Consider the following 49,733-nt stretch of genomic DNA (forward strand, 5'->3'; position numbering starts at 1 on the left):
AGGCAGTGGAACCACTCAGTGGCGTCGTCCCGTCCGGTGAAGCGGCATATATGGACCACCTCAGATTCGGTCAAACACTATTTTCAAAAAAAGTTTCACATCCTCGGAAAACTGCCCTTGCGGGCGTGTCACGGCACTTCCAACGCTGACGTATCCGGATGGAGGGACGGTGCCGAACCCGCCTTGCGGCCGAGACGCGCCGAAGAGCCGGTTGCGGCTGCCGGCCCCACCCAGATTGCGCGAAAATCATTCACGTTGGTGCGGGTCGGGCCGGTCACGAAGAGATCGCCGATCCGTGCGAAGGATGAGCCCGTATCGTGCGCGGCCAAGGCGCCTTCGCCATCGACGCCGCCGTTTGCGAGGCGCGCAACCGTGCCGCTGTCGACATAGGCGCCCGCTCCGCCACTCGCGCCGTCCAAGCCGTCGGTATCTGCGGCGAGCGCATGGATGTTGGTGCTTCCGGTCAATCCGAGCCCCAGGGCCATGGCGAACTCGGTGTTGCGCCCTCCCCATCCCGCGTCCTGTGCCACGGTGACTGTCGTTTCCCCTCCGGAGAGAAGCAGGATGGGCCGTCCTTCACTGGATAGTCTTGCCTGCCGTTCCCTCGCGAGCCGGGCGTGTTCGGCGCCGACATGGCGGGCTTCCCCTTCGACGGCGTCGGACAGGATCTCACATTCCAGGCCATAGTGCTCGCGACAGCGTCGCGCGGCTGCGTTCAACGAGAGCGCGGCCGAGGCGAGGACGTGCACCACATCGTCTTGCCGACAGCGTCCTACGGTCCCAGGCAGTATCGCCGTGCGAAGATGCGCCAGGATAGCCGGCGTGAGTGGCAGGCCTGCCCGCTCGGCCAGCGCGAGAGCCTCGGCGGCGGTGCCCAACCCCGGGATCGTCGGTCCCGAGGCGACGTGCGCGGGATCGTCGCCGGGTACGTCCGAGATCACCAGGGTGACGAGGCGCGCGGGTCCGACCGCGCGCGCCAGCCCGCCGCCCTTGATCAGCGATAACTGCCGGCGCAGGAGGTTCATCTCGCCGATCGCGAGGCCGCTCTTGAGTAACTGCCCATTGAGCGCTTGCTCGTCGGCCAGCGTCAGTCCGGGTGGCGGAGCCGGAAGCAATGCCGATCCTCCGCCGGAGATGAGCGCAACGACCAGATCATCGCGCTCCAATCCTCCAACAGCGGCCAGCAGGGCATTGCTGGCGCGCAGCCCCGCTTCGTCGGGTACCGGATGCGCCGCTTCTAGCACGCGTATGCGCTCGCACGGCTCGCCATGACCATAGCCGGTGACGACCACGCCGCTCAGCTCCCCCTTCCACGCCTGCTCGAAGGCAAGCGCCATGCGCGCGGAGGCCTTGCCGGCACCGACCACGACCGTGCGCCCTTTGGGAACATCGGGCAGGAATCCGGGCACGGCCACCATCGGATCGGCGGCAGCGACGGCCGTGTGGAACAAGTCGGCAAGGAGCGCACGGGGAGCGATGTTGGCCATGCGTCGGTCATAGCCGATTGCGACGCGGCGGCGAGCCATGTCGATGCGATGCTGCCGGTCTGGCGCGCCCTGGCATGCTGGCTTATGGCCCCGCGGCATTCCTGGATACGAGAACGATAGCGTGCCCTTCTTGCCATCTCTCCGCAATTTCGCCTCTCCCACGCAACCGGCGCTCGGTCACCTTGGATGGCTGCGGGGTGCTTTGGGCGGGATGATCGGGATTGCCGCCGCGGGAGCGATCGGCACGCTGATCCTCGGCGGCGGCGACCCCGCCCTTCCCTGGCTGGTGGCGCCGGCCGGCGCTTCGGCAGTGCTGGTGTTCGCGGTGCCGGCGAGCCCGCTGGCGCAACCCTGGGCGGTGATCGGCGGCAATGTCGTCTCAGCGATGATGGGACTGCTCGCCGGGCATCTGCTCGGGATGCCGCTGATCGCGGCAAGCCTCGCTGTAGGCCTCGCGATCGGGGCGATGAGCCTGGCGCGCTGCCTGCATCCTCCCGGGGGCGCCTGCGCGCTGCTCTATGCCCTGGGAGCGACGGGACCGGACCACTGGGGTGCGGCGCATCTGCTGACGATCCTTGTCAACGTGCTGGCGCTGGGCGGCGCGGGCTGGCTCTACAACAACCTCACCGGGCACTCCTGGCCGCATCGGCCGGTACACATCCCGGTGGTGATCCCCGGCACACGATCGGCGCAAGTGCACCAGGCGCTGACCGACGTGCTTGCCGAGTGGAACGAAGTGATCGATGCCGATATCGACGACCTCGATGCCATCTTCCAGGCGGTGGAGCGGCGCATCCGCTTGACGGAGCAGGATGCCCCGCCCGCAGCGGTCATTTGAGAGGCTGGGCGGACCGTTTAGTTCCCATGTCGGCCCCCGCGACGCACCCCACCTTCGTCAATTCCCGCAAAGGCGGGAATCCATCTCCAGGTCATTGCCGTTACGCGAGCTCAGGAGATGGATCCCCGCCCGCGCGGGGATGACGAATTGGTTGAGTGAATGGTAGAACCGATCGTCCCGAGCAGACCTAGAACGCAGCGTCTTCCAACGCCATCATAGACGCTTTGCCCGACTTGATCGCCAGGAACGCAGTCGTCGCCTGAGGCAGGATACGGTCGAAGAAGAAGCGCGCGGTCGCGATCTTGGCCCTGTAGAAATCGGCCTCCTCGGTGCCGGACGCCAGCGCTCCCTGCGCTATGAAGGCCGACTTGGCGAAGCAGTAGCCCATCGCCACCAGACCCAGCAGGCGCGTGTAGTCGGTGGCAGCAGCGGCGGCTTCCTCGGGGTCGCGCATGCCCTTTTCGGCGATCGTCGCGGTCGATAGCTGGAGCGCACCGAACGCCTTTTCCAGGCCTTCCACCATCTTGCCGAGGTTCGCGTCGGCCTTGTTGGCCTCGACGAAGTTCGACACCGGGTGGAAGAAGCTGCGCAAGTAGCGGCCCATGTGCGCGGGCAGCTTGCGGCCGACAAGATCGAGCGCCTGGATGCCGTTGGTGCCCTCGTAGATCATGGCGATCCGAGCATCGCGCACGTATTGCTCGACGCCGCTCTCGGCGATGTAGCCGTGGCCGCCGTAGACTTGCACGGCCAGGTTCGCGCTCTCGAATCCGAGGTCGGTGAACAGCGCCTTCACCACCGGGGTCATCAGCGCGACGAAGTCGGACGCGCGCTGCTTCACCTCGGGGTCGGTCGCGTGCTTCTCGGCGTCGAGCGCACGGCTGACCCAGCCGGTGATCGCACGGCAACCCTCGTTGTAGGCACGCATGGTCATGAGCATGCGGCGCACGTCGGGGTGGACGATGATCGGGTCGGCGGGACCGTTCGGGTTCTTCACGCCCGAGAGCGAGCGGCCCTGCAGGCGGTCCTTGGCGTAGTACACGGCCGACTGGTACGCCGCCTCGCCCACGCCGAGGCCCTGGATGCCGACCGAGACGCGCTCGGTGTTCATCATCGTGAACATGGCGGCCATGCCCTTGTGCGGCTCGCCGACCAGCCAGCCGGTCGAATCGTCGAAGTTGATCTGGCAGGTGGCCGAGGCCTTGAGGCCCATCTTGTGCTCGATCGCCGCGACCGAGACGCCGTTCGACGGCCCGGGGGTGTCGTCGTCCTTGGGCAGGTACTTGGGCACCAGGAACAGGCTGATGCCCTTCACGCCCGCCGGAGCGTCCGGCATGCGCGCGAGCACCAGATGGATGATGTTGTCGGTGAGGTCATGCTCCCCGGCCGAGATGAAGATCTTCGAACCGGTTAGCTTGTAGCTGCCGTCGACCTGCGGGACCGCCTTGGTGCGCAGGAGGCCGAGGTCGGTGCCACAGTGCGCCTCGGTAAGGCACATCGTGCCCGACCACTCGCCCGAGACCATCTTTGGCAGGAAGCGGCGCTTCAACTCTTCAGACGCGTGGCCCTCGATCGCGGTGGTGCCGCCATGGGTCAGGCCGGGGTAGAGGCTGAACGACACATTGGCGGCGCAGATCATCTCCTCGGTCATCTTGTTGACCTGCTCGGGCAAGCCCTGCCCGCCCCACTCCGGATCGGACGCGAGCGCGCACCAGCCGCCTTCGCGGAACTGCGCATAGGCTTCCTTGAAGCCGGACGGCGTGCGCACGACGCCGTTCTCGAGCGTGCAGCCCTCGACGTCGCCGCTGCGGTTGAGAGGGAGCAGGATCTCCTGCGCGACCTTGGCCGATTCCTCGAGAATGGCGTCGACGAGGTCGGGGGTGAATTCCTCCAGCGCTTCGATATCGCCGAAGCCGTCGTCGTTGTGCAGTTCGTGGAGGACGAACTTCATGTCCCGCAGGGGTGCTTCGTAGACTTGCATGTCACTCTCCTTAGGAGCGCTTTACCTACCCTTCCCGTCATCCCCGCGGAGACGGGGATCCCGCTTCTTGCGGAGCCACAGCCCTTAAAAAAAGCGGGGCGCCCGCCTTTGCGAGGGCGACGAGGTTTGAGATCAGCTCAGCGTTCCATAATCATCCTCAATTGCGCAGAGGCTTGCCCGTTTCGAGCATGTGCTCGACCCGCGCCATGGTGCGCGTGTCGCGCACCCGCTTCATGAATTCCTGACGTTCCAGGGTCAGCAGGTCGGCCTCGGTGACGGTATCGACATAGTCGAACCCGCCGCCGGACAGGACGGTCGCGAGCGAGTCCGAAACCACCATGTCGTAGTCGGTGGCGAGACCCCGCTTGCGGAAGCCTTCCGCCGCCATGTTGAGGCCGACATGGCCGCTCTCGCCGGGCAGACGGAAGGTCGGCGCCTCGGGCGGCTTGTAGCCCTCCACCAACGACAGCGCCTTCTGCTTGGCGTCATATAGCAGACGATCGCGGTTCATGGTGATGCCGTCCTCGGGCCGCAGGAACATCAGCTCCTTGGCTTGCTGCGCGGACTTCGACACGGTCGCGGTGGAGACGGTTTCGAACACCTTGGCCACCGCCGGCATCGGGCCCTTGGGCATGCCGGGCGCATTGCGCCAGCGATCGAGCAGCTCGCCGTTGCCGCCCCAGCCCGGAACGAGGCCTACACCGGCCTCGACCAGGCCCGTGTAGAGCTCGGCATGCGCCTGGACCGCGTCGGAGTGCAGCAGGATCTCGCACCCGCCTCCGACCGCCAGACCGGCGGGCGCGCTGACCACCGGGAACGGTGCGTACTTGAGTGCCTTATAAGCCATCTGGCCGCCGGCGACGAGCTTCTCGATCTCGCCCCACGCGGCGATGTTCACCGCGAAGATGGCGAGGCCGAGGTTGGCCCCGGCCGAGAAGCTGTCGGCATCGTTGTAGACGACCAGCGCCTTGTAGCTCTGCGCCACCAGCGGGATTGCCTGGCCGATCAGCTTCATGACCTCGCCGTCTAGCGCGTTCATCTTGCCGGTGAACTCGAGGCAGACGACGCCATCGCCCACGTCCCACAATGTGGCAGACGCGTTCTTCAACAGCGGCTTGGAGTTCAGCTTGATGTCGGCGAGGCGCAGCACGCCCTCGGGACGGACGACATCGTGATACGCGCTATCGAGGCCGAGGAACTGGCGCTTGCCGTTCTCGACGCGGTAGAACGTGCGCTCGCCGGCGAGCCTGAGCAGTTCGGGCACCGGCTCGCCTTCGGCTTCGAGGCGATCGGCGAGGTACTTGGCGCCCAGCTTGTCGATCATCTCGAACGGCCCGGCCTTCCAGTTGTAGCCCAGCTTCATCGCGTCATCGATGGCGACGACGTCGTTGGCCGCCTCGGGCACCAGCATCGCGGCATACGCCAGCGTGCCCGAGAGCAGCGCCCACGCGTATTCGCCCAGCTTGCCCTTGGTCTCGACCAGCGCGCGCAAGTCGCCCTTGCCGGCAGCGCCGGCAGGCGCGCGGGCATCCACCTTCGCGCGGTACTCGCCGGTGGACAGGTCGATAGCCTCACGCTGCTTACCCTTCTCGGGGTTGAGGCGGTAGAAGCCGCCCTTGCCCTTGCGGCCGGTGGAGCCCTCGCCGATCATCTTCTCGATCAGCGGGATGTCGCGGGCGATCACCTGATACGGGTCGTCCTTGGGCAACGTGCCGGTAAGGCTCGCCTTCAGGTGCGGTATGAGATCGATGCCGACCAGATCGACAAGGCCGAAGATGCCGGTCTTGGGCACGCCCATCGGCGGCCCGGCCACGGCATCGGCTTCCTCGACAGTCAGGCCGCGATCCATCGCCTCGTTGATGCCTAGCTGGATCCAGTAGGTACCGATGCGATTGGCGATGAAGCCCGGCGTATCCTTGGCGCGCACCACGGTCTTGCCCATCGCCACGTCGGCGAAATGATGGACTTTGCTCACCACGGCAGCGTCGCTGTCGGGACCGGCGACGATCTCCAGCAAGCGCATGTAGCGCGGCGGGTTGAAGAAATGCGTGATCAGGAAGTCGCGCTTGAACGCGTCCGACCGGCCCTCGACCAGGTTGGCGAGCGGGATCGTCGAGGTGTTCGAAGACACCGCAGTACCGGGCTGCTTCACCGCCTCGATCCTGGCGTAGAGACCCTGCTTGATGTCGAGGCGCTCGATCACCGCCTCGATCACCCAGTCGCATGTCGCGATCTGGTCGAGGTGATCGTCGATGTTGCCGGTCTCGACCAGCTTGGCGGCGCGGGTGCTCATGAACGGGGCCGGGTCGGTCTTGAGCATCTTGGCCACCGCGCCCTCGGCGATGGTATTGCGGCCACCCTCCTTGGGCACGATGTCGAGCAGCAGCACCGGCACGCCGGCGTTGGCGACCTGGGCGGCGATACCGGCGCCCATGGTGCCGGCGCCGATCACGCAGACTTTCTTGATGGTGTCAGCCATGGTCAGTCCACCGCCTCCAGCACCGTGGCAATGCCCTGCCCACCGCCGATGCACTGGGTGGCGAGCGCGTACTGGCCGCCCTCACGCTTCAGCAGCGAGGCAGCCTTGCCAACGATCCGCGCGCCGGTGGCGCCCAGCGGATGGCCGAGCGCGATGGCACCGCCGTCGATATTGGTCTTGGCGGTGTCGAGGCCCAGGTCGCGGATGCAGGCCAGCGCCTGGCTGGCGAAGGCCTCGTTCAGCTCGACGACGCTGAGGTCGTCCACGCCGATGCCGGCGCGCTGCAAGGCCTTCTGACTCGACAGGATCGGCCCCAGGCCCATCGTCTCGGGCGCGCAGCCCGACACGCTGACCGACTTGATGCGCGCCAGGATCGGCAGGCCATGCGCCTTCGCGTATTCCTCGGTGGTGACCAGTACCGCCGCTGCGCCATCGGTCACCGGCGAGGACGTGCCTGCGGTCACCGAACCTTGCGCATCGAACGCCGGCTTCAGCCCGGCGAGGCCCTCGGCGGTCGTCTCGGCGCGGATCGCGCCATCCTCGCTGACGACGCCCGTCTTCGTCTGGATCGGCACGATCTCGTCCGCGAATTTGCCGGCGTCACGCGCGGCGGCGGCCCGCTTCTGGCTCTCGACCGCGAAAGCTTCCTGCTCACCGCGCCCGATCTGGTACTTCGTCGCAACGTTCTCGGCCGTCTCGCCCATCGACATGTACACGGCGCTTTTCTTGGCGAGCTCCGGGTTAGGCAGCGGATTGAAACCCATCATCGGCACGCGCGACATCGACTCGACACCGGCGCAGATGAACGCCTCGCCCGCACCGATCGCGATCTGACCCATGGCGATCTGGACCGAGCTCATCGACGAGCCGCAGAAGCGGTTGACGGTCATGCCGCCGACGGTCAGCGGCAAGTCCGCCAGCAAGCCCGAGAGCCGTGCCATGTTCAGGCCCTGCTCGCCTTCCGGGAAAGCGCAGCCGACGATCACGTCCTCGATATCGGCGGCTTCGACACCGGTCTTCTGGATCAACCCGCGGATGACTTGCGCCATCAGATCGTCCGGCCGGACGCGAGCGAGCGCGCCCTTGTTGGCGAGGTGAAACGGGGATCGGGCGTACCCGGCGATGACGACACCGGGTACGGTTGGGGGGACGGCGCTCTGCATGCAACTCTCCTGGCGTGCATTCTCGACAGCGGTTCGATTCCCGCTATCCGAAACTCATGCCAATAAGGTGCGCTGCTTTCCCTATACGTCAAGCAATTTTTGCGCTAGACTGAGTCTCGTACCGGCATAGAGCGGGCAGATCCCTCACCAGAAGGGACGGCGCGACCGGGCACTTGGAGAGTGAAGGACAACAGCATGACACGCATTAAATCCGCGTCGCTGGCCATGGTTTCCATGGCACTGGCAGCTACGTTCGCGACCGCGCCTGCAGTGGCCGCGGGCAATGAGACGGCCCTCGGCAAATGGCGCACGCCCAGCAAGAACGGCGTCGTCGAAATCAGCCGCTGCGGCACCTCGATCTGCGGCCGTTTGGTCGAGTCCGACAACATCCGCAGCAACCCCGGACTGGCTGACTTGAACAACAAGGATACGTCCAAGCGTGGGCGCAAGCTGAAGGGTTTGCAGATCCTCGGCGGCTTCAAGGCCAAGGGGAACCAGTGGGATGGCGGCACCATCTACAACCCCGAGGACGGCGGCACGTACAAGGCGACGATAACCCCAGCCGGCGCCGACACCCTGAAGCTCAAGGGCTGCATCGTGTGGCCCTTGTGCAAGACGCAGACTTGGACCCGCATCCGCTGACAAGGCTCGGGGTCTGGCAAAAAAAACAAAAGAAAAGCAGGAGTAAGATAATGAAAATGAGCAAGGGGCGCGTCCTGGTCGGCACTGCCGCCGGCGCATTGGCGATCGGGATGGCGGCGAACGCGAACGCACAGGCGTTCTACCTGCAGGAGCAGTCGGTGCGAGGCCAGGGTCGCGCGTTCTCCGGCGAGGCCGCCGATACCGGCGTCGACTCGCTGTGGTGGAACCCGGCCTCGATCAGCGGCATGGAAGGCAGCGAAGCCGCCGTCCGCGCCAGCGCCATCATCCCGCGCGGCAAGGTCGTGGACAATGGCACGGTGATCGTGCGCCCCGGCCAGGCTCCCCGTTCCGTGGGTGGCGACCCGGTCGCCAGGAACCCGATCAACAAGGGCCTGCTCCCCTCTTTCGCAGTGGCGCACGGGTTCGGCCGCCTTGCGGTCGGGCTGTCCGTGACCGCGCCTTACGCCTTTACGACCAATTACGACTCCGACAGCTGGGCGCGTTACACCGCCGACAAGACCAAGCTGCGCACCTTCGATATTCAGCCCAGCGTCGCCTTCGCGGTCACGCCCGAGCTGCACATCGGCGGTGCGCTGAACATCGAGCATGCGGACGCCTCGCTCAGCAACGCCTTGCCAAACCTTTCGCCCTTGCTTGCCGACGGGCACCAGGAGTTGAAGGGCGATGGTTGGGATCTCGGCTGGTCGGTCGGCGCGCAGTACCGCACCGAAGCCGTCACGCTGGGTCTCGCCTATAAGTCGAGCGTCAAGCACAAGCTGAAGGGTACCGTCACCACAGAGGGCCTGCTCGGCCCCTTGGCGGCGCAGAACCGTGAAGTCGACGCGATCGCCACGTTCAACACGCCGTGGATGGCGATCGGCAGCATGCGCGTGAAGGCGACCCCGCAGCTGACGCTCAACGGCCAGGTCGTGCGCTATGGCTGGGAAAAGTTCGACGCGATCCGCCTGGGCGCTCCGCTCAACACCGCGATCCCCGAGAACTACAAGAACAGCTGGAGCTATGCCGGCGGCGTCGATTACGACGTCGACCCGCAGTGGACGGTGCGCGCCGGCGTCCAGTACGGCAACACGCCGACCCGCGATGGCGAGCGGGACGCGCGCGTGCCGGACAGCAACCGCTGGAACTTCTCGGCAGGCACGAGCTACGCCATGAGCGAGTCCATCACCGTCGACGGCGCGTTCAGCTACATCACGTTCAAGGATGCGCCGATCGATCGCACCACGGCGGCCTATGCGGGCACCGCGGCGCAGACCCCGATCCTCGTCGATGGCGAGCTCCAGGACGCGTCCGCCCTGGTGTTCTCGCTGGGCGCGCGGGTGGCGTTCTGATGGCGGCCGCGGCGCACGACGCCGGCGCCCGTGAGGGGGCCGCAACCCTGCTCGACGAGATGCCGGCGTTCGCGCCGCGGTTGCTGACCGACCTGCTCGATCACGCTGTCGCGCGCCACGGTGCATGGCCGGCGGTCGACTTTATGGGTCGCAAGTGGACCTACAGGGAGATTGGCGCACTGTCCCGCAAGGCGGCGCGTGGCCTGCAGGACCTGGGAGTTCGACCAGGCACGCGCGTGGGCCTGTGCCTGCCGAACACGCCTTATTACGTGATCTGCTACTTCGCGATCCTGCGCGTCGGCGGCGTGGTGGTGAACTTCAACCCGCTCTACACCGAGCGCGAACTGCAGCATCAGGTCGTCGACAGCGGCGTCACCGTGATGATCGCGTCCGACCTGGCGATGTCGCTGCCCAAGATCGAACCGCTGATCGGCAGCACCACTCTATCGCGCGTGGTGGTCTGCCCGATCGCCGACGTCCTGCCCGCGATCAAGCGCAACGCCTATCGCGTGTTCAAGCGCAAGGACATCGCGCACGAGCCGCATGACTTGCGCTTCATCCGTTTCAACGACCTGATCGCGCGCGATGCCGATCCCGATCCGGTCGGGCGCGACCCGCATGACCTCGCGGTGTTGCAGTACACAGGTGGCACTACCGGCACGCCCAAGGGCGCGATGCTCTCCCACGCCAACCTGTCGGCCAACTCGGCGCAGATGATCGCGCACGTCGGCCACATGCCGGAGCGGCAGGAGCGTACGCTGGGCGTGCTGCCGATGTTCCATGTCTTTGCGCTGACGACGGTCCTGAACTACTCGGTCGACACCGCCGCCGAGATGATCTTGCTGCCCCGCTTCGAAATGAAGTCCTTCCTCGAAACCGCAAAGCGGGTGAAGCCCACGCAGTTCTTCGGCGTGCCCACGCTCTATGCCGCGCTGAACGGCGTCGAGCTGCATGGCGAGTTCGACCAGGTGCGCGTCTGCATTTCTGGCGGAGCGCCCCTTCCCCTGGAAGTACGCCAGAAGTTCGAAGCCAAGACCGGCGTGCGCGTGGTCGAAGGCTACGGGCTGTCCGAAGCGAGCCCGATCATCGCGTGCAATCCGCTGGAAGGCCTCGTCAAGGAGAACTCGTGCGGCCCCGCTTTCCCCGGAACCTCGCTCGAGATCCGCGATCGCGAGAACATCCACCGGGTCATGAAGCAGGGTGAGCGCGGCGAAGTCTGCGCCCGTGGCCCGCAGGTCATGCAAGCGTACTGGAACCGGCCGAAGGAAACCGAGGCAACCTTCATCTACGGCGCCTTGCGCACCGGAGACGTCGGCTACCTCGACGAGGACGGCTACCTGTTCCTGGTCGACCGCATCAAGGATCTGATCCTGTGCAGCGGCTACAACGTCTATCCGCGCATCATCGAGGACGCGCTCTACGAGCATCCATCGGTCGTCGAGGCTGCGGTGATCGGCATCCCGGACGAGTACCGCGGTCAATCGCCCAAGGCGTTCGTGGCCTTGCATCCTGGTGACATTGTAAGCGAAGAGGAACTGAAGGATTTCCTCAGCTCCAGGATCAGCAAGATCGAGATGCCAAGCCAGATCGAATTCCGCTCCAGTCTGCCCAAGACGATGGTCGGCAAGCTATCCAAGAAGGAGCTCGTCGCCGAGGAAGCCGCGCGGCGCGCGACCGCAGAGGGTACGCAGTGACGGAACTTGACGCGTCGCAACTGGAGGTGACCGAAGCCGACGCCGGTCAAGTCGCAGCCGGCAGCCTCGGGGAATTGCTCGGCATCCAGGAGGCCGCGACGCAGCTGGGCGTCACCATGCGCACCTTGCGCTTCTATGAGGACAAGGGCCTGATCGCACCGCAACGGGTGGGCACCACGCGGATCTACTCGCGGCGAGAGGTCGGGCGCATGCAGCTGATCCTGCGCGGCAAGCGCCTGGGTTTCAGCATTCGCGAGATCGCCGAGTTCCTCGACCTCTACGACGTCGACCCCGAACACCACGTGCAGGTCCGCCAGCTGATCGTCAAAGTCAGCGAGCGGATGAAGGACTTGAAGCGACAGCGCCAGGCGATCGAGCAGACGCTGGACGAATTGAGCTCGATAGAGAAACAAGCGAAGGCCTGGCTGCGAGACCACCCCGGCGGTCCGACGCATGGCTGATCTCGCGAGCTCGGTTCAGGACCTCACGCGCCTGCTGATGGTCGAGGAGCTCGACACCGATCTCTACCGCGGCTTCGCGGATTCTTCCATGCCGGGGCGGATGTTCGGCGGCCAGGTCATCGCACAGGCACTCGCCGCCGCTACGGCCGGGATCGGGGACGAGCGCGTCGCGCATTCACTGCATGCCTACTTCCTGCGGGCGGGCGACAACGCCAGACCGGTGATCTACCGCGTGATCCGCGACTTCGATGGCGGCACTTTCGCCAATCGTCGCGTGGTGGCGCTTCAGGACGGCAAGCCGATCCTCAATCTCGCGACCTCGTTCCAGCGGCGTGAAGAGGGCCTGTCCCACAGCGTTCCGCTGCCGCAAGTGACGGGTCCGGAGCAGGCCATTCCGCTGCGCGAGTTGCTGAGCCAGCGCGGCGCACAAGTGCCACCGCCGATCGCCAGCCTACTGGCCGCCTTCGACATGCGCGCCGGCCCACCCGATCCGAAGGGCACGGGCGCGCTTGGCGCGGCGAGTGGACTGCCGAACCAGCACTCGTGGCTGAAGCTGGACCCGGCGCTCGGGTCAGGCCTCGCTCGCACCGCACTCGCCTACGCCAGCGACTTCGGCCTCGTTTCCACCGCCATCCTGCCGCACGATCTGCAGTGGTTCTCTCCCGAGATCCAAGGCGCCAGCCTCGATCACGCGATCTGGTTCCATGAGGACCCGCCGCTCGGCGAATGGCTGCTCTATGCGATGGACAGCCCCTGGTCCGGCAAGGGCCGAGGCTTCACGCGAGGCGCCGTCTACGACCAATCCGGCCGGCTGATCGCCAGCATGGCCCAGGAAGGTCTGATGCGGTACCGACCCAGGGGCTGAGCCGATCGGGCACTCCGGAGGACGGACTTGGTCCGATCGATGAGCGAAAAAGTCGCCTGCACGCCGGGATGCAGATGGTGGATCATCTGTCGCAATAGTAGCTGGTAGCGATCTACGTCGAGCAGCCTGCGCACGATCGGATCGGGCCGGAAGCCGTGATCGTGAGTGCGCGGCGCGATGTCCGTCAAAGCCATCGCCGAAGCCGAGCGCAAGAGAGTCCCGCCGCAACATGCTGCTATGGCTCGAAAAGCGTCTAAACTACGCGACCTTACTTACCGCATCTTAACCAATGTTCGCGTAGGAACACGGGACCGCGGCTCCACTTCCGATGAGCCTGCGTCTGTGTGGGGACAGCCATGGGCACGATCTTGCGGAGAGGCCGCTACGGCTGGGGGCGTCTTGCGACAAGCTTTCTGCGCGACCCGCGCGGGTCGACCTTGCCGATCATGGGTGCCGCCTTCGCACTGGTGCTAGGCGGCGTCGGTTCGGCGATCGACATCGGTCGGATCTACGTGGTGCGCTCGCAGATGCAGGCGGGCGTCGACGCGGCTGCCCTGGCAGGCGCCCGTTCTTTCGAGGCGAGAGGCACGGGCCCCGAGAGCCGCGACAAGCAGGTGCTGGCCTACTTCCGCGAGAATTTCGCGGACGATTTCCTAGGCGCCGGCACCGTGTTGCCGGTCCCGACCTTCAGCGTCGTGCGCGGTGTGAACGTCACCAAGGTGGATGCTTCGGTAAACCTGCCGCTCACGTTCATGAGCATGTTCGGCGTGGGTCCTCAGCCGATCGCCGTGACCGCCACAGCCGAACTGCAGCCCCGCCCGCTGGAGATCATGGTGGTGCTCGACGATACCGGATCGATGCAGACACTGCTCGACAGCGGCAAATCGCGTATGGCCGTGCTCAAGGAAGCGATGCACGGATTTGTGAACGTACTCTATCAGGGTTCGACAACTCGCAGCGAGCTTGCGCTTGGCATGATCACGTACACCGTGACCACCAACGTCGGCGGCATCCTCACGGATGCGGGGGTCAAGATCAAGACGATCGACGGCTACACCAATTTGAACACGCACCTGAAAGGCAAGACAGGAATCGGCGAAGAGGGCCTGGCTTGGAAGGGCTGCGTCGAGAACGATCCCACGGTCCGCGACCTGAGCGCCAGCGCGACGACATTCGAGACTGGCGCGACCGACGTTTTGCGAGACATTCCGGCGGATGGCGTGCGCCCGTACCTCTATCCGCCAAGCGCGGAGACGAAGAACCGTAAGACCAACAGGACGGACGCTGCCTACACCACGGCGGCGGCTCTACCGGCCGATTACCAGCCGTCCAACCTGCAATCGGAGACGGGCGACAGTCGCCGCAACAACATGTACCGGCTGACCACCGATCCGGACATCGCCCAGGCACTCGCGAACACTGAGGCTTGGAAGCAGCACTTCTTCGACTACTACCGTGGTCTGAACGAGCCAAGCTCGGACAAGGACGACGACGTGATCGTGCATTCGGTCAACGATGGCTACCTCAATCCTCAGGGAAGCGCCGACTACAAGATCATGTACTCGCGCATTCCCTACATCAACGATAACACCGCTTGGGCCGTCGCCAATGCAAGGTACGCGTATCCGCTACCGACCGGAACGCTGAACAACCTGAAGATGCCATCGCCCAATTGGCAATGTCCAAATCCCGGCATGGCGGTGACGTACGGACGCGGCAAATCGGCATACGACAACTTTATCGACAACGACAACTTTCCGTTGATGCCGGCTTCCGGCACGCTGCACCACATCGGAATGCTTTGGGGATATCGCCTGCTCGCGCGAGACGACCTGTTCCCACGCACCAACCCGATCCCGGACCAGGAACCGATACGCGCAATCGTCTTCATGACCGACGGCGACACGCAGGCTGGTGGTCACAACACGTGGTACGGATCTTACGGACGACTCGCCGAGAAGCGGATCACCGCCAGCACCAATGCCAACACTTTCCGCAATCAGGTCATGTACCGCTTCGGCAAGGTTTGTCAGAAAGCAAAGACCGAGCGCAATCCGATCAAAGTGTACATCGTCTCGCTCCTCGATCCAGAAGACGTGACAGAGAACGTGTTCACTGCCTGCGCCGGTTCCAATTACTTGGAGACTACCACGACGACGCAGATCATCGACGCGTTCCGCAATATCGCCGTCGACCTCGTGCAGCTGCACCTCACGCAATGATGCGCGCTGCCTTCCAACGCTGGCGGCGGGATCGGACCGGCGTGGCCGCGGTCGAGTTCGCGCTGATCGCTCCGGTCGTGGTGCTGATGGTGGTGGGCACGATCGAGATCGCCCACATGCTGACGGTGCAGGTCTCGCTCGATGGTGCCGTGGCCGAAGCGGCACGCGCCGCTGCGGTGAGGCTCGGACAGAGCGAGGACACGCGCGACGCAGCGATGCGCGAGTACGTGACGCGCCGGATGTCCGCCTTCCCGATCGCGAACGGCCAGTCGGTCACGATCGCCACCACCGTCTATCGCACCTTCGGCAGTTCCTATCCGGAAGGCTTCACGGACAGTAACAGCAACGGCCGCTACGATGGTCCGACCTCCTCAACGCCGGGCGAGCCGTTCGACGACCGAAACAAGAACGGCGTGCGCGATCTCGCTTCGGCAATCACCGGCAAGCTGGGCGGGCCTGGCGATGTCGTAACCTACACCGCCGAATTCCCGGCCGCGCTCTACTTCGACTATTTCTCGACGATCACCGGGGCGAACGGCTTCACACTGAAGGCGACGACGGTGCTGCGCAACGAGCCAGTCAAGAGCAACGGCACGTGAGACGCCTGCTCCCCTCCTGGATGCGGCAGCTGCGGCGGGACCGCCGAGGCGTCTCCGCCGTTGAGTTCGCGCTGGTGCTGCCGCTGTTCATCGGTCTGATGGGCGCAGGGCTCGAAATGGCCAACCTGATGGTCGTGCAGATGAAGGTCCAGCGACTTGCCACAATGACGGCCGACCTGGTTTCGCAACGGGGCGCTTCGTCGGACCAGATCTCGGAAGTGCAGCTGTATGACATCCTGTCGGCGCTCGATGTTTCGGCCTCGCCGCTCGACGTACGTCGGCGCGGCCGGGTCGTCATCAGCGCCGTCGTGGGCGAAGACACCGACAACAACGGCACCGCCGATGTGAACCGCATCAAGTGGCAACGCTTCGATGGTGGCTTCACCGCGGCCACAATCCAGCTGGGCTGCTGGACGACCAGCACGAGCACCACCCTCAAGAACGCGCGCCAGCTGACCGTCGGCGAGACGGTCTTCCATGCGCAAGTGAGCTATCAGTACGTGCCGCTGTTCTCGCAGGCACTGGTGGAGTGGTTCGCGGTACCAACCGAGATCACCCGCACGGCCGGTTTCCGCGGACGCGGCTCGATCTATCGTCCAGTGCTGACGGTGGAAAACTACCCACCCAAGCAGAGGTGCACGTCCGCAACGGGCTTGTAGGGTCCCGTTCGTCGGGTCGAACAAACCGACCCACGAAACCGATTATCTCTGATAAGCCACTTGCCTCTGCGAGTCATTCGCATTAGCAGGCCTCCATTCTTCAGGAGGACCTTCGCCAATGCGCCTATCTCGTCTCGCCGCGCTGTGCGGAACGGCTCTGACCGCCGTGACCGCCCTGCCCGCTTACGCAGACGAGGCCGAGCCCGACGACATCATCGTCACCGGCACGCGGGCCAGCACGAAGACCGATACGCCCGCCATCGAGGTTCCGCAGCCCGTCACCACCATCACGGCGGACCAGTACCTGTCCCAAGGCGCGATCAGCATCAGCGATACCGTCAAGTATTCCGCCGGCGTGCTTGCTAACCCTTATGGGCGCGACACCCGCGTCGATGGGTTCAACATCCGCGGGATCGACGCACTGCAGTTCCGTGACGGCATGCGCGACATCTTCAGCTACTATGCCTCGATCACCTCGGACCCCTACAACTTCGAGCGCGTGGAGATCGTTCGCGGACCGGCATCGGTGTTGTTCGGCCAAGGCTCGATCGGCGGCCTCGTCAATCTGGTCAGCAAGACTCCCGGCTTCGAGACCCGGGGCGAGATCAGCGCGACCTACGGCAGCTACGATCGCAAGGAAGTGCTGGGCGACATCAACGTGGCAGCCACCGACACTCTGGCATTCCGCCTCGTCGGCCGGGCCCGCGATGCGGATACTTACGTCGATCATGTCGCGGACGACCGCGTGATGTTCGCGCCCTCTATTCGCTGGCAGGCCACGCCCGATACCAACGTGGTGCTGCACGGACTCTACCAGGAAGACGACGGCGGCTCGACCTCGCAATTCCTGCCTATCGTCGGCACCTTCCGCCCGAACACCGCGTATCCCCAAGGTAGGCTCGATCCGTACACTTTCGTCGGCAAGCCTGGATGGGACACGTACTCGGGCCGCTCGCTGCAAGGCACCGGATCGGTGACCCACGCCTTTTCGGACAAGGTGCGTCTCAGCCTCAAGGCGCGCTATATCGATAGCGATCTCGCCTACAACTACCACGGCGTGGACGCTTACTCGAACCCGACCGATCCGTTCTCAGTATATGGCACCAGCGGTCGCCTGATCGGCCAGACCGGCAGCGCGAGCGACGCGCACATGAACGTGTTCTCCACAGACAACAATTTGCAGTTTAACTTCAACACCGGGGCCACTATCGAGCACAAGCTGCTTGTCGGCATCGACTACAGTTGGAACAAGGTCGGCAAGCGCTACGCCTCCACCACACCGCAACTAATCGACCTTTACGATATCGATTACGATGCCATGACCACCGCTGAGCCCACCGGTCCGTTCTTCTATGAAAGCCAGAAGCAGCTCGGTTTCTACCTGCAGGACCAGATCCGCTTTGCCGACCGCGTCTCGGTGGTGCTCGGCGCACGTCGGGATCGTGTGACCTCCTCGGCAGGATCGACCGATCACGCCACCACCTTCCGAGCCGGCATCATCGGCGAGCTGGTCGCGGGCATTTCGCCGTTCTTCAGTTATACCGAGAGCTTCCTGCCCGTCGCCGGCTCGATCCAGAACTCCGACGGCACGATCGGTGCACCTTACCGCCCGCAGACCGGAACCCAGTACGAGGCCGGCTTCAAGTGGCAGCCGCAGCCGAGCACGCTGGTAACCGTCACCGGGTTCCGCATCAAGGAACGCAATCGGGTCCTCTACCTTGCCAACAACGCCACCACCCAGTCGGGCGAACTGACCACCAAGGGCATCGAAGTCGAAGCGAGCCACACCTTGCCGAACGACTTCGAGCTGCTGGTGAACTACGGCTATAACAAGAGCAAGGCCTCCGAAAGCATCGACTACATGCCTCGCCACATTGCGTCCGCCTGGACGACCAAGTCGTTCGGAATGACGGATGGTGCGAAGTTGCGCCTCGGCGCCGGTGCCGTCTACACCGGCAAGCGCCGATCGGTAGGCCCCGCGTGGACGATCATCACGCCTGACTACCTCACCGTCGATGCCCTGGCCGAGATCACTCTGGACCACTGGCGCTTCGCGATCAACGCGACCAACCTGCTCGACAAGCGCTTCTACGCGTCATGCCTTGCGCGCGGCGACTGTTTCGTAGGAGCGCCGCGAAACGTGATGGGAACGGTCGGCTTCCGGTTCTGATGGCAGGCGACACCCTTCTGCTCTCGGCTGCGGCTGCCGGTCTCGCGGGCATAGGCGTTCTGCGTCTTGGCTGGGCGCGCAAGGTCCGTTCGCATGGCCTGAACATTACCGGATGGGCGCTGCTGCTGGGCTGCGCGGTGCTCGGATGGGCAGCGGCGGGCGCATGGGGCATGGCGGTTGCCTCCTTGTGGCCCATGGGCGCGGCACTGGCCCTGCTTGCAAACGCAGCCATGCGCTCGCGCCCGGGCAAGACCCATGCGTCCAACCGGCGGGTCGGTCTCATGCCAGAGCGAGGTGAGCCTCTCAGGCTCGGCGCGCGTACACTGACCTTCATCGTCGTGACGCCGATCGCTGCCGCGCTTGGCATCGGCATCGCCGTGGCCCTGGCCGGCCTGACGCTGGTCGCGGGATCGAGCGAGGCGAACGCCTATTCGTTGTCACTCATGCTGATGCCCCTGATCTGGGCGGTGTTGGCGTACTTGCTGCTCATGCAGCCAAGCCGGCGTGGTCAGGCGAAAGTTCTGGCCGTGGCCAGCGTTCCGCTGTGGCCCTGCCTTGCGATAGGACTGCTTTCGTGACCGCCGCTCCCGAACCATCGAGCGTCAAGCGTGCGCTTGCCGGCCATGCGGCGATCGGCCTGCTGGCCAGCGCATTGCTCTACCTGGTCTGCCTGACCGGTACCGTCTGCGTCTTCTACCCCGAGCTGCAGCGCCTGGAACAGCGCGACGCGCCAGAGATGGAGCGCATCTCGCCTACCGCCGTCCAGCGCGGTGTCGAGGCAGTCCTGGCGAGCGAGCGTGGCAAGCCGCTCACCACGCACCTCTACGTGCACATGCCGGTCGAAGACCTGCCGCGCACGACCATCACCACAGACAGCCAGGCCGTGCATCTGCGCGAAGATGGCTCGGTCGCGGGTCCCGAGGAGATCGCCTGGTCGGACTTCCTGGTGGCGCTGCACTACACGCTCAACCTGCCGGGCCTCGTGGGGCTGACGGTAGTCGGCGCGCTCGGCGCGATGATCCTGACACTGACGATCACCGGAGTCGTCGCTCACCCGCGCATCTTTCGCGATGCCTTCGCTCTGCGCGCCCGCGATCGCAACGGAGTGGGCCTGGCGGACTGGCACAATCGCCTGTCCGTGTGGACCCTGCCCTTCTCGACCGCTATCGCGCTCACGGGCGCGGTGATCGGCCTTGGCAGCTTGACCGCGTGGGGTCTCGCGTCCTTGTTCGAGAAGAGCAAGGTCGAGGACGTCTACGCGCCCCTGTTCGGGGAAGAGGGCAAGCCTGATGCCCGTCGCAGCGGCGCGCCCGATGTCGCCGCAGTGATCGCCGCGTTCACCCGCGATCATCCCGAGGCACGGCCCACGTATGTTACGATCCACGAGCCGCTGACCGAGGGCCAGGAAGTGCAGGTTTCGGCCAAGTACGCCAGACGGCTGATATTCGGCGAAACCTATCGCTACGATGCGCGTGGAAGCTTCCTTGGCAAGGCGGGTCTTTCCGACGGCAAGCTGGGCCAGCAGGCGAGTGCGTCGGTCTACGGCCTGCACTTCGGCGACTACGGCGGCTTGCCGGTGAAGCTTGCCTATCTTCTGTTCGGCGCGGCGCTGAGTGCCATCTGTGCGACCGGCGTCTACATCTGGCTCGGCAAGCGCCGGCGACGAGGCCATGACGAGCCTCGCTTGCTGCGCCTGTGGGATTCGGTCGTGTGGGGCAGCCCCTTCATGCTGGGTGCGACGCTCGCACTGCGACTCGCCCTTGGCAACGCGACGCCGCTGGTTCCGGTATTCTGGGTGGGCCTTGCCGCGCTGCTTCTGTCTGCAATGACCCCCGTCGGCGCGTCGCGATTTCGTCGTGTCATGCAGGGGCTGGCGGCGCTCGGGTTGGTTGTCCCGGCGGTCATGACGCTGACCTGACCATCCTTTGGCGGCGTCGGACAGCCGATCCCACCAGCTTGTAGTAGAAGGCACGAGATGAGCGGCAAGTGACCGCCTGCCACGGTCGCGTCATCTGACGGTGGCAGCAGGATTCAATCAAACTTGCCAAAAAGATCGAGTGCCTGCGTCCTAATCGGTCGCCTACCACTTGAAACTGGTCGTTTTGACGATAATCTACCCGCTGGTACAGAAACCCTGTTGACGCATGGTGCACTGCAAAATATACCACTTGGTATAGAACGTTGCCATTCGCCGCTATGTGACAGGAGGTCCGATGCTGCGATCTCACCGCCAATGCTGACCACATGACGACTGGCGCCGTCTGAAGGGCGGGTTCGCCGTTCAAGACCTGGATTCTGCCGCCCGCGCACGTCCGCGCCGGGGTGCGCGAGCGGCATCTTCTACACCGCATCCCCTGCCGGTGCGCGCGGTCGTGCGCCTTCGGCCTTCATCTAACGAGGACATCCTCGCGTGAACTCTCCTGCCAACATCGAACTTTCGGATTATCAAACGTCGACCATGGAGACGTCGCCTCCACGGCAAGAGCCGAAGCGACGGGGAATGGTCATCGGGGTCATCGCGCTCGTGCTTGTCGCCGGTGTGGGCTACAAGTTCTTCTCTGGACGGCCGGCCGATGCTGCCCCGATGCCCACGCCAAGCGTACAGATCGCTGCGCCGCTGGTTCGCGAAGTCACCGAATGGAACGACTATGTCGGCCGCTTCGCGCCGAGCCGCACCGTCGAAGTGCGACCGCGCGTATCGGGCGCCGTGGTGCAGATCCTGTTTCGGGATGGCGACTTCGTGCGCCAGGGACAGCCACTGTTCGTGGTCGATCCCAGACCTTACCGCGCCGCGCTCGCCGAAGCGCAGGCCGATGTCGCTTCTGCACGCAGCAACCTGGCGCTGGCCCGCTCGGACTACGCGCGTTTCGCTGGACTGACCGGTGACGAAGCAATGGCCGCCAGCGAAGTCGACCAGCTTCGAGCGCGTGTTCGCGCGGCCGAGGCAGGTCTCGCCGGAGCGCAGGCGCGTGTGCAGACGCGCGCGCTCAACGTCGAGTTCGCGACCGTGCGCGCGCCGATTTCTGGCCGCGTCTCGGATCGTCGCGTGGACGTCGGCAATCTCGTCTCGGGCGACAACGGCGCGAGTGCGACACTGCTGACGACCATCAACGCCGTCGATCCGATCTATTTCAACTTCGACGCATCGGAAGCGCTGTATCTGAAGACCCAGCGCGAGCGGCAGGGCAAGCAGGCGCCGGCCAGCGTCCAGGTGCGCTTGCAGGACGAGGCGGACTATCGCTGGAACGGCAAGCTCGACTTCACCGACAACGGTCTCGACCCGCGCTCGGGCACCATCCGCGTGCGCGCCGTGGTGCCCAATGCGGATGGCTTCCTGACGCCTGGCATGTTCGGGAACATGCGCCTCGCGGACGCCGGCAAGGTTCGGGCGATGCTGGTGCCCGATGAGGCGGTGCAATCCGACCAGGCGCGCAAGGTCGTGCTGACAGTCGGTCCGGACGGCACCGTGACGGCCAAGCCGGTGCAGATCGGGCCGGTGGTGAACGGGCTGCGCGTCATCCGCTCGGGCCTGGCGACCAACGATCGTGTGGTGATCAGCAACTTCCAGTCCGCCGTGGCCGGCAGCAAGGTGGACCCCAAGCCGGGCCGGATCGTGGCGGCACGGACCAAGGCCGCACCGTCCGGACCGATCTCGCCGATGGCCGCACAGGCGACATTGGATTGAGGATTACCCTGCCAAGATCCTCTCCTGCAAGGGGAGGTGGCAGCCCGTAGGGCTGACGGAGGGGTGTCACCGCCAGCGTGGACACCCCTCCACCACCGCCTGCAGCGGCGGTCCCCCTTCCCTTGCAGGGGAGGATCGGCAGCCGCGCCACGACACGATTCCACCCGCAACGGGTGAGCCTTCGCGCTCGCTCAACAGGGACATGACTCATGCGTTTCTCACGCTTCTTCATCGACCGACCGATCTTCGCAGGCGTCATCGCCGTGATCATCACGGTGGTCGGCGCGCTGGCCTTCCTCGGACTGCCGGTTACGCAATATCCCGACATCGTTCCGCCGACCGTGACGGTTACGGCGCAGTATCCCGGTGCTTCGGCAGAGACTGTGGCCGACACCGTTGCCGCTCCGATCGAGCAGGAAATCAACGGCGTCGACAACATGCTCTACATGGACTCGCAGTCCACGGGGGATGGCCGCACCACGATCACGGTGACCTTCAAGATCGGCACGGACCTCGATGCCGCGCAGGTGCTGGTACAGAACCGCGTTTCGGTCGCCCTACCCCGCCTGCCCACCGAAGTGCAGCAGATGGGTGTGGTCACGCGCAAGACTTCCCCCGACTTCCTGATGGTCGTGAACCTGCAGTCACCCGACGGCAGCCTAGATCGCGATTACCTGTCCAACTACGCGCTGACCCAAGTGAAGGACAAACTCGGCCGTCTCGACGGTGTGGGCGACGTGCGGCTCTACGGCGCCCGCGATTACGGCATGCGCATCTGGATCGACCCGGGCCGTGCCTCGGCCATGGACCTGACGCCGGGTGAGATCGTCGCGGCCCTTCGCGCGCAGAACGTGCAGGTCTCGGCCGGCGCGCTGGGTGCTCCGCCCTACAACACCGGGAACGCCTATCAGATCGGCGTCGAGTTGCAGGGCCGCCTGACCACGCCCGAGCAGTTCGGCGACGTGGTCGTGCGCACGGATCAGAATGGACGGCAGGTGCGCGTTCGCGACGTCGCTCGTGTGGAACTCGGCGCGCAGGACTATGCGACCAACACGTACCTTTCCAACAAGCCGACCGTCGTTATCGCCGTGATGCAGCGCCCGGGCTCGAACGCTCTGGATGCGGCGGAAGCGGTCAAGTCCGAGATGGACACCCTGGCCAAGACTTTCCCCAAGGGGATGGAATACTCGGTCATCTACAATCCGACCGAGTTCATCGGCCAGTCCATCGACGCGGTGTACCATACACTGTTCGAGGCGGTGATCCTCGTGGTCCTCGTCATTCTGGTGTTCCTCCAGAACTGGCGCGCCGCGATCATCCCGATCGTCGCCATCCCGGTCTCGCTGATCGGCACCGCGGTGATGCTGGCGGCAGTCGGCTACTCGCTCAACAACCTCTCGCTGTTCGGCCTGGTGCTGGCGATCGGCATCGTCGTCGACGACGCGATCGTCGTGGTCGAGAACGTCGAGCGCTACATCGAGGAAGGCATGCGTCCGATCGAGGCCGCACGCCGGTCCATGGACGAAGTGTCCGGCGCCCTCGTCGCGATCGTGCTGGTGCTCTGCGCGGTGTTCGTGCCCACGCTGTTCATCAGCGGCATCTCGGGCGAGTTCTACAAGCAGTTCGCCGTCACCATCTCGACCGCGACGGTGATCTCGCTGCTGATCTCGCTGACGCTGTCGCCCGCGCTTGCAGCAATCCTGCTCAAGCATCGCGAACGCGCCGCGGCCGACGCGCCCAGGTGGCGGCAGTGGATCCAGGCCGGCGCCGACAAGTTCAACCACGGCTTCGAGCGCATGAGCGAGCGCTACGCGCGCCTGACGTTCAAGCTGGTGCAGGCTCCGGTGCGAATGATGGCGACCTACGGCGCCCTGATCCTTGCCACGGTGGGCTTGTTCTGGACGACGCCGGCCGGCTTCGTGCCGCAGCAGGACCAGGGTTACTTCCTGGCGGCCGCGTTCCTGCCATCGGGTTCCTCGCTCGAGCGCTCGGACGCGGTGGCGCACGACATGGCCAACCGCATGCTCCCCATCAAGGGTATCCGCGGCGCCGTGATGTTCGCCGGCCTGCACGGTCCCTCACGCACCTCGGCGCCTGACGCCGTCGCGATCTACTTCCCCTTCGACAGCTTCGAGGAACGCCTGAAGATCGGCGCGACCTACGAGAAGATCATGGAACAGGCAGCGGCCGCGATGAAAGGCTACGACAAGGCGCAGGTCTATCTGCTGCCACCCCCGACCATCAACGGCATCGTGCCGGCTGGCGGCTATCGCATGATCGTCGAGGACAAGCAGGGTCGCGGTTACGGCGAACTCCTCAAGGCGACCGGCGGCATGCTGGCGCAGGCTAACAAGCAGCCGGAACTGAGCCAGGTGTACTCGCTGTTCAACACCGCGACACCGCGCATCTTCGCTGATGTCGACCGGCCCAAGGCGGACATGCTGGGCGTGCCGCCGCAGCGCATCTTCGAGGCGTTGCAGGTCTATCTCGGCTCGGCATTCGTTAATGACTTCAACCTGTTGGGACGGACATATCGCGTCACGGCTCAGGCCGACTCGCCCTATCGCGGATCGACGGCTGACATCGCGAACCTGAAGACGCGCTCGAACTCCGGTGCCATGGTGCCGATCGGTTCGGTGGCGACCTTCAAGGACGAGACCGGACCCTACCGCGTGGTGCGCTATAACCTGCAGCAGGCGATCGAGGTCGATGGCAACGTCGCCCCGGGCCACTCGACCGGCCAGGCGCTCACCACGATGGAAAAGGTCGCGCGCGATACCCTGCCCGCCGGCTACGACTTCGAGTGGACGGGCATCGCCTACCAGCAGGTGACCGCCGGCAACACGGCCGGGATCGTCTTCGGCATGGCGGTGTTCTTCGTCTTCCTGGTGCTGGCCGCGCAGTACGAGAGCCTGACCCTGCCGCTCGCGATCGTGCTGATCGTGCCGATGTGCCTTTTCGCGGCGATGCTGGGCGTGCAGATCCGGGGGATGGACAACAACATCCTGACCCAGATCGGCCTCGTTGTGCTGATCGCACTGGCGGCCAAGAATGCGATCCTGGTGGTCGAGTTCGCCAAGCAGGCCGAGGAAGAACAAGGCATGTCGATCGTCGATGCAGCGGTCTACGCCGCCAAGACTCGCCTGCGCCCCATCCTGATGACCAGCTTCGCCTTCATCCTGGGCGCCGTGCCACTGGTGATCGCCGAAGGCGCCGGCGCCGAACTGCGCCAGGCGCTGGGCACAGCGGTGTTCTTCGGCATGGCCGGCGTCACCGGGTTCGGCTTGCTGTTCACCCCCACCTTCTACGTCGTGTGCCGCAAGCTCGCCGAGCGCACGCGGCGTCGCAAGCCGGGCTCGCGCGGCCACGATGCCGCGCTGCAGCCGGCGGAATAAGGAGCTATGAGCATGTTCAAGCGCGCAATCGCCTCACTGCTCGCCGCGACCAGCCTCGCGGCCTGCGCAGTGGGTCCCAACTACGTCGCGAAAGCACCGCCGCCGTCCGCGCAAGCGCCGTTCATCGGCGGTGCCGCACCGGTGGTCTCGACGGCCGAGCCGGATGCGACCTGGTGGCGACTTTACAACGACTCGGCACTCGACCAGCTGGTGCAGGACGCCCTGGCGGCCAACACCGACATCCGCGTCGCCGTGGCGCGGATCGAGCGGGCACGGGCCGAACTGCGCGGTTCGCGCAACCTGGCGCTGCCGCAGACCGGGATCGAGGCGTCGGGCGGACAGCAGCGTACCTCGCGGTTCCAATCGTTGCCGGGGCTCGATCGCGAGAACCGCGTGGTGGATGGCGAGTTCAACGTCTCTTACGAGGTGGACCTGTTCGGCCGCGTGAAGCGCGGGGTGGAAGCCTCGCGCGCCGATCTCGCCGCTGCACAGCAGGATGCCGATGCCGTGCGGGTGACCGTGGTGGCGGACACCGTCCGCGCCTATGTCGATGCGACCAGCGCCGCAGAGCAGATCGCCGTCGCCCAGCGCACCGTCGACCTGCTGCAACGCTCCGAGCGCATCGTCAACGCCAGGGCCGAACGCGGGCTCAATCAGCGGCTGGACGTGATCCGCATCACCCAGTTGCGCGAGCAGCAGTCGGCATCGATCCCGGCCCTGCAAGCCTCGCGGGAGGGCGCGCTGTTCCGCCTGGCGACGCTGACCGGCCGCACCCCGCAGGACCTGCCCGCGGCTGCCAGCGCCCGGACCGATACGCCGGACGTCAGCCAACCGATCCCGGTCGGTGACGGTCGCATGCTCCTGGCCCGGCGCCCCGACGTGAAGGCGGCCGAACGGCGTCTAGCAGCGGACACCGCGCGGATCGGCGTCGCGACGGCCGACCTCTACCCACGCATCAGCCTGGGCGGCACGATCGGCACGACCGCGCTGGGCAGCACCGATGTGTTCGGCGGAGGGCCGCTGCGCTGGCTGCTCGGTCCGCTGATCTCCTGGGCCTTCCCCAACCAAGCAGGCATTCGCTCACGCATCGCGGTCGCGCGCGCCGACACCCAGGCCGATCTCGCTGCCTTCGACGGGACCGTGCTCACGGCGCTCGAGGAAACCGAGACGGCTCTCTCGGTCTACCGCAATGCCCTGCTCCGCAAGGACCGCCTCGCCTCGGCCCGCAACGCCGCGCAGCGCGCCGCCAACGTCGGTCTGGCTCGCCAGAGCCGCGGCCAGACCGATGCGCTGGACGTGCTCGACGCGCAGCGCGTTCTCGCTCAATCCGAGGCGGAATACGCCGCGGCCGTTCGCGCCGTCGCCTTCGCCCAGGTCGACCTGTTCCGCGCTCTGGGGGGCTCGTGGCAGAACCCGCAAGTCGCCCGGGCGCCGCAGTCCTCCGGTCAGATCGGGTCGTAGCTGAACAGCCACATCGCCGAGTATTGCTTGTCCTTGTCGCCGGTCTGCTGAAGCCGGCCGACCATCGTGTAGCGCTGCCCCTGCTTCAGCTTGCCGGCCGGCATCAGACCGGCGAGGCGGGGCGAGACGTAGAGAGCCACCGGGTAGCCGTCGTCGGTCTTCATGGCGGCGGCGGTGTAGCCAAGCGGCCCGCCCAGGATGCGCGCATTTGCCTGGCCGGGTCCCGTAGGCGCCTGCAACGTGGTCACCGTGCCGCTGACGCGGATGAGGTTGCCCAGAGGCTGGTCGGTGGCCGGGTCGAACGCGCGCTTGGTGCGCATCCGTTCGGCGTTCACGCCGTCGTAGTGCTGGATAAGCGCGCCCAGGCTCGGATACTGGATGGTCCACTTGCTCCGTTCCACGTTGGAGAGCGTCAGGCGGAATACGTTGAACAAGTTGTCGGTCCATCCCTGACAACCATCGGCATCGTTGCAATAGTTCCACGCCGCATCAACCCACTGCAGCAACTGCTTGTCTGGATTGGAGAACTCCGCCTCCTTGGCAAAGCCGGGGCCGAATGCCACGGCGGCCTGGCGCTGACGCGGCGCGACCACTGCGACCGCTCCATTGCCGACGTCCAGCTTGCCGACGCGAAGCTGGCGCATCATCTCCCACGCGAAGTCCTGCGCCGACAGGCCGCGCAAGTCGTTGACCACCAGGATCGTGAACTCGGCGCCCACGTTCTTGGCCAGATCGTAGAGCCGCTGGTCCATCGCACGAGCGCGGCCCGGGTCGAGCTTGCCGGTCTCGTCGATGATGAAGCGGCCATACTTGAACGGGATCGAGCCGGGGCGCGGCAGCACCGCAGGGCGAACGATGATGGGCGCGGCAGTCGAAGGCGCGGCAGGGGGAGGCGTCGCCGTGGTCGTAAGTGGCTCCCCGCCTGCGCCGCTGCCTTCGCAACCCGTCGAGCGGGCCTGCAGGCAGGACTCGTTCCAGCCTTGGCCGATCGCCTCCGCCCGGCGCTGCTTGTCGGGATGAGTGGGCGTGCCGTGGACGTTGCCGATCTTCAGGATCATGCGCGTCGCGTCCTCGCGGCTAGCACCCATCTTCTGCAGCACGAAGCCGCTGAACTTGTCGGCCTCCAACTCGATCTCGGGCCGGCTGCCGCCGGGCACGATGGTGTGGCCGGACAGATGATGCGCGATCTCGTGCGCCATGATGCTCATCGGTCCCCAGGGGCTGCCACCCACTTGCGCGCGCGCATCGTCCATGAACTTGGGATTGAAGGCGATCACGCGCCGAGGGACCTTGTTGTTGTCCAGCATGATCACGGCCGCGGCGTTCGGCACCGGCCCCGAAACGACTGTAAAGTTGGCGGGCAGGCCTGTGAATTCCATGACTTTCTTGACCGCCACCACGCAGTCGTTGGGCGCCGATCCGTCCAGCGCCGCCGGCTTCGCTTCCACCGGCCTCCCGTCGTACGAGCAGGCCTGCAGCGTGGACGCGATCGCTTCCACTCGCCTGGCGCCCGACATCGCGCCCGACGGTGCATCTCCGCCAGAGCCACAGCCGGAGGCCAACACGGCCGTGACCGGCGCCATCGACAGCAGAACCTTGCGCATCGCCTCTCTCCTTCTTCTCACGTCACCAGCCACAGGATCGCCAGTGCATAGGCGCGCAGCAACAGCCATCCGGTCACGGCATAGACCACCAGTGCGCCCAGCCAGCGCGCCCACTCCGACCTGAGATCAAGCAGGAAGAACTGCTTGTATCCTGCGGCGACAACAGCAAACTTGATCGCGAACATATAGTACTGCGAAGCTGCCTTGTGCCACATGACGAACTGCGGATCGCGCCAGATCATCGTCGGCAGCAGGTTGATGATGACCAGACCCAGGGTCACACTCTGGCAGTAAATCGCCAGCGTCGCGTGCTCCACCAGGTTATAGCCTAGCCGGCGCCGCAGCACCGTCCAGGAGCCGAGAAAGATCGCGAAGATGCCGAGCGAAAAGCTCCAATTGGCATAGAGCATGACCCGCTCGGCCATGCGATTTACGACCTCGTCGCCGGTGAATGCATAGCGGCTGAAGTACCGGTTCGCCGCCAGCATCAGGACCAGCACTGCGACCAGTGCTACCAGCAGCTTCAAGGGGTGCATGTTCGCGCTGCGCCGGCCGAGCACGTACTCGCGAGCCACCGTCCCCGGCGAGAGCAGCAGACGCGTCGCGGTTGTGAGCATCTGCAGCTCGAACACGCGCACACGCTCCCATGTCTCGTGAATGAAGGCGCGCCACGTCAGGCGTCTGGCGGCTTTCTGGCCGCAGGATCCGCAGTAAGGCGTATCCAGTGGCGAACCGCAGTTTCGGCAATGCGCCAGGTCGCTCCAGGCGAGATCTGCGGGCCCGTCAGGGATGAAGGCCGTTTCCGGCGCCGTCGCGCGGCGGATGGCCTTGGCCGTCCGACGTAAGATCAGCATCCGCACCTCCCAGGCTCGCGGCTCGACTTGTGATAACTCGGGAGAGGCGAAGAGGTTGCCGGCGGCTTCTTGTTCGGCTTTTCAGAACGGTATCGCCAAGTTTAATCCACTGATCTGCATGTCTGTGCGGTGCTACAAGAGGCTCGACACGAACATCCGTTGTTGAGGGAGAAGGTCCATGAGCATCCGTTCGAGCGAAGCGACAAGCGTCGACCTCGTCATCCTGCCGCCGGTTCGGGACCTGGGTGACGGGTTCAGCGTACGTCGGGCATTGCCATCGGCACAGCGCCGCATGGTCGGCCCGTTCATATTCTTCGACCAGATGGGGCCCACGGCGTTCGGTCCCGGCGAAGGGCTGGACGTGCGCCCTCACCCGCACATCGGCCTTTCCACCCTCACTTACCTGCTAGATGGCGAGATCGAGCACCGCGACAGCGTCGGCTCGGTGAAGACGATCCGCCCGGGCGCGGTTAATCTGATGACGGCGGGTTCGGGCATCGTCCATTCGGAGCGAAGCCCTTCGGGTTCGCGCGCGACCGGCGGCCCGCTGTTCGGCCTGCAGACGTGGATCGCGCTTCCCGAAGCCCAGCAGGAGATCGCGCCCGCCTTCGACCACTACCCGGTCGACCAGATCCCCACCCTCGAGGCGGATGGCGTGCGCATGTCGCTGGTGGTGGGGCAGTCGGACGGGCTGCTATCGCCGGTGAAGACCTATTCCGACACGCTCTACGCCGATCTGATGCTCGCGAGCGGCGCGCGCTACCAGTTGAAGGCCGATCACGTGGAACGCGCGGTCTACGTGGTCTCGGGCACGCTGGAGATCGTCGGGCAGGAAGGTCAGTTCCAGGCCGGCGAGTTCGTGGTGTTCAAGCCCGGCGCCGAGATCGTCCTGCGCGGCGTGGGCGCGACCCGCCTGATGCTGGTCGGTGGCGAGCCGTTCCCCGAAGCACGGCAGATCTTCTGGAATTTCGTCTCCACCTCTCAGGAGCGGATCGAGCAGGCCAAGCGTGACTGGAGGGAGGGTCGGTTTGCCCGCGTCGCCGGCGACGACGAGTTCATACCGCTGCCCTAAAACTCATAAGCCGGCCTGCCGCTTCAGCTTGCTCACCAGCTGGTCGAGGGCGGAGAGAAAGCGGGAGCGGTCGGCGGCGCTGAACGGCGGCGGCCCGCCGACCACGTCGCCACCGGCGCGCAAGTCCGACATGATCGCCCGCACCGCGATGGCGCTGCCGATCGAGGACATGGTGAAGGGTTTGCCGTTCGGCGCGACCACTTGCGCGCCGAGTTTCAGGCAGCGGTCGGCCAGGAGGATGTCGGCGGTGATCACGACGGTGCCCGGCGCCGCCTGCTCGACAATCCAGTCGTCGGCTGCATCGAAGGCGTCACTCACCAGCTTGCGCGTAATCAGGGGCTCGCGTGGGGTGCGGATGGGGCTGTTGCTGACGACCACCACCGGCACCTTGTAGCGCAAGGCGACGCGGTAGGTCTCGTCCTTCACCGGGCAAGCGTCGGCATCGATCAGAATCTGGATCATCGCCTGCCCATAACCCGCCGTCACGCGCTTGACGATCCGTAGGCTCGACAGGCTTGCGGCTTGGCGATGCAACGAAATGTGCTACAGGCGCGTTCGCTGACGTCGATGCCGTTGGATGATCGGGCCGCCCTGGCGTGTCTCCTGTCACCTGACGGGCTTCTGTGCGTCCGGGCTGTGCCTCTTGGGTGCGGACCCTTATCATATCACCCGATGACCCAAGGAACCGAGTAACAGTTGATGGCAGGATACAAGGAGCCAGGCTTTCAGGATCGCCAGAAGGCCGCCATGGAAGCGCGGGCAAAGGCGCTCGAGAAATTGAAGGCGAAGCCGCCGGTCGATCCCGAAGTGCTCGCCGAGCGTGCCGCCAAGGCTGCCGAGCGCGAGAAGGCACAGGCCGAGAAGCGCGCCGCCGCCAAGGCCGAGAAGGAAGCCAAGGCCGCGGCCGAGCGTGAGGCGGCCGAGCAAGCTCGCCTCGCCGAAGAAGCCGCCAAGCCGAAGGAGCGCACCGCCGAAGAGCTCAAGGCCGCTCGCGATGCGCGCTATGCCGCGCGCAAGGCGCGCAAGAAGTAATCCGGCGGCGTGAAAGGCGATTTGCTGATCGGCACGGCTACCGTGCCGGGCGGCGTCGAATTGCGGTTGATCCGCAACGAGGACGATTTCGCGATCCTTCTGGAGCGCAACGAGCTGATGAGCTCGGACATGTTCGCCTCCGAACAGGCGCTTGCGACGATGACCTGCCAGCGCCTGGCGGGTCGCCCTGCCCCGCAGCTGCTGATCGGTGGTTATGGCATGGGCTTCACCTTGCGCTCGGCACTCGCGGAGCTTGGGTCGGATGCCGGGGTCACCGTGGCCGAGATCGTGCCCGAGATCATCGAGTGGGCGCGCGGGCCGATGCATGGCCTCACCGCCGAATGCCTGGACGATCCGCGGGTACTGCTGGTGATGGAAGACGTCGCCATGCTGATCGATGCGGCGCGCGGAGCCTATGACGCGATCCTGCTGGATGTCGACAATGGCCCCGAAGGCCTGACGCGCCGGATGAACGACCAGCTGTACTCCAACAGCGGGCTGCAATCGGCGCTCTCTGCGCTCAAGCCGGGCGGGATCCTCGCGATCTGGTCTGCAGGGGCGGAACCCTCGTTCACCAAGCAACTGGCGCGGGCGGGCTTTGCCGTGACCGAAGTGCCGGTGCGTGCCCTGCATGACGGAACGGGCGACAACCACATGATCTGGTTCGCGCAGAAGCCGGAATAAGCGCTAGTGCCCGCCGGCGACCCATGGAACGCCGGCGGAGCGGAACTCCTCCGCAAGGCCGCCTTCCAGTTCCAGCGCCTCCCAACCCCGTAGTGGATTGAGATGCTCGACCATGCCGGGCAGGAGCCGTACGCCGTACCGCTTCACGGCGCCGCTCGCCTTGTATCCGGCCTTGTGCTGGTCGAACCGCAAGTCCGGATCGCGCGAGGTCTGGCCCACGTAGAGCCCCCAGGGGTCGGCACGCGCGGGATTATGCAGGAGCACGACGTAGACCGAGTGCCCCGCGCGCTTCGCACCGACCGTCGTCGCGCGAAGGCTGCGAGCGGCGCGCACCGCCTTGCTCATCCAGTCGGGCTGCAGCACCGCATGCTCACAGCTTGCGCAACGCAGGCGCGACCCTCACCGCCAGCAGCGGCAGCGAGCCGACCAGGCCGATGCCGAGCGTCAGCACCGATCCACCCGCGAGTGTCGCCAGGACCACACCCCAGTCCGGCGCCCAGCGGAACTCGAAGACTTCGACGATCACATACCACGCCGCGCCGGTGCCCAGCACCAGGGCGACGGAGCACAGCAATCCAGCCAGCAGCGCATACTCCAGCGCCTGAGCCCCAAGGATCTGCGCGCGCGTGGCGCCTAGGGTCTTGAGGATCACGCTGTCATAGCTGCGCGCCTGGCGCGAGGCGGCGATGGCGCCGACGAGCACGGCGATGCCGGCCAGGATCGCGACCGATGCCGAGAGCAGGATCGCCGTCGCCATCTGGTCGAGGATCGTGCGAACCTGGCCCAGCACCTCGCTGACTTCGATGATCGAAGCTGAGGGGAACGCCGCCAGCAGCGCACGAGCGACCGCACCCTCGTGGCGATCCTCGATATCGAGGGTGGCGGTGAGGCTGTGCGGCGCGGCCTGCAAGGTGTTGGGCGAGAACACCATGACATAGTTGAAGCCCATCGTGCTCCAGTTGACCTGCCGCAAGGACGCCACGCGCGCGGTGATCTCGCGCCCGAGCACGCTGACGGTGATAGGATCGCCGACCCCGATCTTGAGCGTGCGTGCCGCCTCCTTGTCGAGCGAGATCAGCGGCGGCCCGGCATAGTCCCTCGGCCACCACTGTCCTTCTGCGAGGTCGCTGCCTTGCGGCAGGACGTCCGAATAGGTGACGCCGCGCTCGCCACGCAGGATCCAGGCGTTGTCGGCCGCGCGGGCCTGGTCGGACAAGCGCTGCCCGCCGTAAGCGACGATCGTCCCGCGCAAGGCCGGCACGATGTTGAGCTTAGCTTCGGGCGCGGCCCGCCTAACCACCGCTACGAAGCGGTCGCGCTCGTCGGAGGGGACGTCGAGCACGAACTGGTTGGGCGCGCGCTCGGGCACGGCGCGGGTGATCTCGCTACCGAGGCTGGTCTGGATCGCGGCGAGCGTGACGAACAGCGTCAGCGCAAGGCCGAGGGCGATGACCAGGGCGACGGTCTGCGCGCCGGGCCGGTGCAGGTTCGCCAGCGCGAGCCGGAGCAAGGGGCGGCGCGGACGCGGCAGGCGCGCGGCGCCCAAGCGAATGGCCGCGCCGATGCCGAGGAGCACGAGCAGCACGGCACCGACCGAGCCCAGCACCGCAGCGGCAAACAGCGGCTCGCGCGCAGTCGCCAGCGCCAGGACGACGACCAGCGCGCCTGCGGGGGCGACGCCAAGCAAGGTACGGCGATCGAGCCGGCCCCGTGTCTCGACGCCGCCGCGCAGCTGAGCGTTGGCCGGCTGCGCACGGGCGCGCGAGAGCGGCGGCAGAGCGAAGGCCACGGCGATCAGCAGACCGTATGCGGCGCTGGTCAGCAGCGGCAGCGGATAGATCCCGAAGCCCGGCGCGACCGGCAGGACGTCCCGCACCAGGGTGACCAGCACCAGCGGCAGCACCACGCCCGCCGCCAGTCCGGCGGCGACCGCCAACAGCGCGACCGTCCCGATTTCAAGCAGGTAGATGCGCGCGATGTCCTTGGCGGTGGCGCCCAGGATCTTGAACGTGGCGATGCTGGTGCGCCGCAGGCCAAGGTAAGAGGCGACGCCATTGCTGACGCCGATGCCGGCGATCACCAGCGCGGCAAGGCCGATCAACGCGAGGAACTGGCCCATGCGCTCGAAGAAGCGGACCGCGCCGGGCGCCGCACGATCGCGGTCCTTGTACTCCCACCCGGCGGAAGGATGCGCGGCTTTCAGCCGCTCGACGGCCGCCTGTGGCGCAATGCCGGGATTGAGGCGCACGCGATACTTGGTTTCGTAAAGCGCGCCCGGCTGCAGCAGGCCGGTCCGTGCCATGCCCTCGGACGAGACGATCGCCACGGGGCCGAGCGTGAAGCCCTCGCCCACCCGATCGGGCTCGTCGGCGATGATCGCTGCGATACGGAACGTCGCCTCGCCGTAACGGACCCAATCGCCTGGGCGCAGCAGCAGTCGCTCGGACAGGGCCCGGTCGACAAGGACCGCATCGGGTGCGAGCGGACGGTAAGTCCCGCTCGCAAGTTTCAGCGTGCCGTAAAGCGGGTATCTGCGATCTACAGCTTTCAGCTCCGTCAGCACAGCGTCAGGCGCGCCGACGGTCGGCTCGGCACGCCGGGCCATGGCTCGCGTGCGCACCGTGTCGCTGACTTGTCCGAGTGCCGCGAGCGACGCGTGCTCGGCCGCGCTGGTGCCGCGTTGGCTCATGGCGATCTCGATGTCGCCGCCCAGTAGCACGCGGCCACGGCTTGCGAGTTCGGAGGTGATCGAGCTGGTCAGGCTGCCGATCGTCGCCAGCGTCGCCACGCCGAGGAACAGGCAGACGAGCAGAAGCCGAAGGCCCCGGAAGCCGCCTTCGAGATCGCGACGGGCGATGCGCCAGCTGGCGCGCCAGCCCAGATCCTGCGTCACGCCCTTACCGCTCAAGAGCGCTCGTCCGACACGATGCAGCCATCCGCCATGGTCAGCACGCGCCCACAGCGACGGGCGAGCGCCGGGTCATGGGTGATCATCAGCAGCGTCGCGCCCGCCTCGCGCTGGCGGTCGAACAACAGCTCGACGATGGCGCCGCTGGTCGTGCCGTCGAGGTTGCCGGTGGGCTCGTCGGCGAAGATGATGTTCGGGCGCGAGGCCACAGCGCGGGCGATCGCGACCCGCTGCTGCTCGCCGCCGGAAAGCTGTGCGGGGTAGTGGTGGACGCGGTGCCCCAGCCCCACCGCCTGCAACTCGGCCTCGGCTCGGGCGAAGGCATCGGCCATGCCTGCAAGCTCCAGCGGAACCGCCACGTTCTCCAGCGCCGTCATCGTCGGCAGCAGGTGGAACGCCTGGAGGACGATGCCGATCCGCCCGCGCCGCGCGCGCGCCAGCCCGTCCTCGTCGAGCGAGGAGAAGGCGACGCCGGCGACCTCGACGTCACCGCCGCTCGCCTGCTCCAGGCCTGCGAGGATCGCCATCAACGATGACTTGCCCGAACCCGACGGCCCCAGGATCGCCGTGCTCGTCCCGCGCGCCACATCAAGGTCGATGCCCTTGAGAATCTGCGTCGGAGCCTCGCGCGAGCCGAGTGTCAGGGTGACATTGCGTGCGCGGATCACAATATCCGCGACCGGATCGTTCGACATCGACGGAGGGATTTCCTTGTTCAACAGGCTTGCCCCATATGCGGGCGCGTGGCTCCTCCTCCAAGGGGTGACGGGCTGTTCGCAAAAGAATGATGAGGCGGCGGCCCCCATCGTGAGCACCGAGGCGTCGCAAGCGACGCAAGGCGCGTCTCGACCCGCGGCGGACGGGAAGCTGGTGCTGGCGTTCGGAGACAGCCTCTATGCGGGTTACGGCGTGCTGCCGCAGCAGAGCTTCCCGGCGCGGCTCGAACGGGTACTCGCAGCACAGGGTATCGCCGCAACGGTCACCAACGCCGGCGTCTCGGGTGATACGACCGGTGCGGCGCGGCGGCGGCTCTCGTTCGTGCTCGACGGGCTCGCCCGCAAGCCCGATCTCGCGATGGTGAACCTTGGCGGCAACGATATGCTGCGGGGGATCGATCCGGCCGAGACGCGCGCGAACCTGACGGCGATCTGCGAGGAACTGAAGCGCCGAGGGATCCCGATCCTGCTCACCGGCATGGTCGCCGCGCCCAATATGGGGGCGGATTATGCCGGCAAGTTCAACCCGATCTACGCCGACCTCGCGAAACGCTACGACGCCGCGCTTTACCCGTTCTTCCTGGGTGGGGTCGTAACCAGGCCCGAGCTGATGCAGCCGGACCGTGTGCACCCGACGCCCGCGGGGATCGACACGATCGTCGGCAAGGTCGCTCCGCTGGTGGCCAAGACACTGAAGTCCCAGTGACAGCATCGTCCCGGGTTCGACCCCGGGACGATGGCCGATCCTTACTGGTGTCCGGCTCCTAGTTGCGCAAGCTGTCGGGTACCACGCCGCCGTTCTGCGCCAGCTTGTCCATGACCGCCCGATGGAGCGCGATGTTCTGCTCGGCCGAGCCGTGCTCACCGGCGTGGACGCTCAGTTCTTCGGCCAGTTCCTTGCGTGCCGACAGGCTGGAGTCGAGGTCCAGCAGCTTGAGCAAATCGACGATGGACGACTGATAGTTGCCGCCATGGTCGGGCTTCATCGCTGCCATCGCTTCCAGAACCGCGCCCACGTCGACGGAGGCAGGTGCTGGTTCTGGCGCAGCAGCCGCGGGCGTCGGAGCCGGCGTCGGCTGCGGCGCGGCAGTCGGTGCCGGAGCAGCCGGGGGCGTCAAAGCAGAGGGCGTGCCGGCCTTGGCTTTGTCGTGGTGGAAGATCTTGTTCATGATGTTGCCGAAGAGGCTCATGGGGTCGCTCCTGCTGATCCGAGGCAGCTGATGCTGCGAACTCAGGGGCTTAACGCACCAACGGGCGAAAGGTCCGTGGGAACGCGATGAGCTTACAGGCCGTTATCGGCAAAGCGAACTGCACCGGCCCAGGAGCCCTGACATGAAGCATACCCTCGTACTTGCCGTCTCGATCGCCGCCCTATCCCTTGCCGGTTGCAAGAAATCCGAGGCTCCGGAAGGCAACGCCACCGCCACCACTGCGGCAAGCGAAGACCCAATGACCGGCGCGATGGCGCCCGCCACCCCTGCCGCCACGCCGGGCCAGACTTTCGCCGATACCGCCGCGGCCAGCGATCAATTCGAAATCGAAAGCTCGAAGCTGGCTGCGACCAAGGCGCAGTCGGCCAAGGTCAAGACCTTCGCCGAGCAGATGATCAAGGCGCACACCGATTCCACGGCCAAGCTCAAGACGGCGGCCGCGAACGCCTCGCCGGCGATCACGCCAGCACCCAAGCTGACGGCCATGCAGCAGCAGACGCTGGATGACCTGAACACGAAGTCCGGGGCCGAGTTCGATGCGGCTTACGCCAAGGCGCAGGCCGATGCGCACCAGATGACGCTCGATACCTTGAAGGCCTATTCGGCGAATGGCGATGTGCCCTCGCTCAAGAGCTTCGCCACGACGCTGGTGCCGATCGTGACCGCGCACCTGAACATGGTCAAGGGTCTGGCGAAGAGCTGAGGGGCAATCAGCCCTCGTTATCTCTCCTTCGTCATCCCCGAGAAGGTGGGGATCCATCTCCTGACGTGGCGCAAGACGCACCACCGGGAGATGGACCTCCGCAGTTGCGGGGATGACGAAGCTAAAGGTCGGAGCGCAGGCGCGAGCGAGACTTAAGCGTAAGCCTCCAGCTTTTCGCTCAGCGCCATCCACTCGGCTTCGGCCTTGGCAAGCTCCTTCAGCGCCTCGCCGCGTCTCTGCGCCAATTGCCCCCCGGTCAGCCCTGCCAGCGCGTGCGGCTTGGCAACCGGCGTGACCATCGCCTGCTCGATCTCGGCCAAACGCGACTGCGCTTTGGAGATGGCCGTCTCGGCACGGGAGAACTGCTTTTGCAGCTCCTTCTGCTCCTTCCAGTTGGCGGCGACCGCCTTCTGGTCGGCCGGGGCCGGTTTGTCCTTCGCCTTGCCCTTGCCTTCCGCCTTGGGCTGATTGCGGCCGAGCACGAAGTCCATGTAGTCGGTCATGCTGCCCGCATATTCGCGTGCCTCGCCGCCGTCGACCAGGACCAGGCGATCGGCGGTAAGCTCCACCATGTGGCGATCGTGGCTGATGAGGATGACCGCGCCTTCATAAGCGTTAAGCGCCTGCACCAGCGCCTCGCGCGCATCGACGTCCAGGTGGTTGGTCGGCTCGTCGAGGATGAGCAGGTGCGGCGCATCGCGAGTCACCAGCGCCAGCGCCAGGCGCGCCCGCTCGCCGCCCGAGAGCTTCGACACCGGCGTCAGCGCCCGCTCGCCCGAGAAGCCGAAGCGGCCGAGTTGGCCGCGGATCTGCGCGGTCGGCTTGCCGTCCATGGCGCGAGTCATGTGCACCAGCGGAGTGTCGCTGCCGGCCAGTTCCTCGACCTGGTACTGCGTGAAGTACCCGATCGCGAGCTTGCCCGAGATGTTCATCTCGCCTTCCATCGGCTTCAGCTGTTGGGCGAACAGGCGCGCAAGCGTGGTCTTGCCGTTGCCGTTGCGGCCCAGCAGCGCGATGCGGTCGTCGGGATCGATGCGCAGGCCCAGTCGGCGCAGGATCGGCTTGTCCTCTGCATATCCTACCGCCGCATTGTCGAGCGTGATCAGCGGCGGGCGCAGTTCCTTCGGGCTGGGAAAGTCGAAGGTCAGCGAGGGATCTTCCATCATCGCCACGACGGGCTGCATCTTCGCCAGCATCTTGGCGCGCGACTGCGCCTGCTTGGCGGTGGAGGCACGCGCGCTGTTGCGGTTGACGTAGTCCTGCAGCTTGGCGCGCTGCGCATCCTGCGAGGCCTTGGCCGCGGCCAGCTGCGCCGCCCGCTCGGCCCGCTGCCGCTCGAAGCTGTCGTAGCCGCCGGGGTACAGCGTTACCTTGCCGCCTTGCAGGTGCAGGATGTTATCGACCACGTTGTTCAGCAGGTCGCGCTCGTGACTGATGACAATCAGCGTGCCGGGGTAGGCGCGCAGGAAGTTCTCCAGCCACAGCGTGGCTTCGAGGTCGAGGTGGTTGGAAGGCTCGTCGAGCAGTAGCAGGTCGGGCTGCGAGAACAGCAGGCTGGCGAGCGCGACGCGCATCTTCCACCCGCCCGAGAAGCTGTCCATCGGCTCGCCCTGCATCGCCTCGTCGAAGCCGAGGCCGATCAGGATGCGCGCGGCGCGGGCCGGGGCGGAGTAGGCATCGATCGCCAGCAGTCGCTCGTGCACGTCGCCCAGGCGATCGGGATCGACGCAAGTCTCGGCCTCTTCGAGCAAAGCCGTGCGCTCGACATCGGCGGCCAGCACCGTCTCGAACGGCGTCATCGTCCCGCTCGGCGCTTCCTGCGCGATGTAGCCAAGCCGCGCGCGCTTGGGCATCTCGATCGCGCCGTCGTCCGGCTCGAGCTGGCCGATCATCACCTTCATCAGCGTCGACTTGCCGGCGCCGTTGCGACCGATCAGGCCGACGCGGGCGCCGGTGGGGATCGCGGCCGTGGCTTGGTCGAGGATCGTGCGGCCGCCGAGGCGCACGGTGATACCGGTGATGTTCAACATGCGCGCGCCCTTAGCATTGCTGCGGGTGCGAAGCGAGATGGGTCCTTCGTCATCGTACCCAGCGTGCGCGGGCTCACGCTCTATGGCTCGTCATTGCGAGCGCAGCGAAGCAATCCAGGGCGCCACCGCACGACCCTGAATTGCTTCGCTGCGCTAGCAATGACGAATTAGGGAGCGGGCGGATGAGCGCTCGTCAGGCCTCCGCCAGCTTGGCGTGGATCTGCGCCACGACCGCAGCGCCCTCACCCACTGCGGCAGCGACGCGCTTGGTGGAGCCGGCGCGCACGTCCCCGATGGCAAAGACGCCGGGCTGACTGGTCTCCAGCGGCAGGCCACCGCCTTCACCGGTGATCACGAAGCCCTTGGCATCGGTTTCGACGCAGCCTTGCAGCCATGCCGCGTTGGGGTCGGCGCCGATGAAGAGGAACATGTGCCGCAACTCGCACCGTGAGGTTTCGCCGGTCTTGCGGTCGCGGAATACGGCGGCGGTCAGGCCGCTCTCGCGATCGCCCTCCAGCTCGGCGATTTCGCTGCCGACATGCATGGTGACGTTGGGCAAGGCGGCGATCCGCTCGACCAGATAGTGCGACATCGTGGCTTCCAGCGGCCGCCGCACGATCAGGTGCAACTCCGCCACGTGAGCCGCAAGGAAAACCACGGCCTGCCCGGCCGAGTTGCCGCCGCCAACGAGCGCCACCTTCTCGTTGGCGCACAGCTTGGCCTCGATCGGCGAGGCCCAGTAGGAGATGCCGTTGCCCTCGAACTGCTCCAGCCCCGGCACATCGGGCCGGCGGTACCGCGCGCCCGACGCGATCACCAGCGTACGGGCTTGGACCTTGCGGTCCTCCGCAAGCTCCAGTGGGATCGGATCGCCAGCGCCTCGGTTCGCGCACGCCAGCTGCACCGCGCCCAGCGGGATCGCCATCTCCACTCCGAACTTGAGCGCCTGGTTATAGGCACGCCCCGCCAGCGCCTGGCCCGAGATGCCGGTCGGAAAGCCGAGATAGTTCTCTATCCGCGCCGAGGCACCCGCCTGCCCGCCCATCGCCCGCTCCTCGACGACGAGCACCGACAGGCCTTCCGACGCGGCATAGACCGAGGCCGCCAAACCGGCGGGCCCGGCGCCGACGATCGCCACGTCGTAGACCTTGTCCGGCGCGATCTCGGGCAGCATGCCCAGGCAGGCCGCGACTTCCGCCTCGCTCGGACGGCGCAGGATCGTGCCGTTGGGGCAGACAAGCAGCGGCAGCTCGTGCGGCAGCACGCCGATCCGCTCGACCAGCGCGTGACCCTCGGCATCGGCGGACGCATCGAGGACGAGGTTCGGATAGCCACTGCGGGTGAGGAAACCCTGGATGCGCACCACTTCGGGGCTGCCGGGCGTGCCGATCAGGATCGTGCCGGCGCCGCCATCCTCGATCAGCGCCACGCGCCGCAGGATCAGCGCGCGCATGATCACCTCGCCCACGTCGGCCGAGCCGATCATCAGCGCGCGCAGGTGCGCCGCATCGAACGGCATCGCCGTACAGCCCTCGCTACCCGCGCGACCACCGGCGATGGAGGGCCGACCCGAGAGCTGGTTGACCTCGCCGGTCAGCTGCCCGGCGCCATGCGTGGTGATCGCCGCCTCGTGATTGAGACCGTCGCGGCGCACGACGTCGATCGTGCCGGCAAGGACAAGCCAGGCAGGAGCGTCGACCTCGCCGATGGCGTAGACCTCCTCTTCGGCCGGGAAGCACTGCGGGGGTCCACTGGCAAAGCGCTTTGCCGTCTCGATCTGGTGCGGATCGAGGACGGGGAACATCTGATGCCGGCGGGTGTCGATCGTGCTCATGCAAGCGGTGTTGCAGGACCGATCGTGTCCAGCAAGAGCGTTGGCGCCCTCGCCGATAGACCGGAAACGAAAGGGCCGCAGCTGCTGCCAGCCGCGGCCCATCCACAGTCGAGAGCCGAGGCTCAGCGGATCTTGCCGCTGAGCGAGACGCCGATGATGCGCGGCTCGTTGTACACGGCCGCCATGTAGTTCTCGATCACGCCCTTGAGGTTCTTCTCGTTGGTGATGTTGCGCGCGAACGCAGCCACTTCGAAGTTGCCGGTGTCGTAGCCGATCTTCAGGCCGCCCTCGAAGTTGCCCTTCGAGTAGAACTCGTCGGTCTTGTAGAGGACGAAGTTGGTGTAGCCCTGCACGTTCCAGTCGGTCGCGATGAACAGCTTGGAGGTGTCGCCGACCGGAATGTCGTAGCGCGCAGTGGCGTTGACCGTCCACTTCGGCGCGTTGGGCAGCGGGTTACCGTCGATCTGCGCGAACAATCCGCCTCGAATGGTCGGGTCGTTTACAGTGCAAACTACGACGCCGTTTAACGCGCAAACCTGCGCATAGACGCGGTTGTCCTTGATCTCGGTGTGCAGCAAGCTGCCGCCCAGCGTGATCGACAGGTTCTCGGTCGGACGATATTCGAGGTCGGCCTCAAGACCGTAGGCCTCGGCCTTGTCGGCGTTGAACAGTACGCCGTTGCCGTTCGAGTCGTTGCCGTTCAGCTGGATGTTCTTGAGGGTCCAGTAGAACGCGGTGGCATTGAAGCGCAGCGTGTTGTCGATCAGCTGGCTCTTGAACCCGGCTTCGTACGAGGTGATCGTCTCCGAGTCAGCCGTCGTGAAGTCCGAGTTGAACACCGCCGAGCGGCCCTGGATCGTCGGCCCGCGGAAGCCACGCGCAATGCGGGCGTAGACGCTGACGTCCGGGTTCACCTTGTAGAGCGCGCTGACGTCCCAGCTGGGCTTCTCGTCTTCCAGCCTGACGAAGGTACGGCCGGTGTAGGTGACGGCGTTGGTCACCGTGTTGGCAGTCTTGAGCAGGCGCGTCTTCTTGTCGTCGTTGGTGTACCGCGCGCCGGCGGTGATCGTCAGCTGGTCGGTTAGGTCGTAGCTCGCCTGGCCGAACACCGCCCATGAGGTGTTGACGTTGCGCAGGCGCACCCAGTTGTTCGGGTTGCGCGCGGCGGTCGTCAGGAAGAACGCGCGCTGGTAGAAGTCGGTCGTGTCGCGGCTATCGAAGTAATAGCCGCCGAACTGCCACTTGAACGGGTTCTCGCCGGTGCTGGCGAGGCGCAGTTCCTGCGTCCATTGGTCGAGATCGCGGATCTGGCCCTGCGACTGGCCGAAGCCGTTGGCAACGCCGTTGAACGGGAAGTTCGCGGCCGCGCCACCGTCGGTGTCGCCACGGCTGTAACCCTTGGTGGTCTCGTAGGCCGTGATCGAGGTCAGCGCCGCGCCGCCGAAATCCCAGGTGACGTGGGCGGAGGCCCCCTTGGTCTTGTAGGCCTGAGGGTTGTTCTGCGCCTCGTCATACGCGACCGACTTGCGCGGGGCGATCGGATCGTTGGAGCCGCGCACCAGAGCGTTGCGCAGGAACAGCGTCGAGGTGCCTTCGTAGTCGCGGTAGTGGCCGGAGAGCAGGACCGAGAAGGTTTCGGTGGGCGTCAGCAGCACTTGCAGGCGTGCGTTGCGATCGTCGAAGCCGCCCATGGCGTCCTTCATCGGCGTCGCGGTGCTGTCCGCACTGGGACCACGATAGGTGTTGTCGACGTAGTCCTCGCGATGCTGCACCAGCACAGAGGCGCGCACGGCGATCTTGTCGGCCACGATCGGACCACCGATGCCGGCGTCCATGTTGACGCTGCCATAGCTGCCGACGCTGATGGAGGCCTGGCCGTTCAAGTCCATGGTCGGGCGGTTCGTATCGAACTTGATGATGCCGGCGGTGGTGTTGCGGCCGAACAGCGAGCCCTGCGGCCCGCGCAGCACTTCGACTTGCGCGATGTCGAAGGCCGGGTTGGACTTGAGCACCACGTGCTCCAGCACGACATCGTCCTGGATGATCGACACCGGCTGCGAGGCACCGAGGTAGAAGTCGATGTTGCCCAGGCCGCGGATGTAGAAGCGCGGGAAGATGCGGCCGGTGGTCGACTCGGCGTAGAGGCCCGGCACTCGGCCCGAGAGCGCCAGCAGCGTATCGTCACCGCCCGAGGTGAAGGTGCGGTAGTCGTCGCCGCGCACGACGCCGACCGAGACGGGAACGTCGGTCAGGCGCTCCTGACGCCGCTGGGCCGTGACGACGATGTCCGTGCCGACATCGCTGTCGGCGGGGATCGCTGCAGTGCCGGCGTCGGCGGCCGCATTCTGCGCCATGGCCACGCCCGGCAGTGCGCTCGCGCCAAGGCTGAGGAGGCCGAGAACCAGAGCCCGGCGCTGCTTGTAGGTCGTCATGCGAAAGTCCTTTTACCCACCATTCGACCGTCTCGAGCGACGGTGTTGGCGGGCCCCTAGGCCCTCGCGATGTGACAATCGTGACAAATTTCGGAAGCGTTACCGATTGGTTGCGTAGTGATGCTGCTGTGCAACATCGCCAACGAACGGCGGTGGCAACTTGCTTTGCCTGAGCTCAATCTATCTTCTTCACCCGGCCATTGCCGATGTCTTCACGCGGCTTGCCCTTCTTCGTCCGCTGCGCCGTGGCCCGCGCACCCGCGAGCACCGGACCACACGCAGCCGACTTGGCATCGCCCACGTCGACGAAGGCAAGCAGCCCGGCGACCGGAGACGCGACCACGGCCAGCCCCAGTCCGACGCCAGCACGTCCGATCAGCTGGGGACTGATCACGTCCAGCCTCGGTTCGGCGAAGCGACCGCGAATGCCTACCGGCGATTGGCCGGAGAAGAGGCTGAACTTCTTGCCGTCGCCGCGAAACGCCAGATCGACCGCCTCGGTGCCGAAGCTGAAGCCGCCATTGCCGGTGATCACGTTCTTGGTCGTGTCGATCAGGATCGGATCAGTCGCGGCCAGGCCATTGCGGACGGTAAACGCAACGAGGCCGCAATTGACCTCGATCGGCTTCTTCAGCTTGCCCTGGAACATCTTGTAGACGAACGTACCCAGGTCGAGCTCGGCCAGCTGTGCGTTCTGCGTCCAGATCGTGCCTTGCGGGATGACGAAGGCGATCCGACCGGACGAGCTCGCAAGGGAGTCGTGGATGGTGTCGCCTCGCCCGTCCAGCTTGATGCGGCCACGGATCGTCCCCGTCGTGCCCGAGTCCGCCACGCCGTAGCCCGCGAGCAGACGCCCCAAAGGCGTAGACTGCAGTCGGATGTCATAGCTGATGGCAGAGGGGCGTTTGCGTGTGTCGAAGATAAAGTCCGATGCGACATTGCCGCGCGCCATGGTGAAGGTCAGGGGCGAGAGCGCCAGACGCCCACGCTCCAGGGCCAGCTTGAGCGAGATGTTGGAGACCGGCACGTTGCGCGAGCGCACCACCGCGATCTTCCAGTCGAGCCCGGCGTCGAAGCGCTGCATCATCGCCACCGGCAGCTCGGCATCGGGCAGCACGCGCTGGCCGCTGTTGCCGGTCGCAGCGGCGGCAGCGATGGCGCCCTTTGTGGCGACGATGTCGGGATTGTAGCCGATGAAGGGCGCGGCATCGACGATGTCCAGCCGGCGCGTGGTCAGGTTGGCGTCGAGGCGCAGGCGCTCCTCGTTCTTGATGGTGAAGCGGCCTGCGACGTCGGATTGCCCGAATGTGCCGGTCAAGCCCGTGAAGCGATACTCCTGGTCCTCGTTCACCAGCTGGGCCCGCAGATCGTAGCGCCGCGTGCGTGGGATCGCCACATCGATGACTTCCAGCAGCTCGGACAAGTCCTTGCCCCGCGCGCGGACCTTCAGCGGCACGCCCTCGTATTCGGTGAGCGCCGGCAGCGTGCCCGACAAATCGATCACGGCGTTCGCGGCCCAGGCGCGCGCGGTCAGCTTGTTCTCGCCGCCACTGACCGTCGCATCGGGCGAAAGCAGGCTGGCGGTGAGCCGGAACGGCGTGGTGCGGAACCGGCCCGTGCCCTTGAGCTGGACGTCCTGGCCGATCTGCGTGTCCCGCGCGACGATCGGCTCGAACTCCAGGTTGGCCAGCAGCGGCAGGCGCGGGTCGAGATAGCGCACGCGCGTGCCCGAGACGATGGCCCGATCGATACGCGGCATCTGGAACGGCTCACCCCCGCTGCCATCGCCGAAGGTCCAGGTGTTGCGCTTGTGCGGCTTGTCCCACTCGAGGTCGGCATCGAAGTCGACCAGCTCGATCGTGTAGAACCGCTTGCGCCCGAAGATCAGCGAGAGCGGCGCGATGCGGGCATCGATCTTTTTGGCGGTCAGCAAGCTGGGCTTCTGTGCCCACTGCGGGTTCTTGACGTCGATCTGCTCGGCCAGGAACTTGATGCGCAAGGGCGCGAAGTAGAGCTGGAAGTCACCACCCACCTTGACGGCGCGCCCGGCGGACGAGCTGGCGATGCTCTCGAACGGACCCTTGAGAAAGCGACCCTTCGTGACGAACAGGATCAGCCAGATCGCGAAGATCGTGCCGAGCACAAGGATGATCGTATTGCGCAGGTAGTGCCGGCGACGGCGCCGCGAGGGCGCATCGGCGGGTTCGCCGGAGGCATCCGGCGCCACGTTCATCTCGGGGCTCGTCGCTGCATCCATGATCGAGCACATCGCTTGAGAGGGCCCTTTGGTTTCCGAGCCTCTCGCGATGCGCTAAGAGCCCGCCATGTCCTTCAGATTCGACGACGATCAAGCGAGCGCCCGCTAAATGCTGCGCCTGTCCGGCCTCTCCCTGCCGCTCGACCATGCCCCCGAAGCGATCCGCGAAGCGATCTGCGCGCGGTTGGGGATCGAGCCTGAGGCGCTCAAGAGCTACACCGTGTTCAAGCGCGGCAACGACGCACGCCGCCGCAGCGCGATCCTGCTAGTCTACACGCTCGACATCGAGCTGGAAGACGAAGCCGACGTGCTCGCGCGCTTTTCCGGCGACAAGGACGTGCGCCCGACGCCGGACATGGCCTATCACTTCGTGGCCAAGGCTCCCGATGCCTGGTCGGGAAAGCGTCCGGTGGTGATTGGCGCGGGCCCCTGCGGCCTGTTCGCCGGACTGATCCTGGCGCAGATGGGCTTCCGCCCGATCATCCTCGATCGCGGCAAGGTCGTGCGCCAGCGCACCAAGGACACTTGGAGCCTGTGGCGCCGCTCCGAGCTGAATCCGGACTCCAACGTGCAGTTCGGCGAGGGCGGCGCCGGCACCTTCTCCGATGGCAAGCTCTATTGCCGGGTCAAGGACCCCCGCTTCCTGGGCCGCAAGGTGCTGGAGGAGTTCGTCCGCGCCGGCGCGCCCGACGACATCCTGTGGCAGGCTCACCCGCACATCGGCACCTTCCGCCTCGTCACCATGGTCGAATCCATGCGCGAGACGATCGAGAGCCTGGGCGGCGAGTACCGGTGGCAGACCCGCGTGGACGACCTCGAGCTGCAACGCGACGCAGATGGCCAGCAGCGCCTGCGCGGCCTGCACCTGCATGACGGCTCGTTCCTGGAGGCGGACCACGTCGTCATGGCCGTCGGTCATAGCGCTCGCCCGACGTTCGAGATGCTGCACCAGCGCGGCGTCTACCTGGAAGCCAAGCCGTTCTCCATCGGCGTGCGCATCGAGCATCCGCAAAGCTGGGTCGATCGCGCCCGCTATGGCCAGTGCGCCGGCCATCCGGATCTCGGCGCCGCGGCCTACTCGCTGGCGCATCACTGCTCGAACGAGCGGACGGTCTATAGTTTCTGCATGTGCCCGGGCGGACGCGTGGTGGCGGCGACTTCGGAGGAGGGCCGCGTCGTCACCAACGGCATGAGCCAGTATTCGCGCGCAGAGTTCAACGCCAACTCGGGCCTCGTCGTCGGGATTGACCCGGCACGCGATTACCCGGAGGGTCCACTTGCCGGCATCGACTTCCAGCGCAAATGGGAGAGCCTCGCCTTCGAAGCCGGCGGCGGCACCTATGCCGCGCCAGGACAGAAGGTCGGAGACTTCCTGGCGGGGCGCCCCTCCATGCAGCTCGGCGAAGTCACGCCGTCCTACAAGCCCGGCGTCATGATGACCGACCTGTCACGCTGCCTGCCCGGGTTCGTAATCGATTCGATCCGCGAAGCACTGCCGGTGTTCGGCCGCCAGGTGGCGAACTACGACCACCCCGACGTGGTGATGACCGGTGTCGAGACGCGCACATCCTCCCCGGTGCGGATCACCCGCGACAAGAGCTTCCAGAGCCTCAACATAAGCGGCCTCTACCCTGCCGGCGAAGGGGCGGGCTACGCGGGCGGCATCCTGTCGGCGGCGATCGACGGTATCAAGGTAGCCGAGGCTGTCGCGCGCAACCTGGTGGCCGCCTGATCGGGCAAATGTCTCGCTGCTGAAATATTTCGCTCGCATCACTGCCACAGAGCAGCGGAGCGGCAATTATCCATGCAGACGGCAAGTGTTGCGGCAGCCTACGACAAGTGGGCGCCGGTCTATGACCTCGTGTTCGGCGGCGTCTTCGCCAATGGCCGCAAGCAGGCGATCGTGGCGGCCGAGCAAGTCGGAGGACGCGTCCTCGAAGTGGGCGTGGGCACCGGAATCTCGCTACCCCACTACGACAAGCGCACGCGGCTGGTCGGGATCGACATCTCCGAGGCGATGCTGGACAAGGCGCGCCGCCGCGCCCGCGAACTGAAGCTGGAGAACGTCGAGGAGATCGCGGTCGGCGACGCCGAGGCGCTTGCCTATCCCGACAACGCATTCGACGTGGTCGTGGCGCAGTACGTCGTCACCGCCGTGCCAGACCCGGAACGCGCACTCGACGAGTTCGTGCGTGTGGTTCGTCCGGGCGGCGAGATCGTCATCGCCACGCGCATCAGCGCGAACGGCGGCCTGCGTGACAGCATAGAAAAAGCCTTGATGCCGATCACCAGTCGCCTCGGCTGGCGCACCGAGTTCCCCTGGTCCCGCTACGAGGCTTGGGCACAACGCAACGGACAGGTCCGCCTGCTCGAACAGCGTCCGCTGCCGCCGCTCGGCCACTTCTCCCTCGTCCGTTATCGCAAGCTGCAAGGTTGACCATGCACCAGCCCTCCACCTCGTCCACCGGCAAGATCGCCCGCTTCCGCGAACAGCTCGCCGAACAGCGCTGGGACGACCATCGCTTCTATCATCACAGCCTGGTCAACCAGAGCCTCCACTTCGTCAGCGCCGCGACCTTCATCGTCGCCTACGCGATCATGTGGAAGGAGCCGGCCCTCGCCGCGCTGCTCGGCTGGGGCGTCGCCATGACCAGCCGCCAGGCTGGCCACTTCTTCTTCGAGCCGCGTGGCTACGACCACGTCAACGACTGCACGCACGCATACAAGGAAGACGTGAAGGTCGGCTACAACCTGGCGCGCAAGGTGGTGCTGATGGGACTGTGGGCGGCATGTCCGGTGCTGCTCTACCTGCAGCCCGACCTGTTCGGCATGATCGAGCCGCATCAGGGCGCGATGCAGTACCTGGAGCATCTGGGGCTCTTGTGGCTGGCATTGGGCGTGGGCGGGCTGCTGTTCCGGGTGGTGCACCTGTTCTTCATCCGCGATGTCGAGACGGGGCTGGTCTGGGGGACGAAGATCGTGACCGACCCGTTCAACGATTTTCGCCTCTACTGCCGCGCTCCGGCGCAGCTGATGCGGCAGGTTGTGGGATCGCGCGGCGCACGGGCGGGCTGAGGGGGCGCGCGTCCCCTCCACCGCCGGCCTTTGGCCGGCGCCCCCCTCGCCAAGACAAGCTCGGCGAGGATTTGAGAGTGACCTTAAGATCCTCCCCGAGCTTGCTCGGGGGGGGGGGGGGGGGGGGGACCCGATGGCCAAGAGAGGGTTGGGGGCGGATAACATGCGACCCCA

Annotated in this window: 38 protein-coding genes; 23 read left to right on the plus strand and 15 right to left on the minus strand. The window is 66.0% G+C overall.

Annotation, left to right across the window (positions count from 1 at the left end; translation table 11 throughout):
* Positions 1–128: 128 nt before the first annotated feature.
* On the minus strand, positions 129–1,526 hold the full coding sequence (locus HNO88_RS18735; protein WP_246382043.1) for a glycerate kinase type-2 family protein: 1,398 nt from the start codon (positions 1,524–1,526) through the stop codon (positions 129–131).
* A gap of 82 nt (positions 1,527–1,608) precedes the next feature.
* Here HNO88_RS18735 and HNO88_RS18740 point away from each other — a divergent pair, with 82 nt between their 5' ends.
* Complete coding sequence (locus tag HNO88_RS18740; RefSeq protein WP_446685701.1) at positions 1,609–2,325, plus strand: HPP family protein; 717 nt, start codon at positions 1,609–1,611, stop codon at positions 2,323–2,325.
* A gap of 187 nt (positions 2,326–2,512) precedes the next feature.
* Here the strand turns inward: HNO88_RS18740 and HNO88_RS18745 are convergent, their stop codons facing one another.
* The 3 genes from HNO88_RS18745 to HNO88_RS18755 form a co-directional block, all read right to left on the minus strand.
* On the minus strand, positions 2,513–4,303 hold the full coding sequence (locus tag HNO88_RS18745) for an acyl-CoA dehydrogenase C-terminal domain-containing protein (RefSeq protein WP_184249333.1): 1,791 nt from the start codon (positions 4,301–4,303) through the stop codon (positions 2,513–2,515).
* Between the two features lie 157 nt (positions 4,304–4,460).
* Positions 4,461–6,782 (minus strand): 3-hydroxyacyl-CoA dehydrogenase/enoyl-CoA hydratase family protein, encoded by a 2,322-nt coding sequence (locus HNO88_RS18750; protein ID WP_184249337.1) that lies wholly within the window; start codon positions 6,780–6,782, stop codon positions 4,461–4,463.
* A gap of 2 nt (positions 6,783–6,784) precedes the next feature.
* Complete coding sequence (locus tag HNO88_RS18755; RefSeq protein ID WP_184249339.1) at positions 6,785–7,945, minus strand: thiolase family protein; 1,161 nt, start codon at positions 7,943–7,945, stop codon at positions 6,785–6,787.
* Between the two features lie 234 nt (positions 7,946–8,179).
* On the opposite strand from HNO88_RS18755, the gene HNO88_RS18760 reads away from it, so the two are divergent.
* The 14 genes from HNO88_RS18760 to HNO88_RS18825 all read left to right on the plus strand — a co-directional run bounded on the left by HNO88_RS18760 (position 8,180) and on the right by HNO88_RS18825 (position 27,147).
* Positions 8,180–8,587, plus strand: a complete 408-nt coding sequence (locus tag HNO88_RS18760; RefSeq protein ID WP_246382058.1) for a DUF2147 domain-containing protein — start codon at positions 8,180–8,182, stop codon at positions 8,585–8,587.
* 50 nt (positions 8,588–8,637) lie between these two features.
* The gene (locus tag HNO88_RS18765) at positions 8,638–9,936 is read left to right on the plus strand and encodes an OmpP1/FadL family transporter (RefSeq protein ID WP_184249342.1); all 1,299 of its coding nucleotides are present in this window, start codon (positions 8,638–8,640) and stop codon (positions 9,934–9,936) included.
* Between the two features lie 59 nt (positions 9,937–9,995).
* Positions 9,996–11,630 (plus strand): long-chain-fatty-acid--CoA ligase, encoded by a 1,635-nt coding sequence (locus tag HNO88_RS18770; RefSeq protein WP_184249435.1) that lies wholly within the window; start codon positions 9,996–9,998, stop codon positions 11,628–11,630.
* 74 nt (positions 11,631–11,704) lie between these two features.
* On the plus strand, positions 11,705–12,091 hold the full coding sequence (locus HNO88_RS18775; protein ID WP_184249438.1) for a MerR family transcriptional regulator: 387 nt from the start codon (positions 11,705–11,707) through the stop codon (positions 12,089–12,091).
* Entirely contained in the window at positions 12,084–12,956 is an 873-nt protein-coding gene (locus tag HNO88_RS18780) for an acyl-CoA thioesterase (RefSeq protein WP_184249345.1), read from the plus strand. The genes HNO88_RS18775 and HNO88_RS18780 overlap by 8 nt, the downstream gene beginning before the upstream one ends.
* 356 nt (positions 12,957–13,312) lie before the next feature.
* Positions 13,313–15,178, plus strand: coding sequence for a pilus assembly protein TadG-related protein (locus HNO88_RS18785; protein WP_184249348.1), 1,866 nt, complete (start codon positions 13,313–13,315; stop codon positions 15,176–15,178).
* A gap of 41 nt (positions 15,179–15,219) precedes the next feature.
* Positions 15,220–15,777, plus strand: coding sequence for a TadE family protein (locus tag HNO88_RS18790; protein WP_184249351.1), 558 nt, complete (start codon positions 15,220–15,222; stop codon positions 15,775–15,777).
* The gene (locus HNO88_RS18795) at positions 15,774–16,436 is read left to right on the plus strand and encodes a TadE/TadG family type IV pilus assembly protein (protein ID WP_184249354.1); all 663 of its coding nucleotides are present in this window, start codon (positions 15,774–15,776) and stop codon (positions 16,434–16,436) included. The genes HNO88_RS18790 and HNO88_RS18795 overlap by 4 nt, the downstream gene beginning before the upstream one ends.
* Positions 16,437–16,554: 118 nt before the next feature.
* On the plus strand, positions 16,555–18,606 hold the full coding sequence (locus HNO88_RS18800; RefSeq protein WP_184249357.1) for a TonB-dependent siderophore receptor: 2,052 nt from the start codon (positions 16,555–16,557) through the stop codon (positions 18,604–18,606).
* Entirely contained in the window at positions 18,606–19,184 is a 579-nt protein-coding gene (locus HNO88_RS18805; RefSeq protein ID WP_184249360.1) for a hypothetical protein, read from the plus strand. Before HNO88_RS18800 ends, HNO88_RS18805 begins: the two co-directional genes overlap by 1 nt.
* Positions 19,181–20,524, plus strand: a complete 1,344-nt coding sequence (locus tag HNO88_RS18810; protein ID WP_184249364.1) for a PepSY-associated TM helix domain-containing protein — start codon at positions 19,181–19,183, stop codon at positions 20,522–20,524. Before HNO88_RS18805 ends, HNO88_RS18810 begins: the two co-directional genes overlap by 4 nt.
* A 582-nt stretch (positions 20,525–21,106) precedes the next feature.
* Positions 21,107–22,291, plus strand: a complete 1,185-nt coding sequence (locus HNO88_RS18815; RefSeq protein ID WP_312857124.1) for an efflux RND transporter periplasmic adaptor subunit — start codon at positions 21,107–21,109, stop codon at positions 22,289–22,291.
* Positions 22,292–22,500: 209 nt separating this feature from the next.
* Complete coding sequence (locus HNO88_RS18820) at positions 22,501–25,686, plus strand: efflux RND transporter permease subunit (RefSeq protein WP_184249367.1); 3,186 nt, start codon at positions 22,501–22,503, stop codon at positions 25,684–25,686.
* A gap of 12 nt (positions 25,687–25,698) precedes the next feature.
* A complete protein-coding gene (locus HNO88_RS18825) occupies positions 25,699–27,147 on the plus strand; it encodes an efflux transporter outer membrane subunit (RefSeq protein WP_184249370.1) in 1,449 nt (482 codons plus the stop codon).
* Here the strand turns inward: HNO88_RS18825 and HNO88_RS18830 are convergent.
* Both HNO88_RS18830 and HNO88_RS18835 read right to left on the minus strand, forming a co-directional pair.
* Entirely contained in the window at positions 27,132–28,751 is a 1,620-nt protein-coding gene (locus tag HNO88_RS18830) for a TPM domain-containing protein (protein ID WP_184249374.1), read from the minus strand. The two genes, HNO88_RS18825 and HNO88_RS18830, sit on opposite strands and share 16 nt — an antisense overlap.
* Positions 28,752–28,768: 17 nt before the next feature.
* Positions 28,769–29,605 (minus strand): DUF3667 domain-containing protein, encoded by an 837-nt coding sequence (locus HNO88_RS18835; protein WP_184249377.1) that lies wholly within the window; start codon positions 29,603–29,605, stop codon positions 28,769–28,771.
* 178 nt (positions 29,606–29,783) lie between these two features.
* Here HNO88_RS18835 and HNO88_RS18840 point away from each other — a divergent pair, with 178 nt between their 5' ends.
* Positions 29,784–30,677, plus strand: a complete 894-nt coding sequence (locus HNO88_RS18840; protein ID WP_184249380.1) for a pirin family protein — start codon at positions 29,784–29,786, stop codon at positions 30,675–30,677.
* Positions 30,678–30,680: 3 nt separating this feature from the next.
* Here the strand turns inward: HNO88_RS18840 and HNO88_RS18845 are convergent, their stop codons facing one another.
* Entirely contained in the window at positions 30,681–31,139 is a 459-nt protein-coding gene (locus HNO88_RS18845; RefSeq protein WP_184249383.1) for a YaiI/YqxD family protein, read from the minus strand.
* Positions 31,140–31,376: 237 nt separating this feature from the next.
* Here HNO88_RS18845 and HNO88_RS18850 point away from each other — a divergent pair, with 237 nt between their 5' ends.
* Entirely contained in the window at positions 31,377–31,709 is a 333-nt protein-coding gene (locus HNO88_RS18850; protein ID WP_184249386.1) for a DUF6481 family protein, read from the plus strand.
* Positions 31,710–31,718: 9 nt separating this feature from the next.
* Positions 31,719–32,393, plus strand: coding sequence for a spermidine synthase (locus HNO88_RS18855; protein WP_184249389.1), 675 nt, complete (start codon positions 31,719–31,721; stop codon positions 32,391–32,393).
* A 3-nt stretch (positions 32,394–32,396) separates the two neighbouring features.
* Here HNO88_RS18855 and HNO88_RS18860 read toward each other — a convergent pair whose 3' ends face one another.
* The 3 genes from HNO88_RS18860 to HNO88_RS18870 are packed head-to-tail and all read right to left on the minus strand — an operon-like array spanning position 32,397 to position 35,996.
* A complete protein-coding gene (locus HNO88_RS18860) occupies positions 32,397–32,756 on the minus strand; it encodes a GIY-YIG nuclease family protein (protein WP_184249392.1) in 360 nt (119 codons plus the stop codon).
* Between the two features lie 7 nt (positions 32,757–32,763).
* A complete protein-coding gene (locus HNO88_RS18865; protein ID WP_246382053.1) occupies positions 32,764–35,301 on the minus strand; it encodes an ABC transporter permease in 2,538 nt (845 codons plus the stop codon).
* Positions 35,298–35,996: an ABC transporter ATP-binding protein gene (locus HNO88_RS18870; protein ID WP_184249395.1), complete on the minus strand. Its 699-nt coding sequence runs from the start codon at positions 35,994–35,996 to the stop codon at positions 35,298–35,300. The genes HNO88_RS18865 and HNO88_RS18870 overlap by 4 nt, the downstream gene beginning before the upstream one ends.
* Positions 35,997–36,012: 16 nt before the next feature.
* On the opposite strand from HNO88_RS18870, the gene HNO88_RS18875 reads away from it, so the two are divergent.
* On the plus strand, positions 36,013–36,723 hold the full coding sequence (locus HNO88_RS18875; protein WP_246382056.1) for an arylesterase: 711 nt from the start codon (positions 36,013–36,015) through the stop codon (positions 36,721–36,723).
* 58 nt (positions 36,724–36,781) lie between these two features.
* On the opposite strand, the gene HNO88_RS18880 is transcribed toward HNO88_RS18875, so the two are convergent.
* Positions 36,782–37,207, minus strand: coding sequence for a DUF3597 family protein (locus tag HNO88_RS18880; protein ID WP_184249401.1), 426 nt, complete (start codon positions 37,205–37,207; stop codon positions 36,782–36,784).
* 142 nt (positions 37,208–37,349) lie between these two features.
* Between HNO88_RS18880 and HNO88_RS18885 the strand changes: the two genes are divergently transcribed.
* Complete coding sequence (locus HNO88_RS18885; protein ID WP_184249404.1) at positions 37,350–37,931, plus strand: DUF4142 domain-containing protein; 582 nt, start codon at positions 37,350–37,352, stop codon at positions 37,929–37,931.
* A gap of 152 nt (positions 37,932–38,083) precedes the next feature.
* Here the strand turns inward: HNO88_RS18885 and HNO88_RS18890 are convergent, their stop codons facing one another.
* From HNO88_RS18890 to HNO88_RS18905, 4 genes are all read right to left on the minus strand, one after another.
* Positions 38,084–39,961 carry an ABC-F family ATP-binding cassette domain-containing protein gene (locus HNO88_RS18890; protein WP_184249407.1) on the minus strand — a complete coding sequence of 626 codons (1,878 nt, stop codon included), beginning with the start codon at positions 39,959–39,961 and terminating at the stop codon, positions 38,084–38,086.
* A 193-nt stretch (positions 39,962–40,154) separates the two neighbouring features.
* Positions 40,155–41,795, minus strand: coding sequence for an FAD-dependent oxidoreductase (locus HNO88_RS18895; protein ID WP_184249410.1), 1,641 nt, complete (start codon positions 41,793–41,795; stop codon positions 40,155–40,157).
* Between the two features lie 122 nt (positions 41,796–41,917).
* Positions 41,918–44,227, minus strand: coding sequence for a TonB-dependent receptor (locus HNO88_RS18900; protein WP_184249412.1), 2,310 nt, complete (start codon positions 44,225–44,227; stop codon positions 41,918–41,920).
* Between the two features lie 175 nt (positions 44,228–44,402).
* On the minus strand, positions 44,403–46,484 hold the full coding sequence (locus tag HNO88_RS18905) for an AsmA family protein (RefSeq protein WP_184249415.1): 2,082 nt from the start codon (positions 46,482–46,484) through the stop codon (positions 44,403–44,405).
* Between the two features lie 109 nt (positions 46,485–46,593).
* On the opposite strand from HNO88_RS18905, the gene HNO88_RS18910 reads away from it, so the two are divergent.
* The 3 genes from HNO88_RS18910 to HNO88_RS18920 all read left to right on the plus strand — a co-directional run bounded on the left by HNO88_RS18910 (position 46,594) and on the right by HNO88_RS18920 (position 49,559).
* Positions 46,594–48,216, plus strand: a complete 1,623-nt coding sequence (locus tag HNO88_RS18910; RefSeq protein WP_184249418.1) for an NAD(P)/FAD-dependent oxidoreductase — start codon at positions 46,594–46,596, stop codon at positions 48,214–48,216.
* Positions 48,217–48,288: 72 nt separating this feature from the next.
* Complete coding sequence (locus HNO88_RS18915; RefSeq protein WP_184249421.1) at positions 48,289–48,921, plus strand: class I SAM-dependent methyltransferase; 633 nt, start codon at positions 48,289–48,291, stop codon at positions 48,919–48,921.
* Between the two features lie 2 nt (positions 48,922–48,923).
* Positions 48,924–49,559: a DUF962 domain-containing protein gene (locus HNO88_RS18920; RefSeq protein ID WP_184249424.1), complete on the plus strand. Its 636-nt coding sequence runs from the start codon at positions 48,924–48,926 to the stop codon at positions 49,557–49,559.
* The last annotated feature ends 174 nt before the right edge of the window (positions 49,560–49,733 follow it).

The organism is Novosphingobium chloroacetimidivorans, from assembly GCF_014204535.1.
Taxonomy (GTDB): Bacteria; Pseudomonadota; Alphaproteobacteria; order Sphingomonadales; family Sphingomonadaceae; genus Novosphingobium; species Novosphingobium chloroacetimidivorans.

Excerpts from the sequence above, each read along its gene's own strand:
- HNO88_RS18735 (WP_246382043.1), bottom strand. The coding sequence starts at position 1,526 with ATGGCTCGCCGCCGCGTCGCAATCGGCTATGACCGACGCATGGCCAAC.
- HNO88_RS18745 (WP_184249333.1), bottom strand. The coding sequence starts at position 4,303 with ATGCAAGTCTACGAAGCACCCCTGCGGGACATGAAGTTCGTCCTCCAC.
- HNO88_RS18750 (WP_184249337.1), bottom strand. The coding sequence starts at position 6,782 with ATGGCTGACACCATCAAGAAAGTCTGCGTGATCGGCGCCGGCACCATG.
- HNO88_RS18755 (WP_184249339.1), bottom strand. The coding sequence starts at position 7,945 with ATGCAGAGCGCCGTCCCCCCAACCGTACCCGGTGTCGTCATCGCCGGG.
- HNO88_RS18760 (WP_246382058.1), top strand. The coding sequence starts at position 8,180 with ATGGCACTGGCAGCTACGTTCGCGACCGCGCCTGCAGTGGCCGCGGGC.
- HNO88_RS18765 (WP_184249342.1), top strand. The coding sequence starts at position 8,638 with ATGAAAATGAGCAAGGGGCGCGTCCTGGTCGGCACTGCCGCCGGCGCA.
- HNO88_RS18770 (WP_184249435.1), top strand. The coding sequence starts at position 9,996 with ATGCCGGCGTTCGCGCCGCGGTTGCTGACCGACCTGCTCGATCACGCT.
- HNO88_RS18780 (WP_184249345.1), top strand. The coding sequence starts at position 12,084 with ATGGCTGATCTCGCGAGCTCGGTTCAGGACCTCACGCGCCTGCTGATG.
- HNO88_RS18785 (WP_184249348.1), top strand. The coding sequence starts at position 13,313 with ATGGGCACGATCTTGCGGAGAGGCCGCTACGGCTGGGGGCGTCTTGCG.
- HNO88_RS18800 (WP_184249357.1), top strand. The coding sequence starts at position 16,555 with ATGCGCCTATCTCGTCTCGCCGCGCTGTGCGGAACGGCTCTGACCGCC.
- HNO88_RS18805 (WP_184249360.1), top strand. The coding sequence starts at position 18,606 with ATGGCAGGCGACACCCTTCTGCTCTCGGCTGCGGCTGCCGGTCTCGCG.
- HNO88_RS18815 (WP_312857124.1), top strand. The coding sequence starts at position 21,107 with ATGGTCATCGGGGTCATCGCGCTCGTGCTTGTCGCCGGTGTGGGCTAC.
- HNO88_RS18820 (WP_184249367.1), top strand. The coding sequence starts at position 22,501 with ATGCGTTTCTCACGCTTCTTCATCGACCGACCGATCTTCGCAGGCGTC.
- HNO88_RS18825 (WP_184249370.1), top strand. The coding sequence starts at position 25,699 with ATGTTCAAGCGCGCAATCGCCTCACTGCTCGCCGCGACCAGCCTCGCG.
- HNO88_RS18830 (WP_184249374.1), bottom strand. The coding sequence starts at position 28,751 with ATGCGCAAGGTTCTGCTGTCGATGGCGCCGGTCACGGCCGTGTTGGCC.
- HNO88_RS18835 (WP_184249377.1), bottom strand. The coding sequence starts at position 29,605 with ATGCTGATCTTACGTCGGACGGCCAAGGCCATCCGCCGCGCGACGGCG.
- HNO88_RS18840 (WP_184249380.1), top strand. The coding sequence starts at position 29,784 with ATGAGCATCCGTTCGAGCGAAGCGACAAGCGTCGACCTCGTCATCCTG.
- HNO88_RS18845 (WP_184249383.1), bottom strand. The coding sequence starts at position 31,139 with ATGATCCAGATTCTGATCGATGCCGACGCTTGCCCGGTGAAGGACGAG.
- HNO88_RS18850 (WP_184249386.1), top strand. The coding sequence starts at position 31,377 with ATGGCAGGATACAAGGAGCCAGGCTTTCAGGATCGCCAGAAGGCCGCC.
- HNO88_RS18870 (WP_184249395.1), bottom strand. The coding sequence starts at position 35,996 with ATGTCGAACGATCCGGTCGCGGATATTGTGATCCGCGCACGCAATGTC.
- HNO88_RS18880 (WP_184249401.1), bottom strand. The coding sequence starts at position 37,207 with ATGAGCCTCTTCGGCAACATCATGAACAAGATCTTCCACCACGACAAA.
- HNO88_RS18885 (WP_184249404.1), top strand. The coding sequence starts at position 37,350 with ATGAAGCATACCCTCGTACTTGCCGTCTCGATCGCCGCCCTATCCCTT.
- HNO88_RS18890 (WP_184249407.1), bottom strand. The coding sequence starts at position 39,961 with ATGTTGAACATCACCGGTATCACCGTGCGCCTCGGCGGCCGCACGATC.
- HNO88_RS18895 (WP_184249410.1), bottom strand. The coding sequence starts at position 41,795 with ATGAGCACGATCGACACCCGCCGGCATCAGATGTTCCCCGTCCTCGAT.
- HNO88_RS18900 (WP_184249412.1), bottom strand. The coding sequence starts at position 44,227 with ATGACGACCTACAAGCAGCGCCGGGCTCTGGTTCTCGGCCTCCTCAGC.
- HNO88_RS18905 (WP_184249415.1), bottom strand. The coding sequence starts at position 46,484 with ATGGATGCAGCGACGAGCCCCGAGATGAACGTGGCGCCGGATGCCTCC.
- HNO88_RS18910 (WP_184249418.1), top strand. The coding sequence starts at position 46,594 with ATGCTGCGCCTGTCCGGCCTCTCCCTGCCGCTCGACCATGCCCCCGAA.
- HNO88_RS18915 (WP_184249421.1), top strand. The coding sequence starts at position 48,289 with ATGCAGACGGCAAGTGTTGCGGCAGCCTACGACAAGTGGGCGCCGGTC.
- HNO88_RS18920 (WP_184249424.1), top strand. The coding sequence starts at position 48,924 with ATGCACCAGCCCTCCACCTCGTCCACCGGCAAGATCGCCCGCTTCCGC.